44 protein-coding genes (2 of these 44 running past the window's edge) are annotated in these 57,671 nt (G+C 69.5%); 28 read left to right on the top strand and 16 right to left on the bottom strand.

Annotation, left to right across the window (positions count from 1 at the left end; genetic code table 11):
* Together EER30_RS05930 and EER30_RS05925 are read right to left on the bottom strand one after the other, a co-directional pair.
* Positions 1–1,299, bottom strand: the 5' portion of a protein-coding gene (locus tag EER30_RS05930; protein ID WP_127498938.1) for an SCO2524 family protein. It extends 558 nt beyond the left edge of the window; 1,299 of the gene's 1,857 nt are visible here — the first part of the coding sequence; the start codon lies at positions 1,297–1,299; the stop codon falls past the left edge of the window.
* 62 nt (positions 1,300–1,361) lie between these two features.
* Positions 1,362–1,985 (bottom strand): TMEM175 family protein, encoded by a 624-nt coding sequence (locus tag EER30_RS05925; protein ID WP_164842231.1) that lies wholly within the window; start codon positions 1,983–1,985, stop codon positions 1,362–1,364.
* A 91-nt stretch (positions 1,986–2,076) separates the two neighbouring features.
* Here EER30_RS05925 and chrA point away from each other — a divergent pair, with 91 nt between their 5' ends.
* The 4 genes from chrA to EER30_RS05905 all read left to right on the top strand — a co-directional run bounded on the left by chrA (position 2,077) and on the right by EER30_RS05905 (position 13,035).
* Positions 2,077–3,195, top strand: coding sequence for a chromate efflux transporter (gene chrA / locus EER30_RS05920; RefSeq protein ID WP_127498934.1), 1,119 nt, complete (start codon positions 2,077–2,079; stop codon positions 3,193–3,195).
* A 202-nt stretch (positions 3,196–3,397) separates the two neighbouring features.
* Positions 3,398–4,972: a DHA2 family efflux MFS transporter permease subunit gene (locus EER30_RS05915; RefSeq protein ID WP_127498932.1), complete on the top strand. Its 1,575-nt coding sequence runs from the start codon at positions 3,398–3,400 to the stop codon at positions 4,970–4,972.
* A gap of 172 nt (positions 4,973–5,144) precedes the next feature.
* The gene (locus EER30_RS05910) at positions 5,145–9,908 is read left to right on the top strand and encodes an ExeM/NucH family extracellular endonuclease (RefSeq protein ID WP_127498930.1); all 4,764 of its coding nucleotides are present in this window, start codon (positions 5,145–5,147) and stop codon (positions 9,906–9,908) included.
* A gap of 166 nt (positions 9,909–10,074) precedes the next feature.
* On the top strand, positions 10,075–13,035 hold the full coding sequence (locus tag EER30_RS05905; protein ID WP_127498928.1) for a S8 family serine peptidase: 2,961 nt from the start codon (positions 10,075–10,077) through the stop codon (positions 13,033–13,035).
* On the opposite strand, the gene EER30_RS05900 is transcribed toward EER30_RS05905, so the two are convergent.
* Positions 13,027–15,921 carry an ATP-binding protein gene (locus EER30_RS05900; RefSeq protein ID WP_164842230.1) on the bottom strand — a complete coding sequence of 965 codons (2,895 nt, stop codon included), beginning with the start codon at positions 15,919–15,921 and terminating at the stop codon, positions 13,027–13,029. The genes EER30_RS05905 and EER30_RS05900 overlap by 9 nt on opposite strands.
* Before the next feature lie 99 nt (positions 15,922–16,020).
* Here EER30_RS05900 and EER30_RS05895 point away from each other — a divergent pair, with 99 nt between their 5' ends.
* Positions 16,021–16,866: a class I SAM-dependent methyltransferase gene (locus tag EER30_RS05895; protein ID WP_127498924.1), complete on the top strand. Its 846-nt coding sequence runs from the start codon at positions 16,021–16,023 to the stop codon at positions 16,864–16,866.
* Here the strand turns inward: EER30_RS05895 and EER30_RS05890 are convergent.
* Positions 16,852–17,931, bottom strand: a complete 1,080-nt coding sequence (locus EER30_RS05890; RefSeq protein WP_240669780.1) for a glycerophosphodiester phosphodiesterase family protein — start codon at positions 17,929–17,931, stop codon at positions 16,852–16,854. The two genes, EER30_RS05895 and EER30_RS05890, sit on opposite strands and share 15 nt — an antisense overlap.
* 357 nt (positions 17,932–18,288) lie before the next feature.
* Between EER30_RS05890 and EER30_RS05885 the strand changes: the two genes are divergently transcribed.
* From EER30_RS05885 to EER30_RS05870, 4 genes are all read left to right on the top strand, one after another.
* Positions 18,289–19,773, top strand: coding sequence for a type III PLP-dependent enzyme domain-containing protein (locus EER30_RS05885; protein WP_127498922.1), 1,485 nt, complete (start codon positions 18,289–18,291; stop codon positions 19,771–19,773).
* Entirely contained in the window at positions 19,770–21,077 is a 1,308-nt protein-coding gene (locus EER30_RS05880) for a pyridoxal-phosphate dependent enzyme (protein ID WP_127498921.1), read from the top strand. The genes EER30_RS05885 and EER30_RS05880 overlap by 4 nt, the downstream gene beginning before the upstream one ends.
* On the top strand, positions 21,077–22,243 hold the full coding sequence (locus EER30_RS05875) for an aminotransferase class V-fold PLP-dependent enzyme (RefSeq protein WP_127498919.1): 1,167 nt from the start codon (positions 21,077–21,079) through the stop codon (positions 22,241–22,243). Before EER30_RS05880 ends, EER30_RS05875 begins: the two co-directional genes overlap by 1 nt.
* Before the next feature lie 74 nt (positions 22,244–22,317).
* The gene (locus EER30_RS05870; RefSeq protein WP_127498917.1) at positions 22,318–23,046 is read left to right on the top strand and encodes a class I SAM-dependent methyltransferase; all 729 of its coding nucleotides are present in this window, start codon (positions 22,318–22,320) and stop codon (positions 23,044–23,046) included.
* On the opposite strand, the gene EER30_RS05865 is transcribed toward EER30_RS05870, so the two are convergent.
* The 3 genes from EER30_RS05865 to EER30_RS05855 all read right to left on the bottom strand — a co-directional run bounded on the left by EER30_RS05865 (position 23,039) and on the right by EER30_RS05855 (position 29,089).
* Positions 23,039–24,739 (bottom strand): CocE/NonD family hydrolase, encoded by a 1,701-nt coding sequence (locus EER30_RS05865; protein ID WP_127498915.1) that lies wholly within the window; start codon positions 24,737–24,739, stop codon positions 23,039–23,041. The genes EER30_RS05870 and EER30_RS05865 overlap by 8 nt on opposite strands.
* 105 nt (positions 24,740–24,844) lie before the next feature.
* Positions 24,845–26,923 (bottom strand): PhoX family protein, encoded by a 2,079-nt coding sequence (locus EER30_RS05860; RefSeq protein WP_127498913.1) that lies wholly within the window; start codon positions 26,921–26,923, stop codon positions 24,845–24,847.
* A gap of 102 nt (positions 26,924–27,025) precedes the next feature.
* Positions 27,026–29,089, bottom strand: coding sequence for a PhoX family protein (locus EER30_RS05855; protein WP_432417507.1), 2,064 nt, complete (start codon positions 29,087–29,089; stop codon positions 27,026–27,028).
* 147 nt (positions 29,090–29,236) lie between these two features.
* Here EER30_RS05855 and EER30_RS05850 point away from each other — a divergent pair, with 147 nt between their 5' ends.
* The 8 genes from EER30_RS05850 to EER30_RS05815 all read left to right on the top strand — a co-directional run bounded on the left by EER30_RS05850 (position 29,237) and on the right by EER30_RS05815 (position 39,324).
* The gene (locus EER30_RS05850; protein WP_127498909.1) at positions 29,237–30,505 is read left to right on the top strand and encodes a diaminopimelate decarboxylase family protein; all 1,269 of its coding nucleotides are present in this window, start codon (positions 29,237–29,239) and stop codon (positions 30,503–30,505) included.
* A gap of 298 nt (positions 30,506–30,803) precedes the next feature.
* Complete coding sequence (gene kdpF / locus EER30_RS05845; RefSeq protein WP_127498907.1) at positions 30,804–30,893, top strand: K(+)-transporting ATPase subunit F; 90 nt, start codon at positions 30,804–30,806, stop codon at positions 30,891–30,893.
* Positions 30,893–32,539: a potassium-transporting ATPase subunit KdpA gene (gene kdpA, locus EER30_RS05840; protein WP_127498905.1), complete on the top strand. Its 1,647-nt coding sequence runs from the start codon at positions 30,893–30,895 to the stop codon at positions 32,537–32,539. Before kdpF ends, kdpA begins: the two co-directional genes overlap by 1 nt.
* Entirely contained in the window at positions 32,536–34,611 is a 2,076-nt protein-coding gene (kdpB, locus tag EER30_RS05835) for a potassium-transporting ATPase subunit KdpB (protein ID WP_127498903.1), read from the top strand. Before kdpA ends, kdpB begins: the two co-directional genes overlap by 4 nt.
* Before the next feature lie 48 nt (positions 34,612–34,659).
* Positions 34,660–35,526, top strand: a complete 867-nt coding sequence (locus tag EER30_RS05830; protein ID WP_127498901.1) for a potassium-transporting ATPase subunit C — start codon at positions 34,660–34,662, stop codon at positions 35,524–35,526.
* 167 nt (positions 35,527–35,693) lie between these two features.
* Complete coding sequence (locus tag EER30_RS05825) at positions 35,694–38,177, top strand: sensor histidine kinase (protein ID WP_127498899.1); 2,484 nt, start codon at positions 35,694–35,696, stop codon at positions 38,175–38,177.
* Complete coding sequence (locus EER30_RS05820) at positions 38,174–38,851, top strand: response regulator (protein WP_127498897.1); 678 nt, start codon at positions 38,174–38,176, stop codon at positions 38,849–38,851. The genes EER30_RS05825 and EER30_RS05820 overlap by 4 nt, the downstream gene beginning before the upstream one ends.
* Before the next feature lie 119 nt (positions 38,852–38,970).
* Complete coding sequence (locus EER30_RS05815) at positions 38,971–39,324, top strand: STAS domain-containing protein (protein ID WP_127498895.1); 354 nt, start codon at positions 38,971–38,973, stop codon at positions 39,322–39,324.
* Here EER30_RS05815 and EER30_RS05810 read toward each other — a convergent pair.
* On the bottom strand, positions 39,298–39,630 hold the full coding sequence (locus EER30_RS05810) for an STAS domain-containing protein (RefSeq protein WP_127498893.1): 333 nt from the start codon (positions 39,628–39,630) through the stop codon (positions 39,298–39,300). The genes EER30_RS05815 and EER30_RS05810 overlap by 27 nt on opposite strands.
* A gap of 120 nt (positions 39,631–39,750) precedes the next feature.
* Here EER30_RS05810 and EER30_RS05805 point away from each other — a divergent pair, with 120 nt between their 5' ends.
* From EER30_RS05805 to EER30_RS05795, 3 genes are all read left to right on the top strand, one after another.
* On the top strand, positions 39,751–41,715 hold the full coding sequence (locus EER30_RS05805) for a hypothetical protein (RefSeq protein WP_127498891.1): 1,965 nt from the start codon (positions 39,751–39,753) through the stop codon (positions 41,713–41,715).
* A gap of 99 nt (positions 41,716–41,814) precedes the next feature.
* Positions 41,815–42,999 (top strand): acyltransferase family protein, encoded by a 1,185-nt coding sequence (locus EER30_RS05800; protein ID WP_127498889.1) that lies wholly within the window; start codon positions 41,815–41,817, stop codon positions 42,997–42,999.
* Positions 43,000–43,008: 9 nt separating this feature from the next.
* Complete coding sequence (locus EER30_RS05795) at positions 43,009–43,962, top strand: SGNH hydrolase domain-containing protein (RefSeq protein ID WP_127498887.1); 954 nt, start codon at positions 43,009–43,011, stop codon at positions 43,960–43,962.
* Here the strand turns inward: EER30_RS05795 and EER30_RS46910 are convergent, their stop codons facing one another.
* The 3 genes from EER30_RS46910 to EER30_RS05785 form a co-directional block, all read right to left on the bottom strand.
* Positions 43,963–44,130, bottom strand: coding sequence for a hypothetical protein (locus EER30_RS46910; protein WP_164842229.1), 168 nt, complete (start codon positions 44,128–44,130; stop codon positions 43,963–43,965).
* Positions 44,127–44,537 carry a phage holin family protein gene (locus EER30_RS05790; RefSeq protein WP_127498885.1) on the bottom strand — a complete coding sequence of 137 codons (411 nt, stop codon included), beginning with the start codon at positions 44,535–44,537 and terminating at the stop codon, positions 44,127–44,129. Before EER30_RS05790 ends, EER30_RS46910 begins: the two co-directional genes overlap by 4 nt.
* Positions 44,538–44,602: 65 nt before the next feature.
* Positions 44,603–45,154 carry a DNA mismatch repair protein MutL gene (locus EER30_RS05785; RefSeq protein WP_127498883.1) on the bottom strand — a complete coding sequence of 184 codons (552 nt, stop codon included), beginning with the start codon at positions 45,152–45,154 and terminating at the stop codon, positions 44,603–44,605.
* Positions 45,155–45,190: 36 nt separating this feature from the next.
* Here EER30_RS05785 and EER30_RS05780 point away from each other — a divergent pair, with 36 nt between their 5' ends.
* From EER30_RS05780 to EER30_RS05760, 5 genes are all read left to right on the top strand, one after another.
* A complete protein-coding gene (locus EER30_RS05780; protein WP_127498881.1) occupies positions 45,191–45,877 on the top strand; it encodes a response regulator transcription factor in 687 nt (228 codons plus the stop codon).
* A complete protein-coding gene (locus EER30_RS05775; protein WP_127498879.1) occupies positions 45,874–47,139 on the top strand; it encodes a sensor histidine kinase in 1,266 nt (421 codons plus the stop codon). The genes EER30_RS05780 and EER30_RS05775 overlap by 4 nt, the downstream gene beginning before the upstream one ends.
* A 70-nt stretch (positions 47,140–47,209) precedes the next feature.
* Positions 47,210–47,968: a lytic polysaccharide monooxygenase gene (locus tag EER30_RS05770; protein ID WP_240669858.1), complete on the top strand. Its 759-nt coding sequence runs from the start codon at positions 47,210–47,212 to the stop codon at positions 47,966–47,968.
* A 20-nt stretch (positions 47,969–47,988) separates the two neighbouring features.
* The gene (locus EER30_RS05765) at positions 47,989–48,555 is read left to right on the top strand and encodes a DUF305 domain-containing protein (RefSeq protein WP_127498875.1); all 567 of its coding nucleotides are present in this window, start codon (positions 47,989–47,991) and stop codon (positions 48,553–48,555) included.
* A 71-nt stretch (positions 48,556–48,626) separates the two neighbouring features.
* Positions 48,627–49,028 carry a hypothetical protein gene (locus EER30_RS05760; protein ID WP_127498873.1) on the top strand — a complete coding sequence of 134 codons (402 nt, stop codon included), beginning with the start codon at positions 48,627–48,629 and terminating at the stop codon, positions 49,026–49,028.
* Here EER30_RS05760 and EER30_RS05755 read toward each other — a convergent pair.
* Positions 49,016–49,894, bottom strand: a complete 879-nt coding sequence (locus tag EER30_RS05755) for a YDG/SRA domain-containing protein (RefSeq protein ID WP_240669779.1) — start codon at positions 49,892–49,894, stop codon at positions 49,016–49,018. The two genes, EER30_RS05760 and EER30_RS05755, sit on opposite strands and share 13 nt — an antisense overlap.
* Positions 49,895–50,046: 152 nt before the next feature.
* Here EER30_RS05755 and EER30_RS05750 point away from each other — a divergent pair, with 152 nt between their 5' ends.
* Complete coding sequence (locus tag EER30_RS05750; RefSeq protein WP_127498871.1) at positions 50,047–50,316, top strand: hypothetical protein; 270 nt, start codon at positions 50,047–50,049, stop codon at positions 50,314–50,316.
* A gap of 30 nt (positions 50,317–50,346) precedes the next feature.
* On the opposite strand, the gene EER30_RS05745 is transcribed toward EER30_RS05750, so the two are convergent.
* The gene (locus EER30_RS05745) at positions 50,347–53,439 is read right to left on the bottom strand and encodes a DUF3427 domain-containing protein (protein WP_127498869.1); all 3,093 of its coding nucleotides are present in this window, start codon (positions 53,437–53,439) and stop codon (positions 50,347–50,349) included.
* A gap of 113 nt (positions 53,440–53,552) precedes the next feature.
* Between EER30_RS05745 and EER30_RS05740 the strand changes: the two genes are divergently transcribed.
* Positions 53,553–54,392, top strand: a complete 840-nt coding sequence (locus EER30_RS05740; RefSeq protein WP_127498867.1) for a phosphoribosylaminoimidazolesuccinocarboxamide synthase — start codon at positions 53,553–53,555, stop codon at positions 54,390–54,392.
* On the opposite strand, the gene EER30_RS05735 is transcribed toward EER30_RS05740, so the two are convergent.
* The gene (locus EER30_RS05735; protein ID WP_127498865.1) at positions 54,389–54,685 is read right to left on the bottom strand and encodes a DUF3040 domain-containing protein; all 297 of its coding nucleotides are present in this window, start codon (positions 54,683–54,685) and stop codon (positions 54,389–54,391) included. The genes EER30_RS05740 and EER30_RS05735 overlap by 4 nt on opposite strands.
* A gap of 150 nt (positions 54,686–54,835) precedes the next feature.
* On the opposite strand from EER30_RS05735, the gene EER30_RS05730 reads away from it, so the two are divergent.
* Positions 54,836–57,064, top strand: coding sequence for an LLM class flavin-dependent oxidoreductase (locus EER30_RS05730; protein ID WP_240669777.1), 2,229 nt, complete (start codon positions 54,836–54,838; stop codon positions 57,062–57,064).
* A gap of 395 nt (positions 57,065–57,459) precedes the next feature.
* Here the strand turns inward: EER30_RS05730 and EER30_RS05725 are convergent, their stop codons facing one another.
* Both EER30_RS05725 and EER30_RS05720 read right to left on the bottom strand, forming a co-directional pair.
* Positions 57,460–57,648: a hypothetical protein gene (locus EER30_RS05725; protein ID WP_127498864.1), complete on the bottom strand. Its 189-nt coding sequence runs from the start codon at positions 57,646–57,648 to the stop codon at positions 57,460–57,462.
* Positions 57,645–57,671: the end of a hypothetical protein gene (locus tag EER30_RS05720; protein ID WP_127498862.1), read on the bottom strand. The gene runs 297 nt beyond the window's last position; 27 of the gene's 324 nt are visible here — the last part of the coding sequence; the start codon falls outside the window, past its right edge; the stop codon is at positions 57,645–57,647. The genes EER30_RS05725 and EER30_RS05720 overlap by 4 nt, the downstream gene beginning before the upstream one ends.

The following is a 57,671-nucleotide window of genomic DNA, read 5'->3' as shown; positions in this document are numbered from 1 at the left end:
CTGCTTCTCATCGCTGCCGGGCACATCGTCGCTGCCGACCAGCGCCATCTGAATGCCGGGGTAGTGCATGCCGAGGTTGGGGTCGCTGTCGACCGGACGGCTGGTGACGCGGGCGCGCTCGGCCAGGCTGGCCAGCACCCGGCCGACCCGGGCGAGCTCGGCGTCGCTGCCGCGGATCTGGGCGAGGCCCTTCACCACCAGGGCGGTCACCTGCAGGGTGAAGTAGTCGGACTGGTCGCCGTCGGTCGTGCGCCAGGGGATGTTCTCCAGCGGCCACCGGCCGCCCTCGCCGAAGGTCGCGATCGTCGCCCAGTAGGTGCGGGTCAGGTCGCACCGCAGCTGGAGCGCACGGGCCAGCCGCTGCTGCTCCTCGTTGAGCAGGCCCAGGATGCGGGTACGTTCGGAGACCAGCGCTTCGACGGCGTTGAGCGCGATGACCGTGAAGTAGAGATAGGGCTTGTCCTGCCCGACGCCGACGACCTGGTCGCCGATCTTCTCCGACGTCTCGATCTTGGGTGCGCCCCGGACCACGCTCCAGGACCAGCCGCACTCGAAGAGCCGGTCGGGCAGTTCGAGGTCGCTGGTCTGGCCCGATCCGATGAGCACCTCGCGGAAGCTCGCGATGGTCGGCCGCAGCTCTCTGTGCAGCAGCGCGACGACCGACCGGTTGGGCATGCGGCTCTGGTTGACGGTGGTGCGGAGCCGGTTGCCCTCGTCGGAGTCGACCGGGAAGACGTTGACCGAGAAGCTGCGCAGCAGACCGACCATCGCGGCGCTGAGCCGGATGCTGGCGGCCGCCTCTAGCTGGACGAGGGCGGCGCGTACGTCTTCGCGGCTCACGGAGCGCCGGTAGACCCGGACGAAACCGAGCGTGGCCAGCGACAGAGTGATCGAGAGGGCGTAGGAGTCGACGATCGGCGGCGTACGGATCTCTTCGGGCGGGTTCTCGCCGGGACTCTCGTAGAGCTCGTAGTAACCACCGCCGGAGAACACGGGTGCGTCGTTCTCGGTGTAGGTCTCGAAGTATTCGTTCAGAATTCGCGTGATGATGCGCGGAATATCAGTGGCAGTGCCCATGCGGCGCAGCGCGTGCACCATTCGGTCGGCGGTCTGATCGGGCCGGTCAAGGTTGAACGTCTCGATCTGAGTGGCCGGAAGGAGCAGGCAGAGTAACTGCTCGGCGTCGCTGATCGAATTCGCGCCGAATCGGCCGCCGTTGACCCATTGATCATTTTTCCAGGAGGACCGGGCGATCGCCTCCCAGATATCCAGCAACTGCTGTCGCGGCTGCACCCTCATATGAGCGCAGCGTAGTGGGCTGTCGTCCGTGGCCGGTGGTTCAGTCGCCGATGCGACGGCTCTCAGGAGAACGGGCCGCGGTTTCGTAGAGGGCGTTCCAGGAGCGGGGTCAGGAACTGAAGAAGGAAGGCGTAGAAGCCGATGGTGTCGGAGAAGGCGGCACCGACCGCGGTGGCCAGCAACTGACCGAGGAAAGCGGTGAAGTTGCCGAGTGTGTAGTCGGGCGGCACGACCGACCGGTCGCCGCTCAGGGCCGGGTGCCTGCGGCCGTACCAGGAAAGCAGTGTGAGACAGCCCGTGGCCAGGGTCAGCGTGCCGCCGTAGAGGGCGACCGTGCCCGGTGACGCGGGGTAGGCGGTGATGATCCCGGTCGGGATCGGCAGGAACACGATCGACAGGGTCCACAGCGCGCTGAGGATGACCATCGGCGTACGGATCAACGGCAGGTGCGAGAAGAGCCGGTGGTGGGCCCACCAGAGGCGATAGATCACGGCGAAGCTCAGCAGGAACGCGCCGAACTCGGCCCGGTGCTCGCTGATCAGCTCGCCCAGGGGCGGCCGGTCGTCGGTCAGCTCGGAGATGTCGTCGAGCAGGGGGAGCACGAGCAGGGTCATCGCGATGGCGGCGACGGCGTCGGTGAAGGAGACCAGACGTTCCGAACTGGTCTTGGTCGAGGTCTCATCCACGTCGGCAGTATGCCCGTGAGCTGGCCAAAAGTTGAAGATCCGCGCGGTCGGCGACACCTGTTGTTCTCCTGGGCGTTCTATCGTGCGGACCATGAACGTCGGGTTGGCGACCGTCCTGAAGGAGTGGGGACGGATCGGGTGCGTCGGGTTCGGCGGACCGCCGGCCCACATCGCGCTGCTGCGCAAGCTCTGCGTGGACGATCGCCGCTGGCTCGGGGCGCAGGAGTTCGAGGACGCCATCGCCGCGTGCAACCTGCTGCCCGGCCCCGCGTCGACCCAGCTCGCGATCTTCACGGCCTGGCGCGTACGGGGGAGGGCCGGAGCCCTGGTCGGCGGCCTCGCCTTCATCGTGCCGGGCCTGATCGCGATCCTGGCCCTGTCGATGCTGTTCCTCGAGGGCGACCCGCCGCTCTGGGTCAAGGCGGCCGGCGCCGGAGCGGGTGCCGCCGTGGCCGCCGTCGCCGTGCAGGCCGGCGTGAGCCTGATCCCCGCCGGGTGGCACCGGGCTCCGCGACGCAGCCGCTGGCTCGTCTATCTCGTGCTGGGCGCGATCGCCGCCGCCACGGTCGGCCCGTGGCTCGTGCTGCTGCTGATCGCCTGTGGAGTGGCCGAGACGATCGCCCAGCGGGTGCCCGCGCCCGGCAAGCCCCGGCTGGCCCTTCCGTTGCTGCTGTCGACCGGGGTCGGCGGAAGCATCGCGTGGGTGGCACTCAAGGTCGGCGCTCTCTCGTACGGCGGTGGGTTCGTCATCATCCCGCTGATGCAGGCCGACGCCGTCGACCACTACCACTGGATGACCCCGGCCCAGTTCCTCAACGCCGTCGCCCTGGGGCAGATCACGCCCGGCCCGGTCGTGCACACCGTGGCGGCCGTCGGTTACGCCGCGGCGGGGATCGGTGGCGGCCTGCTCGCCGCGGTCGTCGCGTTCGGGCCGTCGTTCGCCTTCATCCTGTTCGGCGCCGCCCGCTTCGACCGCCTGCGCGGCAACCGGCGGGTGCGCGCCTTCCTTGACGGGGCGGCCCCGGCCGCGATCGGCGCGATCCTGGGCTCGGCGGTCCCGCTCGCCCTGGCCCTGACCGAGATCTGGCAGTACGCCGTATTGGCCGGCGCCGCCGTGCTGATGCTCGCGCTGCGCCGGGGGCCTGTCCTCACGCTGTTGAGCGCCGCCGTGGCGGGTGTGGCGATTGTGCTGGCCGGTGGCCCGCTGTGACCCCCCTCACCGTGACACCGAAAACCACCTAAAGTGCGACGGATTTACGCCGATTCGTAGGCACATCGGAGTGACTGGATGGCGGGTGCCATCCTGAAATCGAGATGCTTCGGGAAACGAAGCGATGGCAGCATGAACGTTTCTTGCGCGCTGGGTCCTACGCGCATGCCCTGAAAAGGCTCGAAAGCTGGGGAGTTCTCTCGTGACCGAACAGACCGCCGCGCCGCCGGGCAAGCTCGACGCCGCCGTCCTCAAGATTGCCGGCGTGGTGGTGCTCGGGGCGATCATGTCGATCCTCGACATCACCGTCGTCAGCGTCGCCCTGCCGACGTTCCAGACCGAGTTCGACGCGACGTACGCCCAGGTCGCCTGGACGATGACGGGCTACACCCTGGCGCTGGCCACGGTGATCCCGCTGAGCGGCTGGGCGGCCGATCGGTTCGGCACCAAGCGGCTCTACATGATGGCCCTGCTGCTGTTCACGCTCGGCTCGGTGCTCTGCGCGACCGCCGGCTCGATCGAGCAGCTCGTCACCTACCGGGTCCTGCAGGGCCTCGGCGGCGGCATGTTGATGCCGATCGGCATGACGATCATGACCCGGGCGGCCGGCCCTGAGCGCATCGGGCGCCTGATGGCCGTGCTGGGTGTGCCGATGCTGCTCGGCCCGATCGGCGGCCCGATCCTGGGTGGCTGGCTCATCGAGGTCGCGAGCTGGCACTGGGTCTTCCTGATCAACCTGCCGATCGGCGCGGCGGCCCTGGTCTACGCCTACCTGGCGCTGCCCAAGGACGAGGCACATCCGTCGGAGTCGTTCGACTTCGTCGGCATGCTGATGCTGTCGCCGGGTCTGGCCCTGTTCCTCTTCGGCGTCTCGTCGCTGCCCGAGACGGGCACGATCACGGCGACCAAGGTGTGGACCACGATGCTCGTCGGCGGGCTGCTGGTGATCGGCTTCGTGCTCTACTCGTTCAAGCCGAAGCACCCGCTGCTCGACCTGCGTCTGCTGCGTAACCGCAACCTGTCGGTGGCGTCGCTCTCGCTGTTCGTCTTCATCATCGCGTTCATGGGTGCCGGGCTGCTCTTCCCGAGCTACTTCCTGCAGATCCGCGGCGAGGGCACGCTCGACGCCGGTCTGCTGATGGCCCCGCAAGGCATCGGTGCGGTTCTGACCATGCCGATCGCCGGCATGCTGGCCGACAAGATCCCGGTCGGGCGTACGGTCCCGTTCGCGATGGCGCTGATCGCGGTCGGTTTCTTCGGCTTCACCCAGGTCGACACCGATACGTCGTACGTCTTCCTGTGCGGCTCGCTGTTCGTGATGGGTCTCGGCATGGGCGGCACGATGATGCCGATCATGACGTCGGCCCTGCGGACGTTGCAGCCGGTCGAGGTCGCCCGCGGCTCCACGCTGGTGAACATCCTGCAGCAGATCGGCGGCTCGATCGGCACGGCGATCATGTCGGTGATCCTGACCAGCCGGCTCAACGGCTCGCCCGATGTGCCGGGCCTGACCAACCCGCAGACCGGTGACCCGATCACCGAGGCCGGGGCGGCCATCGCCGTACAGCAGGGGGCCCAGATCCCGCTGCCCGCGCAGGTCATCGAGCGGGGTCTGCAGTTCGCGGCCGACTCGTTCGCGACCACGTTCTGGGTCGGCTTCGCGTTGGTGCTGGCCACGTTCATCCCGATCGCGTTCCTGCCGCGCAAGCGTCGCCCGGCCCCGGTCTCGGGCGCTCCCGGCGAGCCCGCGGTCGATACGCCGATCATGATGCACTGAGTTCGATAAATACACATCGACGGCCTCGTCTTCCCGTGCGGAAGGCGGGGCCGTTGGTACAGAAACGAACAATAAAAACCCGGGCATTGCTTACTCGTTACCGTAAAGAGAATCGATCGTCACGCACGAAATCTAGCCTCCGGCTATTCGCCTTCTCCGGAGGTAATTTTCGATGTATCGATATTCGCGCGGCGGTCCGCCCACGGCGGCCCTGCGAGCGATCGGCGCGGCCGCGCTCGCGACCGTCGTCGGCGTGAGCCTGGCCGGCCCGGCCGTGGCCGCCGAACCCGGCGACCCCTTCCTCAGCGAGATCCACTACGACAACGCCGGCACCGACAGCGGTGAGGCGATCGAGGTGCAGGCCCCGGCCGGCTTCGACCTGACCGGCTGGCAGATCGTCCTCTACAACGGCAGTGGTGGCGCCGTCTACAACACGGCCACGCTCAGCGGCGCGGTCCCGGCGGCCGGCGTGGTCGTGCAGACCTATCCCGCGAACGGCGTTCAGAACGGCGCGCCCGACGGCGTCGCGCTGGTCAAGCCGGACGGCTCGGTGGCCGAGTTCCTCAGCTACGAGGGCGTCATGACGGCCACCGGCGGGCCGGCCTCCGGGCGGGCCAGCGTGGACATCGGAGTCTCCGAGATCGACTCGACCCCGGTCGGGCAGTCGCTGCAGAAGATCGACGGCGTCTGGCGGACCCCGGCCACGGCCAGCTTCGGCGCGCTGAACGCGGACGGGCCGCCGCCGGAGGAGCCGGGCGACCCCGAGGACTGCACCACCGCGGTGACCAACACGATCGCGCAGGTGCAGGGCACGGGCGCGGACACGCCGCTGGCCGGCAGCAAGGTCACCGTCGAGGGCATCGTGACGGCCGACCACCGTGCCGGCGGTTACAACGGCGTCTACGTGCAGACCGCGGGCAGCGGTGGCGAACGCCCGGTCGCGAGCGGCACGGCCTCGGACGGCGTCTTCGTCTACTTCGGCACGAACACCGCCAACGCGCCCTCGGTGACGATCGGCGACCAGGTTCGGGTCACGGCGACCGTCAGCGAGTTCAACGGGCTCACCGAGTTGACCACCGCCGCGCGCACCGACACGCAGCGCTGCGCGACCGGGGTGGCCCTTCCGGCACCGGTGGCGTTGAGCCTGCCGCTGGACGACGCGGCACGCGAGTCGGTCGAGTCGATGCTGGTCGCGCCCGTGGGGGCGTACACGGTCTCGGATGTCTTCAACACCAACCGCTACGGCGAGGTGATCCTGGCCGCGGGCAACGAGGCCGCCCGCATCCCGACCGACCTGGCCCGTCCGGGCAGCGCCGAGGCCGCGCAGGTGAAGGCGGCCAACAAGGCGCGCCGGATCCTGCTCGACGACGGTCGCACCACGAACCTCTCGACCGCGGGACTGCCGCCGGCCTACCTGAAGGCCGACGACCCGATCCGGGTCGGCGACACCGTGGAGAAGTTCGGTCCGGGCGTGCTGAGCTTCGGCTTCAGCGAGTGGCGCCTGCAGCCGGCCACGCCGGGCGACACCGGCACGACCTTCAAGGACACCAACCCGCGTACGGCGTCTCCGGTGAACGTCGGCGGCGATGTGCGGGTGGCCAGCTTCAACGTGCTCAACTACTTCGTCCACTTCGGCGGCGAGGCCCGCGGGGCGACGAACGCGGCCGCACTGGTCAAGCAGCAGGCGAAGATCGTCTCGGCGATCAGCGCGCTGGACGCCGACGTGGTCGCACTCATGGAGATCGAGAACTCGGTCCGATTCGAGCCGAACGACCCGCAGGTCGCGCTGCGCACGCTGGTCGGCGCGCTCAACGCGGTCGACGGCGCGGGCACCTGGGACTACGTACGCTCCCCGGCCGAGCTGCCGGAGGCCGCCCAGCAGGACTTCATCACGACGGCGATCATCTTCAAGCCGGGCGCGGTGACCCCGAAGGGCGCGTCGCGATCGGTGAACGACGAGTCGGTGTGGTCGAACGCCCGCGAGCCGATCGCGCAGACGTTCACCGCCGGGTCGGCCACGTTCACGGTCGTCGCGAATCACCTCAAGTCGAAGAGCGACTCGACGCCGCCGACCGGTGACAACGTCGACACCGGGGACGGGCAGGGGGCGTACAACGGGGATCGGAAGCGGCAGGCCGCCGCGCTGGCGAGCTTCGTCGAGCAGCTCGGCAGCGACGAGGTGCTGCTGCTGGGCGACTTCAACTCCTACACGCACGAGGACCCGATGCAGGTCCTCTACGACGCCGGGTACTCGTCGCTGGCGAGCGCCGACCAGTCGTCGTACGTCTTCGGTGGTGAGTCGGGGTCGCTGGACCACGCGATCGGCAGCGCCTCGCTGGCCAAGCGCGTTACCGGCGTGGACGTCTGGAACATCAACTCGGTCGAGTCGTTCGCCTACCAGTACGACGGGTACGCGGGCTTCTACGACGACGGTCCGTATCGAGCCAGCGACCACGACCCGGTCGTGGTCGGGCTGCGCACCGCCGCGGCCGGCCCCGTCGACCTGCAGTTGCTGAGCATCAACGACTTCCACGGACGGCTCGAGCAGCCCACCGCCGGCAACGGCGGGGCGGCCCAGCTCGTCGGGATGGTCGACCAGCTGCGGGCGGCCAACCCGAACACGGCGTGGATCTCGGCGGGCGACAACATCGGCGCGTCCACGTTCATCTCGGCGATCGACGGCGACAACCCGACGATCGACGCGCTGAACGCCGGTGACCTGGCCGTCTCCGCGGTCGGCAACCACGAGCTCGACAAGGGGCTCGCTGATCTGCTCGGACGGGTCTCGTCGCGGGCGAAGTTCCCCTTGCTGGGGGCCAACGTCTACAAGGACGGGCAGCGGGTGCTGCCGGGCTGCAGCGTGCAGAGCCTGGGCGGCGTCAACGTCGGCTACATCGGCGTGGTCACCGAGCAGACCGCGTCACTGGTCAGCCCGGACGGCATCGCCGGGGTCGAGTTCCGTGACCCGGTCGCCGAGGCCAACACCCTGGCCGCGCAGCTCTCCGACGGCGACGCGAGCAACGGCGAGGCCGACGTACTCGTGCTGCTGGCCCATGAGGGCGCGGCGACCGAGAACATCAGCTCGGCGGCGGCGCTGCAGGCCGACCCGGTCTTCGGTGACTTCACGCGGGTCAGCCCCGAGATCGACGCGATCTTCAGCGGGCACACCCACCAGCCGTACGCCTTCCAGGTGCCGATCCCGGGCACCGACCGGACCCGTCCGGTGATCCAGGCCGAGGACTACGGTCTGCGGCTCGGCAAGGCCGTGCTCACGTACGACCCGGCCAGCAAGTCGGTCACCGCGTCGACGGCCGAACTGCTGAACGTGAACGGCTACCCGGCGAACGCGTCGGTGGCGGCGATCGTGGCGCAGGCCAAGGTGACCGCCGACGAGCTCGGCAAGCAGCCGCTCGGCAAGATCACGGCGGACATCAAGCGGGCCTACACCAGCGCGGGCGCCGAGGACCGTGGTGCGGAATCGGTGCTGGGCAACTTCATCGCCGACGTGCAGCGCGACCAAACCAGCGCGCCGGGCCGGGGCGGGGCGCAGATCGCGTTCATGAACCCGGGCGGGCTGCGGGCCGACCTGCTGTACGGCGCCGACGGCACGATCACGTACGCGGGTGCGTTCTCGGTGCAGCCGTTCGCCAACGACGTCGTCACCCAGACGCTGACGGGGGCGCAGATCAAGCAGGTGCTCGAGGAGCAGTGGCAGCCGGCCGGGGCGTCCCGTCCGGTGCTGCACCTCGGCGTGTCGAAGGGGCTGACCTACTCGTACGACGTCAGCCGGCCTCAGGGATCGCGGATCATCGCGTCGTCCCTGCGTCTGAACGGCGTGGTGCTCGACCCGGCGGGAACCTATCGGGTCACGAGCAACTCGTTCCTGGCCGCGGGTGGGGACAACTTCCTGACGCTCGGCCAGGGCACCAACCGCGTCACGACCGGCGACAACGACCTGACGATGCTGGTCAACTACTTCGCGGCGAACTCGCCGATCACGGCCGACCCGGCCCCGCGCAGCACGCCGGGAGTCCTCGACGGTACGCCGCCGACGGGCACCTTCACGCTCGGTGCTCGGGCTCTCTGGCCGGGGCAGACGGTGACGTTGACGCAGGTGGCGCTCGGTGACGACGTCACCCCCACCGACAAGATCAAGAGGGTGGTGAACTGGGGTGACGGCACCACGTCGGAGGGGCTGACCCACGTTTACGCCGCGGTTGGCTCGTACACCGTGTCGGTGCAGCTCACGGACGAGGCGGGCAACACGGCTCCGGCGACGTTCCAGGGTTCGGCGGTCGTGACCGTGAAGGCGCAGCCGGGTAAGTACCTGCTGGAGCCGCGGTCGATCTGGGCCTCGCAGTTCACCGTGCTCGCGGTGAGCAAGGTGGACGGTGCTGGCAAGATCGTCGTGAACTGGGGCGACGGCGTGTCGGCGACCATGTCGGCGAACGGGGCGCTGGTGGCGCACACCTATGCTTCGGCCGGCACGTTCGCGGTGACGGCCACGCCGTACAACGCCGCGGGAGCGGGCAAGGCGGTCGCGGTCGGCTCGGTGAAGGTCACGGCGGACACGTTCGCGCCGGTGGTCTCGCTGGACGTGCCGCGCAAGCCGGGCGAGGCGTCGTCGTGGAAGGCCGTCGCGGGGACGGTCAGTGACAAGGGGCTCGGCGCGGCCCAGGTGCGGGTCACGCTGATCCAGGAACGGTCGGGCAAGTGGCACTTCTACGACGGCGCGAAGTGGGTCAAGGCGGCGTCGCAGACGGACGCGGCAGCGCGGGCCAAGGTGCTGACCGACACGCCGTTCCCGCTCTTCGGCGTGTGGAGCGTCGGGGTCAAGGGAGTCGAGAAGGGCACGCTGAAGGTCGGCTACACGGCGGTCGACCGGGCGGGTAACACCGCGGCGACCCAGACCTACACCGTGAAGATCACTAAGTAGTAGCGCACATTTCGAAGCCCCCGTCTCCGGTTGCGGAGGCGGGGGCTTCCGCTTCGACGCCTCAGTAACACGAACATCAATTGTGATGATCATGCGACCGCTACTTAACCGGTCAAGGGTTGGCTGTGGATGTATTTGCATCCATCGCTGACTCGATAGGGGACTCGTGGCCAAAAGCCTTCGACGACGCCGGTTACTCGCGGCGTCCGTAGTCACCGTTCTCACCACCACCATCGCCGGTCTCGGGGTCGCCGGGCCCGCCTCGGCCCGACCCGGCGACCTGCCCGACCTGGGACTCGGCCGTTCCGACCGCACCCCGGCCACCCTCACCGGGGGCGCCGCCCACCGCACCGCGGCCCAGCCCAAGCCGATCGACGGGCACTATGTCGTGCGCCTCCGGGAAGCGCCCGTCACCTCGTACGCCGGCGGGGTCAGCGGTCTGGCCGCGACCAGACCCGCCGCCGGCCAAGAGCTCGAGCCGCACTCCACCGCGGCCGAGAACTATCGCCGGCATCTAGGCGAGACCCAGCGTGACCTGCTCACCGACCTGGGCGTCAAGGCCCGCCAGACCTACACCACCGCGTTCAACGGGTTCGCCGCCGAGCTCACCGCCGCGCAAGCGACCGCCCTGGCCAAGGACCCCCGGGTCGCGGCCGTGACACCTTCGCGTCTCGTCAAGGCCGACGCGGCGACACCCGCACCGAAGCCCACCACCCCCGCGGCAACCGCGCAGCAGCAGACGGGCGACAAAGGCCGGGGCAAGGGCAGCGGCGTCGTCGTCGGCGTGATCGACACCGGCATCTGGCCGGAGAGCGCCTCCTTCGCCGCCAAGATGCCCGCCCCCAAGGGCTGGCGCGGCACCTGCCAGACCGGCGACGGTTTCCCCGTCACCGCTTGCAACGGCAAGATCGTCGGCGCGCGCTACTTCGCCGACGCCTGGCTGGGCGCCTATGGCTCGCTGCCCGAGGGCGAGATCCTCTCGGCCCGCGACATGCAGGGCCACGGCACCCACACCGCCTCGACCGCCGCGGGCCTGCCCGTCGACCACGCCATGGTGCTCGGCCGCGACCTCGGTCCGATCTCCGGCGTGGCCCCGGACGCCCAGATCGCCGTTTACAAGGCCCTGTGGGGTGGTTCCGGCTTCGACGCCGACATCATCGCGGCGATCGACGCGGCCGTCGCCGACGGCGTCCAGGTGATCAACTATTCGATCGGCAACGCGTACGGCGACTACCAGCCCAACAGCCCGATCGGGAACGCCTTCCTCAACGCCTATCTCGCCGGCGTCTTCGTCGCGGCGTCGGCCGGCAACGACGGCTGGTCGGGCATGGTCAGCAACACCGAGCCGTGGGTGACCACCGTGGGCGCGACCGTCGAGAGGTCCAACGAGGCGACCGTACGCCTCGGCGACGGCACCAGCATCGTCGGCACCTCGATGGACGTCCTGCCGTCGAAGCGCAGCACCCCGATCGTCTTCGCCGACCAGGCCGGGTCGCCGCAGGACGGCGCGCAGTTCTGCTGGGGCGGCAGCCTCGACCCCGCCAAGATCAAGGGCAAGATCGTGGCCTGTGACTTCCACAGCGCGGGAGAGGCCGTCGAAGAGGTCAAGGCCAAGGGCGGGGCCGGCATCGTGCTGTTCCAGTCGACCGGCAACGCGCGGCTCAACGTCATCTACGACTTCCCGGCCATTTATCTGTGGAGCGCCGAGCAGGCCGGTCGGCTGTTCAACTACCTGTGGGCGCACCGCACCGACGGAACCGCGGCCCTGGTCACCGGCGGCGACGGCAGCAGCCTCGTCGGGCTGCCCAGCGTCGCCGGGCTGTCGTCCTACGGCCCCGACCAGGTCCACACCGGACTGCAGAAGCCCGACCTGGTCGCGGACGGCGTCGACGTCGTCGCCGCGGTGTCGCCGATGGGCGGCGGCCGGCTCTTCGACGCGTACTCGGGAACCTCGATGGCCGCCCCGCACGTGGCCGGCATGGCCGCTGTGCTGCGTGCTCGTAACCCGAAGTGGTCGCCCGGCGCCACCGCCTCGGCTCTGCGCACCACGGCGACCGACACCCGGGGCACGTCCAGCCCGCTGAAGCAGGGCTCGGGCCGGCCGCAACCGCGCGAGGCGGCCGATCCGGGCCTGGTGATCGAGCCGTCCGCGGCCGAGCTCACCGCGTTCGCCACCGCCGCCGTGCCGGACGGCAAGGAGATCAACCTGCCGTCGATCGCGCTGCGCGAGTACGACGGGACCAAGCCGGTGCGGCTCACGCGGCGGTTGACGAACGTCGGCTCCCGCACCGAGACCTACACGGCACGGGTCGACGGGCTCGACGGCATGAAGGTCACAGTCAGTCCGCGTACGTTCTCGGTGAAGCCGGGCGCGACCGCGACGGTGACCATCACGCTGGAACGCGGCACGGCGACCTGGGACCGTTACACCACCGGCTCGCTCGTGTTCGTCAGCGCTGAGCACCGGGTGCGGCTGACCGTCGCCGGCCGGCCGTGGGGCTTCACGCCGCGGCCCTACGACGACACCGGCATCGAGTTCGGCCGGGTCGGCGGGCAGGGCCGGGGCCAGATCGAGCCGGGCTTCACCGGTCCGATCGCCGGGCGCACCACCGGGTACACGCCGGTCACGTGGACGGACAAGCGGTTCACGACGACCGTCAGCGGCGGCGTCTTCTCCCCGGGCGGCGTGGGCACGCAGGGCACCCGGATTGTGGTGCCGCGCGGCGCGGCCGGGCTGATCGTGCAGACCGCGTCGGACGACCCGGCCGCGAACCTTGACCTGTACCTCTACAAGGACGGCAAGCTGGTCGAGCGGAGCTGGGCGTCGTGGCACAGCAGCGAGCGCAGCGTGCGGTTCTTCCCCGAGCCGGGCGTGTACACCGCCTATGTGCACGCCCAGACGGTGACCGCGCCTGACGTGGCGTACCGGCTGGGGGTGACGGTTGTGCCCGAGGGCGCCGACCGGCGTAACGCCACGCTGACGGTGCAGCCGAAGGTCGAGCGTGGCGTCGCGGCTGACGTGGTGCTCGAGCCGAAGGGCCCGCAGCCTGATGTCGAGCAGTGGGCCTACACCGAGTTCCGCACCGGCCGGACCGTCGTGCCCGGACTGCTGATCAGCTCACGCTGATTCGGGGTCGTACCGGCAGAGATGACCGGTGCGCACCGAGCGGTCGAGGTGGCGCCCCAGCGACGGGTGCGCCGCCTCGATCCGCCGGATCGCGTCCCGGATGCGGGCGGTGACGGCCTTGCGTGCTCGTTCGGCGTTGTCCGGGCCGAGCGGGCGGGCCGCACCGCCCGGCCGGGTAGCCCGGCGCAGTTCGTCGACCAGCCGGTCTCGTTCGGCCTGGTCAAGGCCGGGGTCGGCCAGCCGCCGCCGGTAGGCGTTGACCGCCGCCGCGTCGAGCGTGGGCTCGGCGGCGATCCGGTCGAGCAGCACCGGGCCACCGCCGGCCATCAACTCGACCGCGGGCACGTCGACGCCCGGCCGGGACAACAGGATCGCCAGGTCGTGCAGCCCTTTGACGTCGCGCAGGCGGGCGCTGCGACCGCGATAGCCGACCCGCCACAGCTCGCCTTCCCGGCACAGCGTCGCCGCGTCGTAGAGACCCAGCGCCCGCCGCGTCTCGGCCGCCCACAGCCGGGCACCCAGGCGTTCGTGCACCTCCAGCGCCGCCCGCAGAGCCTCCACCGCGCCGGTGATGTCGCCCAGCGCTGCCCGCAGCAGGCCGACCCGGTGGGCGTGCGAGCCCATGAAACAGACGAGCGCCCCGTTGACCGTGCACGTGCCCGCGAGCGGCGACAGGTCGGCCAGCAGCACCGCGCACAACGAGCGGTCGCCCAGCGCGATCGCGGCGGTCGCCAGTTCACCGGCGAAGACCGACCAGAGGTACGACCGGTCGGCTCGCCAATCGGGCAGGGCCAGCACGGTCTCGACCTCGCGCCGGGCCGCGCCCAGATCACCCGCGCGGGCCAGGAAGCCGGCCGCTACCGCGTGCGCGTGGGCGGGCACCCCGACCCACCACCGCACCGCCTCGGCCGCCGTACGCCGTAGTTCGTCCCGGTCACCGCGGGCGCGCACGATCTCGAGCCGCTGCGACATGCGGACGTTGCCGGTATCGCTGTCGCCCACCGCCTCGCCGAGCGCGGCCGCCTCGTCGACCAGCCGTTCCCCGGTTGTCAGGTCGCCGTCGAGCAGGGCCAGCGCGGCCTGCCGGATCCGCAGCAGATAGTCGTGCCGGGGCTGGCGCAGTCGCTCGGTGAGGTAGGCGTACTCGGCGAACGTGGCCCGGAACGCGGCCGACCCGTTCTCGAGGTGCGCGTTCGCCGCCAGCAGCAGGCCCTGCACGTGCCGTTCGGCGTCTCCGGCGCGCCGGGCCGCGTCGACGATCTCGGTCGCGATGACCACCCGCTCCGCCCCGGTGCCGGGTGTCCACAGCGTGTCGTGCCGGGCCAGCAGGCAACTGGCCAGCGTGGCCGGATCGTCGAGACGGCGCGCGATCTCGACGGCCCGGTCGGCGTACGGCCCGGCGCGCGGCCGGTCGGCCGGGACCGAGTGCTGCAGCTGTCGGGCCAGGGCCGCCGTGACCTGGGCCTCGACCGGCGTGCCGGTGCCGTCGAGAGCGTCGCGCGCAGTCTGGAGGGCGGTGATCAGGTCGGTGCGCGGCATGGCGAAGCGGGCGCCCGCCCGGTCGAGACCCAGCGCGACCAGGCCCAGCAGCTCGCCGTCGCGCCCGGCCGGTCGCGAGGCCCGATCGAGCAGCTCACGAGCGGTCTCGGCGTCGCCCGCGCGCAACCGCAGGTCGGCCTCGGCGGTCAGCAGCCGTACGGCGTCGGCCTCGGCCAGCCGGCAGCCCGCGTCGGCCACCGCGGATCGGGCTCGCCGCAGGTGCCCGGCCGCCTCGGCGAACGCGTACCGCCCGGCGTCGGCCTCGGCGGCCGCGTGGGCCCAGGTGACCGCAGCTTCGGGACCGCAGAGGGCGGCCGCCGAGGCGAAGTGCCGGGCCAGCTCGGCCGGGAAGACCGAGCCACCCCGGTCGAGACGGCGCAGCAGCGCGTGGCCGGTCTTCTCGTGCAGTTCGGCGCGGCGCTGTGCGGGCAGCGCGGCCAGGATCGTCTCGCGGTAGAGATCGTGGGCGAAGTGCGGACCGGTCACGACGCCGGCCGCCCGGCAGGGGGCGATCCGGTCGTCGATCACCGGGATCGGCTGCCCGCAGACGTCGGCCAGCACGTCGGGACGCAGCTCGGCCCCGCCGACCGCGGCCGCGTCGAGCAGTTCGGCGCACCCGGCCGGGAGTCGCGCGAGACGGCGGCCGATCACCTCGCGCACGACGGCGGGCACGTCCGAGGCGGCCCCGCCGTTCTCGAGCCAGCGGCACAGTTCGCGGGCGAAGAACGGATGGCCCGCGCTGCGCCGGTACACGGCGGGAGCCCAGGCCGCGTCGCCCACGAGTTCGGTGACCTCGGCCGCGGAGAGCCCACCGAGGCTGATCGTCTCGGCGGCGGGGGCCAGATCGGCCAGTACGCTGCCGGGCAGTTCGTCGGGCCGGTAGGCGGCCACCAGCAGCAACGGGCCGTTCCGGGGCTGCCGCGCGAGGAACCGCAGGAGACCGGCCGAGGTCTCGTCGGCCCACTGGAGGTCATCGAGGATCACGACCACCGGGGCCTCGCCGGCCGCCCGCGCGAGAAGGTCGCCGACGGCGGCGAAGATCCGGGTGCGGGCACCGTCGTCCGGCTCGGTGGGGGCGGCGTCGCCGATGATCGTGTCGAGCCGGGGGTCAGCGCGCAGACCGGGCCGCTCCCGCAGCAGGGCCCGCAACACCTGGGTCCACGGCCACCACGCCGGCGCCCGGTCGTCGGCCCAGCAGGTGCCCCAGAAGACGGCCGGGCGTCCGGCGGCGAACCGAGTGAGCAGAGCGGTCTTGCCGATCCCGGCCTCACCGGCGACCAGCACGAGTCCGGGACCGGCCCGACCCATCCGGGCCAGCGGTACGCTGCGTCCGACGAACGCTGTCACCTGCGCATTCTTTCCCCCGCGCGAAGTGCCAGACGCGTTCTGGCGGATGTTTGTCTCCATCTGGCGCGTACGGGGTGACGGAACGCTCGAGGAGGAGCCATGTTCGACCCCGCGCACTACAAGAGAAGCACCCGCGACCAGTGGGAGGACGCCGCCGAGGCGTGGCACCGGTGGGGACCCGCGATCGAGGCGTGGCTCGGCCCGGCCACGTCGGTCATGCTCGACGCCGCCGGGGTGCGGGAGGGCAGCCGCGTGCTGGACGTCGCGGCCGGCACGGGCGGGCAGAGCATCGCCGCCGCGCGTCGCACCGGACCGACCGGCCACGTCCTCGCCACCGACATCGCCCCGACAATCCTGAAATATGCGGCCATGCAGGCCGCCGACGCCGGGCTGGCCAACGTCGAGACGCGCGAGCTCGACGGGGAGAACCTCGCCGTGCCGGCCGGCGAATTCGACGCGGTGATCTCACGGGTCGGTCTCATCTACTTCCCCGACCAGCGGGCCGCGCTGGCCGGCATCCGCACCGCGTTGCGTGACGGCGGACGTCTGGCCGCGGTCGTCTACTCCACCGCCGACCGCAACGGCTTCTTCTCGGTGCCGGTCGGCATCATCCGGCGCCGGGCCGAGCTGCCGCCGCCCGCGCCCGGCCAGCCGGGACCGTTCAGCCTGGGCGGCCCGGGGGTCGCCGAGCAGATTCTGGCCGACGCCGGCTTCCGCGACATCCGGGTCGAGGCGGTGCCGTCGCCGATCCGCCTGGCGAACGCCGCCGAGTGCGCCCGATTCGAGCGCGAGTCGTTCGGGGCGCTCCACCAGATGCTCGCCGGCCTGCCGGAAACGGAACGGAGCGCGGCCTGGACCGAGGTCGAGGACGCGCTCCGTCAGTTCGACGGCCCGGACGGCTTCACCGGACCCTGCGAGATGCTGGTGATCTCAGCCGCGAGGTGAAGGGCAGTACGCGCGCGGCAGCTGGTAGCCGCGCGCGGCCAGCAGTGTGCGCAGCCGATCGGGGTAGTCCGTGATCAGACCGTCGACGCCGTCATCGAGCAGCTTGGTCATCGTCGGCACGTCGTCGACGGTCCACGGCACAACCTTGATCCCGTACGCGTGAGCGTGCTTGACCATGTCCTTGGTGACATACGGCTTGTAGGCCGGGTCGGTGACCGTGCCGTTCTGCGGGAAGCCGTGCACGGGCGAGAACGCCGAGGCGCCGAAGGTGCGGATGGCCTTGATCGGGTCGCCGCCGAAGTCGTCGATGTCGATCCCGCCCAGCCACGGCGAGGCGCCCGCCTGCCCGGTCTGCAGGAAGTCGTAGTTGGTCAGGGCGACCAGCGGCAGCCGCGGCTCGACCTGGCGCATCCGCTTGAGCGCGCCCCAGTCGAAGCTCTGGATCGTGACCTGGCGCAGTAGCCCGGCCTTGCGGATCTCCTTCGCCGTGACCTGCACGAACTGCTCGCGCGGCGCGGTCTCGGTCGGGGCGCCGGCCTCGACCTTGGTCTCGACGTTCAGCTTGACGCCGCGCGCGTGCGACCGGTTGACCAGCGCGAACACCTCCCGCAGGAGTGGCATCCGGGCGCCCGGCGAAGCGACCTGCTCGGGGAAGGCGGCCAGCGTCTTCGTGCCGCAGTCCAGCGTGCGCACCTGAGCCAGCGTCAGCGTGTTGATGTACTTGCCGACGTACGGGAACTCGGGGTCGCCGACCGTGACCGGCGCGGTGTCGGTGCACTTGGTGCCGGTGACCTTGCGGTCGTGGGTCACCACCGCCTGGCCGTCCTCGGTGATCTGCACGTCCAGTTCGAGCGTGCTGACGCCCAGGCGCAGCGCGTTGCTGAACGAGGCGATGGTGTTCTCGACGCGCAGGCCGAGGCCGCCCCGGTGTGCCTGCAGGTCGAACTGCTTGGCGTGGCCGTGGCCGTGGCCATTCGCCGAAGCCGGGCTCGGCGCGAGCAGACCGCCGGCCAGGGCGGCGCCCGCCGCGACCAGAGCTGCGGTGCGGTGACGATCAATCCACACGGGTGTCTCCTTTCAAGAGTGCGGCGTCAGCCTGCGCGACCCGCGCGGCCCCCGGACAAGCGCCAGGCGACATCCATCTGAACCGATGCGGACGATTTGTGCCACTTCTCCGGCGAATCGAAGCGACCTATAAACGAATGCATATATGCACAGTCGATTGTGGATGAAAACGCTGCCGAATCAACGACAAACCTATTGACATCGCGTATTCTGGCCGGGTGGTCGTTGAATGAATTGATTCTGCTTGGCGGTCGGTCCGGGCATCGGTTACGTTGAGGAAACCGTCTCAGCGAAGAGATTCCGGCTTTGTCGACCCTGCTGACTGACCTGCTCAAACGGCCATCCGGGGAGTCGCTCGTGCCTGATTTACGCCCCCTGCAGCTGACCCCGAAAATCGATCCGATCACCCAATCGGTTCTCGCCGAGGACGCCGTCCTGCGACAGCTCGTGGACGGTCTCGGTTCCCCCCTCAACATCGTCCTGCCGGAAGCCCTCGACACCAATGTGGAGGCCTTCCGCGCGGTCTATCGGCAACACCGGCTGCGCGGCCGCGTCTATTTCGCCCACAAGGCGAACCGATCCGTCGCCCTGGTCCGTCACCTGGCCGCCGACGCGGAGGCCGGCATCGACGTGGCCTCGCTGGCCGAGCTGCAGGCCGCGCTGAGCGCCGGGTTCGCCCCCGAACGCATCGTGGCGACCGGGCCGAAGAACCGCGAGTTTCTCTGGCTGGCCGCGCTCAGCGGGATCATCGTGAACGCCGACTCGCTCGACGAGCTCAGCGAACTGGCCGCCGTGATCGCGGCGCGCCGCCTGCCCCGGGCGCGGATCATGGTGCGGTTCAGCGAGTTCGCGTCGCACGGCGTGCAGCTCGTCAGCCGCCGCAGCCGGTTCGGGGTGCCGTTCGCCCAGCTGGCCGAGGCACTCGACCGGGTCGACAAGCACGCCAACCAGCTCGACCTCGTCGGCGTCTCCTACCACCTCGACACGATCGGTCTGCCCGAGAAGGCGGTCGCGCTCGAGGGCTGCCTGGCCGCGCTCGACGCTTGCCGGCGCCGGGGCGGAACGGCCTGGTCGCTCGACATCGGCGGCGGGTTCGGCGTCAACTACCTCGCCGATGGCCGGGAATGGGAGCGCTACACGAGCGAGCTGGCCCAGGCCGTGCTCGGGCGGCGGGCCCCGATGACGTGGAACGGGCACGGCTACGGGTTACGCAACGAGGCGGGCACTCTGCGCGGGTCGCTCGGGCTCTACCCGGCGTACCGGCCGATCTCGGGGCCGGGATATCTCGACCAGCTCCTGCGGGCGGCGGCCCCCGGTCAGCGGCGGCCGCTCGGCACGCTGCTGCTCGACAGCATGTACGACCTCGACATCGAACCCGGCCGGGCGCTGCTCGACCAGTGCGGCCTGGTGCTCGCGCGGGTCCTCGAAGTGAGAGGCGGAGAGGACGGCGGGGCGAACCCCGACCACGGCGACCAGCGCGAGACCCTCGTACGGCTGGATCTGAATGCTCGTGACATCAGCCTCGAAGAGCATGGCGTGCTGATGGACCCCGTCGTGATCTCGGCGGCGCCACCCGGGCCGATCGAGGCCTATCTGCTCGGCAATCTCTGCCTCGAATCCGACCTGATCACGCGGCGCAAGGTGGTTCTGTCCCGCCGGCCGAGGCCGGGCGACCTGCTCGCCTTCGTCAACACGGCCGGCTACTTCATGGACTTCAGCGCCACCCGTGCCCTGCACCAGCCGATCGCCCGCAAGGTCGCGCTCTTCCAAGGCGGCGACGGGTGGAGCTGGTGCCTCGACGAGCACTACTGGCCCGTCCACGAGCGCGCGGAGGCAGCATGAGATTCGACGACATGACCGAGGCGATCGGCAACACGCCGCTGGTGCGCATCGACCCCGCGGTCCACGGCCTGATCAACATCGACCTGTACGCCAAGATGGAGCTGCTCAATCCGTTCGGCTCGCTGAAGGACCGGGCGGCGTGGCAGATGGCCCGCCCCCTGCTGGCCGGCGCGGCCGATCGTGGTGACACCGTCGTCGAGCTCTCCAGTGGCAATACGGCCAAGGCGCTCGCGATGCTCGCCGGCATGCACGGGCTCAAGTTCAAGAGCGTCACCAACCGCATGAAGGTCCCCGAGATCAAAGACCTCCTGCTGCTGCTCGGCGCCGAGATCGACGAGCTGCCCGGCCAGGCGGAATGCCTCGACCCGACCGACACCGAGGACCCGCTTTCGCGCATGCACCGCACGCTCACCTCGAACGGGAGCGGCTATGTGCACACCGACCAATACTTCAACGAGCTGAACGTCGAGGCCCACCTGCACGGCACCGGTCCCGAGATCGTCAAGGACCTCGACGGGCGGGCGCCCGACTACTTCATCGCCTGCGTCGGCACGGCCGGGTCGTCGACCGGGGTGGCCCGCGCTCTGCGCCAGCACGATCCCGACGTACGGGTGCTCGGTCTGGTCGCGGCCAAGAGCGACTTCATCCCGGGCATCCGCACGATCGACGAGGTGCACGAGGTCGGGCTGTTCGATCCCGGCGTCTACGACACCATCGAGACGATCACCTCCGACGACGCCATCGACGGCCTGCTCACCCTGGTCCGTCGCTGCGGTACGCCGGCCGGCCCGACCGGGGGTGGCGCCTTCCAAGGCGCCGTACGCCACCTCGCCGCGATCGACGCCACGCTGACCGAGCGCCGCACGGCCGTCTTCATCGTGTGCGACCGGGTCGAGAGCTACCTCAGCTACCTGCGCGAACGTCGCCCGACCCTGTTCGGCCGGCCGGCCCGCCGCAACGACACCCGCTCGCTCACCGACGACGAGGTGGCCGCCGCACCGACGATCGACGTCAACGAGGCCGAACGGTGGTCCGGCCTGATCGTCGACCTGCGCAACCCGCACGCGTTCCAGGCCCTGCACCTCGACGGTTCGATCAACATCGTGGACGAGCTCTTCGCCGAACTGCTGCACGGCGGCCTGCCGTTCAGCCGCCGTCAGCCGGTGCTGCTGGTCTGCCCGGTCGGCGAGAAGTCGGCGCGCTACGCGGCCCTGCTGACCCGCATGGGCCACCCGTCGGTGCGGTCGCTCGAGGGCGGCATCATCGCGTGGCGCGACGCCGGCGCTCCTCTGGTGCGTGACTGATGACCCTCGCCGTGGACCGCGACGTACGCTCGCAGTTCCCCCTGCTGCGGGACAACCCCGGCGTCGCCTATCTCGACAGTGCCGCGACCGCGCAGAAGCCGCAGGCCGTGATCGACGCGGTGACCTCCTACCTGACCAGCGAGAACGCCAACGCCGCGCGCGGCACCTACCCGTGGGCCAACCGCACCACGATACGCATCACCGACACGCGTGACCAGCTGCGCCGGTTCCTCGACGACCCGGTTCCGTCAGCCTCCGGCGTGCACTTCGTGAGCGGCACGACCGAGGGCTTGCGGGCGATCGCCCTCGACTGGCTGCCCTCCGTGGTGCAGGACGGCGACGAGATCATCGTGCCGATGGCCGACCACAGCGCGAACGTCGTGCCGTGGTTGGACGCGGTCGAACTGCTGCGGCGCCAGGGCGTCACTTTGCGGCTCAGACCCATGCCGTACGACTCCGCGCACGACTATGACGTCTCCCGTCTGCCGATCGGGCCGCGTACCCGGCTGATCGCGGCCACTCACGTGCACCACGTCTACGGCAACGACATGAACGTGCACCGGCTGCGCGCGGCGGCCGGCCCGTCGGTCGTGATCTGCCTCGACGCCGCGCAGAGCTTCGGCCACCTGCCGATCTCGATGACCGGGCTGGACGTCGACTTCCTCGTCTTCTCGGGCCACAAGGCGATGGCGCTGCCCGGTATCGGCGCGGTGTGGGCTCGCAACCAGCGTGGACCCGTCTTCGAGCCGGCCGGTTGGAGCGGTTCGCCGAACACGACCGGGATCGTGAGCCTGGCCGCGGCGATGGACTGGCTCTCGGACGTGGGCCTGGAACGCATCTCGCGCTGGACGACCTTCCTCGGCGCGCGGCTGACGGCGGGTCTGGCCACGCTCGGCAGCTATGAGGTGCTCGGGTGTCAGAGCAGCCTGGAGGCGGGTGCGACCACCCAGCGGCGGCACGGGATCGTGACGTTCCGGCACCGCGAGATCGGTTCCAACGACCTCGGCTTCATCCTCGCCTCGGACGGGCTGCTCGTGCGGGCCGACGGCCACTGCCAGGGCCCTTCGGGCGAGAAGACCACTTCCGTACGGGTGAGCCTGCACGTCTACAACACGGTCGAGGAGGTGGACCGTCTGCTGTCGACGCTGACGGCGCTGAATTCCTAGGGGTTGCTCGCACCCCCGATCGCCCATCCTGTTAGGAATGATTGTCGTTTCGGTTCGTTCTCGAGGATGGGCTCATGCCGTCGACCGTGCTCGACTCCGCCCGCTGGCGCACCTCCTGGGACGAGGTCATGACCGGTTTCGTCCCCGGTCTGTCGTCGCTGGAGGAATCCTGGGCCACCGCGACCGAGGCCGTGCTGGGCCGCCACCCCCGCTGCGTCCTGGATCTCGGCGGTGGCCCCGGCGTCGTGGCCGCGCGTATGGCCTCCCGGTGGCCGTCGGCCCGGGTCACCATGATCGACCTCGACCCGGTGCTGCTGACGATGGCCCGCTCCTGCCCGGCGCTGACCGTCCTCGACGCCGACCTGGGTGAAGGCGAGTGGACGCTCGCCGCCGGCGACGGATATGACCTGGTCACGGCCGTGATGACCGTGCACTACCTGCGGCCCGAGCGGATTCGCGCCCTCTATCGCCGCTGCCGCCGGGTCATGTCGCCCGGTGGCCTGCTGGTGGTGGCCGACGTGATGCCCGACGACGGGTTGCCCGCAGTGATGGGCGCGCTGAACCCGGCGCCGGGAGAGGCGGCCGCCGAACTCGCCTGGGCGCAGTGGTGGGGCGAGGTGGCGTCGTCTCCCGGCTTCCGGCCGCTCATGGCGGCCCGCAGCGAGGTCTTCGCCGGCCGGGTCCCGGCCAACTTCGCCGGCGACGTCGGCTGGCACGCGGCGGCGGCCCGCTCGGCCGGATTCCGCGAGGCGGGCGTGCTGTGGCGCGACGGCCGGCACGCGGCCCTGGCGGCGCTCAGTTGACGATCGGCAGCAGCAGGCGCGACGACGCGGAGACGGTGTTCGTCGAGACCAGCCCGACCGGGGTGTGCGTGAACAGCATCATGGCGCGCGTCCCGGCGATCGTGTCGTCGCTCGACAGGGTGAGCCGGATGCGGTGACCATGGGCGAACCGGCGCGCGTTGGGCACGAGCGGGATGCGATAGCGCACCGGTTCACCGAGAGGAACCGGCTTCTCCGTACGTCGAGTCAGCACCGGACGTCCGTCGGAGCCGGCCGCCTCATCGAGTTCGCGCATGCTCGCTCGCAGCCAGCCGGCGGTGACGTCGGTGACCGTGCCGTCGGGCGCGACGTCCTGCAGCAGCGCGATCCAGGCCGTGTCGGGGGCGGTGGCGGTCGCCGTGAGGTCGAGTTCGAGCTCGCCGACCATGTCCAGAGGGTCGTCCAGGGGTGCGGTCTGCCAGGTCAGGCCCGGTGTCGCGGTGTCGTAGGCGCGTGCCCCATCGCGCTCCGGCTCGTCGAGGAAGCCGTCCTGGTTGAGGTGCAACGCGATCTGCCGGCCGGGTGGGGGCCACTCGTCAGCGGTGCGCCACTCCTGGGCGCCGGGCAGCCAGTATCGGATCGGCGGGCCGTCGAGAATGCCGGTGTCGCGGCCCTTGAGCCAGTGGTCATACCAGGCCAGCGCCTCGATGTGCATGCTCTCCCACGGCCAGGGCAGGCCGTGCGGGCCGAGCACGCTCATCCGTACGTTCGGATTGCCGTCGAGGGCCCGCCAGGCTTCGAACAGGCCGGGCAGGTGCAGCGGCACGTTCGTCCATTCCGAGCCCAGGTAGACCGGGATGCGGACGCCGCCGAGACGCAGGCGCAGGTCACGCTCGTCCCACCAGTCGTCGTGGGTGGGGTGGTCGACCGTGATCGCCCGCAGCAGGCCGTTCCACGGCTGGTCGGCGTACCGGAAGCGGCTTATCAGGCGGAGACCGCGGATGGCGGCGGCGCCGCCGGTGCGCGCGAACCGGCGGTGGACGGCCGGGACAGCGAAGAGCTTGCGTAGCAGGCGGAACGGGACGGAGCGGAAGAAACGGTCGCTGCGGCCGGCGAGCACCCCGAGCGTCTTCAGCCAGGGGATCATGAAGCCCGCGTTGACCAGGCCGTTGTGGTTGGCGGCCTCGTAGGCGTCAACGGTGACGTCGAGCGGGAAGACCGCCTTGAGGTGCGGCGGCTGCTGACTGGCCGCTTCGAGCTGGGTCATCGCGTAGTAGCTGATGCCGATCATGCCGACCTCGCCGTCGCACCACGGCTGGGCGGCGATCCACTCGACCAGGTCGTACAGGTCGTGGCGCTCCCGCTCGTCGAAGAAGCCCCACTCGCCCCCGGAGCCGCCGGTGCCACGCAGGTTGACGATCACGTGGACGTAGCCGCGCGGGACCCAGAAGTCGCTCGCGCCGGCCTCGACCACCCCGACCGGGGCGCCGAGATCTTGAACCTGGCGGGGGTAGGGGGCGGCGGCGAGCAGCGCGGGGAACGTGCCGGGGGCGTCCGGCCGCAGGATGTCGGCGAGCAGGATTGTCCCGTCGCGCATCGTGATCTGCACGTTGTTGTCACGCCGGATGCCGTGCTCGGGCCGCGACAGGTTGCGGTAGACGCGCCCGGTGGTCTGCGGCCCGTTGAGTTCGCGCTGGTCGTGCGCGGTTTGCGGCGTGGTTTCGATCGTCGTCACGGTGACCTCGTTCCTCCCGCCAGGGTTCAAGGTCACCGTAAGCGCAAGGTCACTGTGCGTGCAATGAGGCGGCCGCGGCGCTGGGACGCCGCGGCCGCCGGATCATCAACTGCCGACGGGGCGGCCGTCGAGCCGCCAGCTCACCACGACAGCGGGCTTGGCGTAGTCGCCGTCGGGCCAGGTCGAGACCGGCTTGTCGACGGTGGCGCCGGAGATCTCGCCGGGGTGCTGGACCGCGACGAAGACCGACCGGTCGTCCTCGGTGATGAACGGGCCGCAGGTCTCGGCGCCGCGCGGGACGGTCAGGAACTGCTTCAGGTGGCCCTTCTCAGCGCCCTCGATCGGGGTGGCGAACAGGCCGTCGTTGGTGCCCAGCGCGTTGCCGTCGGTCGAGATCCAGAGGTTGCCGGCGCTGTCGAAGGCGACGTTGTCGGGGCACGAGATCGGCGAGACGGCCGTCTTGTCGTAGCCGCCGAAGTAGGTGTCGGCGGCGGCCGGGTCACCGCAGACGATCGGCAGCGACCAGGTGAAGCTCGTACCGGTGTGGTCGCCCTTGTCCTCGGTGATCTCGAAGACGTGGCCGTGCTTGTTGGCCGGGCGCGGGTTGGCCTCGTCCACGCCGGGGTTGGTGCCGACCGCCCGGTTGGTGTTGTTGGTCATCGCCGCGTAGATCTTGCCGGTGCGCAGGCTGGGCTGCACGTCCTCGGGGCGGTCCATCTTGGTCGCCTTGACGATGTCGCCGGCCAGCCGCGTGAAGGTCAGCACCTCGGCGGCCGTCATGCCGGGCACGAACGACGTGTTTCCGGAGACCAGCTTGATCCATTTGCCGGAGCCGTCGAACGCGCCGTCCGAGGGCAGCTTGCCGGAGCCGTCGATCTCGGCGGCCGGGCTGTCCCCGGTCACCTGGGCGACGTAGAGCGTGCCCGACTCGAGCAGCGTGAGGTTGTGCTTGCGGTCGCCGGGGCGGTACTTCTTCTCGGAGACGAACTTGTAGAGGTAGTCGAATCGCTCGTCGTCACCCATGTACGCCACGACGTGCCCGCTCTTGGCCACGATGACGTTGGCGCCCTCGTGCTTGAAACGGCCCATCGCGGTGTGCTTGCGCGGTGCGGCCTCGGGGTCGAACGGGTCGACCTCGACGATCCAGCCGAACCGGTTCGCCTCGTTGGGGTGCTTGGCCAGGTCGAAACGCTCCTGGGCGCGGTCCCACTTGCGCGAGCCGCTCGGGTAGCGGGCCGTGGTCGTGATGCCGTAGCGGTTGAGCCGGCCCTTGTCGGCCTCGGGAACCGCGTCGCCGCCGACGAAGTACTGGTTGAAGTTCTCCTCGCCGGAGAGCACGGTGCCCCACGGGGTGACGCCGCCGGCGCAGTTGTTCAGGGTGCCGATGACGTACTGGCCCTTGGGGTCGGCCTTGGTCTTGAGCGTCGCCGTGCCGACGGCCGGACCGGTCAGCTTGAAGACCGTGTCGAGGGCGGTGATGCGCTTGTTGTAGGGCAGGCGGCGGGACTTGACCGGCTGCCACTGACCGGTGCGGCCGACCCGCTCGACCTCGACCACGGAAAGGCCGTGCGCCGCCATCGCGACCTTGAGCTGCTCCACGGTGAGCGCGTCCAGGCTGGTGAAGCCCGGGAACATCAGCTCCTCGTTGGTGTACTCGTGGTTGACCACGAGCAGCGCCCGGTCGTCGCTGTTGCCGAAGGGCAGCACGCCGACGAAGTCGTTGTTGTAGCCGAACTGCTGCGACTGCCGCTTCGCGGTCTGGTTGCCCAGCTCGAAGCCGGGGGCGCCGGCCACCACGGGGTCACCCCAGCGGATCACGACGGCCGAGTCGTAGCCGTTCGGGACGACCAGGTTGTCGAGCGTGTTCGGCGGGATCGCCTTGAACGTCAGCTTGCCGGCCTTGTCGCCGGGCGGCTTGGGCCCGCCGCCACCGTGGCCCGGGTGGGCTAGCGCGGCGGTTGCCGGGACCGTCGCGGCGCCACTCAGACCGAGAACCAGGGCACCCGCGGCCCCGGCGCGCATGACACCCCGCCGGCTCATCGCGGCGTTGACCACGTCACCGAGATAGGGGTTGGAGGACTCGTTCGGCGCAGGGTGGTCGCAGGCGTTGCCGCAGCGGTAAAGGCAGGTCATCGCGTCCCGCGAGCCACCACTGTGGCCGAGCAGGGGTAAAAGTCGGCGCATCGGCTCTCCTCGTTCGTCTCGCCACACCCACGGTGGGCTGCGGCGAACGCTAGGAGAGCCGATGCACGACGACCCTGGCTGCCAGTGAACGGCAGGTTAACCTCAGCTTCCGATCCGTCCTCCGTCCAGCCGCCAGGTGACGACAACGGCCGGTTTGGCATAGTCCCCGTCCGGCCACGTCGAGGCCGGGTTGTCCACGGTGGCCCCGGTGATCTCGCCCGGGTGCTGCACCGCGACGAAGACCGACCGGTCGTCACCGGTGATGAACGGGCCGCACGTCTCGGCCCCGGGCGGCACCGTGAGGAACTGCCTGAGATGCCCGCGCTCGGGGCCCTCGATCGGCGTCGCGAACAGGCCGTCGTTGGTGCCCAGCGCGTTGCCGTCGGTCGAGATCCACAGGTTGCCGGCGCTGTCGAAGGCGACGTTGTCGGGGCACGAGATCGGCGACACGGCGCTCTTGTCGTAGCCGGCGAAATAGGTCGACGGGTCGGCCGGGTCACCGCAGACGATCGGCAGCGACCAGGTGAAGGTCTCGCCGGTGTGGTCGCCGCGGTCCTCGACGATCTCGAAGATCTGCCCGTGCCGGTTGGCCACCCGCGGGTTGGCCTCGTCGACGCCCGGGTTGGTGCCGACCCCGCGGTTGGTGTTGTTGGTCAGCGCCGCATAGATCTTGCCGCTCTTCAGGCTGGGCTCGACGTCCTCCGGGCGGTCCATCTTGGTCGCGCCGACCGCGTCGCCGGCGAACCGGGTGAACGTCAGCACCTCGACCGCGGTCATGCCGGGAACGAAGGACGTGTTCCCCGAGACCAGCTTGATCCACCGGCCGGTGCCGTCGAACGCGCCGTCGGAGGGCAGTCTGCCGGTGCCGTCGATCTCGGCCGGTGGGCTGTCCCCGCTGAGCTTGGCCACGTAGAGCGTGCCCGACTCGAGCAGGGTCAGGTTGTGCTTGCGATCGCCGGGCCGGTAGCGCTTGTCGGAGACGAACTTGTAGAGATACTCGAACCGTTCGTCGTCACCCATGTACGCGGCGACCTGCCCGTTCTTCGCCACGATGACGTTGGCGCCCTCGTGCTTGAAGCGGCCCATCGCGGTGTGCTTGCGCGGCAGCGCGTCCGGCTCGAGGGGGTCGACCTCGACGATCCAGCCGAAGCGGTTCGCCTCGTTCGGGTGCTTGGCCAGGTCGAACCGCTCCTGCGCCCGCTCCCAGCGCCGCGACCCGCTCGGGTACCGCGCGGTCGTCAGGATGCCGTAGCGGTTGAGCCGTGCCTTGTCGGCCTCGGGGACGGCGTCGCCGCCGACGAAGTACTGGTTGAAGTTCTCCTCGCCGGACAGGGCCGTGCCCCACGGTGTCAGCCCGCCGGCGCAGTTGTTCAGCGTTCCGATGATCGTGGTGCCGCGCGGATCGGCCGCCGTGCGCAGCGGCGCCGACCCGGCCGCCGGCCCGTCCGCGCGGAACGGCGTGGCCAGCATGGTGAGCCGCTTGTTGTACGGCAGCCGCTTGGACCGGGCCTGCTGCCACTGCCCGGTGCGGCCGACCCGCTCGATCTCGACCACCGACATGCCGTGCGCGGCCATCGCGGCCCGCACCTGGTCGACGCTGAGCGCCTCCTGGGTCGTGAAGCCGGGGAACATCAGCTCCTCGTTGGTGTACTCGTGGTTCGACACCAGCAGGGCACGGCGGTCGCTGCCCGGGATCGGCACCACGCAGAGGAAGTCGTTGTTGTAGCCGAACTGCTTCGACTGGGTCTCACCGGTCTGGCGTGCAAGGTTGAACGCGGGCGCGCCGGGCACGATCGGGTCGCCCCAGCGGATGACGAGGGCGTGGTCGTAGCCGTTCGGGACGATCACGGTGTCGATCTCGTTCGGCGGGATGGGCTTGAAGGTGAGGCTCCCGTTGGACGGCGCGGTGGCGGCCGGCGCGGCGCCGGCCGGGGACGCCGCGACACCACCTATGCCGAGAACCAGCGCTCCCGCCCCGCCGGCGCGGAACAGGCCACGACGGCTCACCGCCGCGTCGATGATGTCCCCCAGATAGGGATTGTCCGATTTGTTAGGCACGGGATGGTCGCAGGCGTTGCCACAGCGGTAGAGACAGGTCATCGCGTCGCGCCCACCGCCGTGGCGGCCGAGCAGCGGTAACAGTCGACGTACTGGTTCGGGCATCATTGACCTCCATCGACACTGATGAACATCAGGTAAACACGGAATGATGATCAACTGTCTCGTATCCGGGTCGTGAAAAACGTGCGGTAAACCGTCAACACCCCGTATCCGGATCTTCCGACGGCGTGTCGGGGCGCGCACCGTCGAGTCATGACGCTCGCCGAACTGCTTCCCTCCCTGCGGATCGCCCTGCGACCCACCCTCGATCCCCGCATCTGGCCGGCCACCGCCCGCTGGGCGAGCCACGGCGACCTCACCGTCGGCGGTGTGCGCGCGTCCGAGCTCGCTCAGGCGTACGGAACGCCGGTGCAGGTGCTCGACGAGGGTGACGTGCGGAGGCGCAGCGGCGAGTACCGGGCCGCGTTCGGGCCGGACGCGGTCGCCTACGCCGCGAAGGGCGGCCTGGTCCCGCAGGTCGCCGAGTGGCTGGCCCGGGAGGGTCTGGGCTGCTACGCCGGTTCGGCGGAAGCGTTGCGTACCGCCGTCGCCGCCGGCATCGGCCCGGACCGCCTGGTCCTCTCCGGCTGTCACAAGTCGGTGAGCGACCTCGAGGAGGCGATCGCGTGCGGCGCCGCGATCGTGGTCGGCTCGATCGAGGAGGTGGAGGCGGTCGCGGCCCGGGCGAGCACCCCGCAGCGTGTGCTGATCCGGGTGCTCCCGGCCGCGGCGGCGCGCAGCCGCAAAACGTACGGCGTGCGTTTGGGTACTTCACCCGCGTTCGCGATGGTCGAGGCGGTGCGGCGCTCGCCGAACCTGGTGCTGGCCGGCCTCGATTGCGCGCTCGGCCACCAGCTCAGCCGGTTCGGGGCGTACGAGGCCTGTCTGCGCGAGGCGGTCGCCTTCTGCGCCGTGCTGCGCTCCCGTCGCCGCATCGTCGTCCCGATGATCAACCTCGGGGGTGGGCACGCGGTCGCCTATCAACCCGGCGACGACGAACTGGCCGTGGAGGCCTTCGCGAAGCGGCTGCGGGCGGTGTCCCGGGTGACCGCGGAACGGTACGGGATCGCGACGCCCCGGCTGCGGGTGTCGCCGGGGCGGGCCCTGCTCGCCCGGGCCGGGATCACGCTGCACCGGGTGACCGAGGCGGCCAGGCTCGTGGTCGTCCTCGACGGCGCCGTGCCGGACTGCCTGCCCGGCGCCGAATGCACCGGGCGGCACGCGATCGAGCTGATCGGACGCGTCTCCAGCGCGCCGATGCAGTCGTTCACCGTCGTCTGCGGAGCCGGCCGGCCGGTCGCCGCCCAGTTGCCCGCCGATGTCGCCACGGGCGATCTGGTGGCGATCGCCGGCACCGGCGCCTATCACCAGCGGGCCGAGCACTTCGTCGGACGCCCGGCCGTGGTCGGCGTCTCAGGTGGTCAGTCGCGCACGCTTGTGCGCCGCGACACCGTCGATGACCTGCTGAACGAGCAGATCTGATCTTCACTGGGTAAAGCAGGGGCCGTCCGGTTCGGGCGGCCCCTGAGTTTATCGGCAGCAGGCTCCGCGTGTGACCGCCGTCGCAGCAGCGTCAACAACGCGTCAACAAACGGCCTCAGCGCGTACGGATCGCGTGAACACGCGATGACTCCAGGCACGGGACGCGCTTCGGTGTGAGGCGTAAGTGCAAAGCAGCCCTTTCACCTAGGAGACCTCCCGTGGCTGATCTCGTGTTCGTCGTGCTCACGGTGGTGCTGTTCGCAGCGCTGACCGTGCTGATCCGGGCGGTCGAACGCTGGTGAGCGCCGTTAACCTCATCGGCGGCATCGTTGCCGTCCTGCTGGCTGGATTCATGATCGCCGCCCTGCTCTTCCCGGAGAAATTCTGATGGCCGGCTGGATCTTCGTCATCACGCTGGTACTCGCGCTCGCCGCGGTCTACCGGCCCCTCGGCGACTACATGTACCGGGTCGTGAGCGGAAGCAAGAACAGCGTCGTCGAGCGCGGCATCTACCGGCTCGTCGGTGTCGACCCGAAGACCGAGCAGACCTGGGGTGTCTACGCCCGCAGCGTGCTCGCCTTCTCGGCCGTCTCGATCCTGTTCCTGTACGCCTTCCTGCGCTTCCAGGACAAGCTGTGGCTCTCGCTCGGCTTCGACGCTGTGCCGACCCACATCGCCTGGAACACCGCGGTCAGCTTCGTCACTAACACGAACTGGCAGGCCTATTCGGGTGAGTCCACGATGGGCCACCTGGCGCAGATGGCCGGCCTGGCCGTGCAGAACTTCGTCTCGGCCGGCGTCGGGATCGCGGTCGCGATCGCCCTGGTGCGCGGCTTCGCGGCCCGCAAGAACGGGACGCTGGGCAACTTCTGGGTCGACCTGACCCGGATCACGCTCCGTGTGCTGCTGCCGATCGCCGTGCTGGCCACGCTCGTGTTCATGATCGCTGGAATGGTGCAGAACCTCTCCGGCGGCACCGACGTGACCACCCTGACCGGCGCCACCCAGCACATCACCGGCGGCCCGGTCGCGTCGCAGGAGGCGATCAAGGAACTCGGCACCAACGGCGGTGGCTTCTACAACGCCAACTCGGCCCACCCGTTCGAGAACCCGACGACCTGGACCAACTGGCTCGAGATCTTCCTACTTCTCCTGATCCCGTTCAGCCTCCCCCGGGTGTTCGGCCGCATGGTCGGCCAGAACCGCCAGGGGTACGCCATCGTGGCGGTCATGGCCGTGCTGGCCATCGCCTCGATCGCGTTGACCGTGGGCTTCGAGCTGCACGGCTCGGGCACGGTGCCGCAGGCGGTCGGTGCGGCGATGGAGGGCAAGGAGACCCGCTTCGGCATTCCGAACTCGGCCACCTTCGCCGCGGCGACGACGCTGACCTCCACTGGCGCGGTTGACTCGTTCCACGACTCGTACACGGCTTTCGGCGGCATGATGCCGATGATCAACATGATGCTCGGCGAGGTCGCGCCGGGCGGTGTCGGCTCGGGCCTCTACGGCCTGCTCATCCTCGCGGTGATCACGGTCTTCGTCTCGGGCCTCATGGTCGGCCGCACGCCGGAATATCTCGGCAAGAAGATCGGCGCACGCGAGATGAAGCTCGCCTCGCTGTACTTCCTGGTCACCCCCGCGCTGGTGCTGATCGGCACCGCGGCGGCCTTCGCCACCGGCAACAACTCGACGGCGCTCAACGTCGGCCCGCACGGCCTCTCCGAGGTCCTGTACGCCTTCACCAGCGCCAGCAACAACAACGGCTCGGCCTTCGCGGGCATCACGGTGAACACGCCGTGGTGGGACACCGCGCTCGGCCTGGCCATGCTGCTCGGCCGGTTCCTCCCGATCGTGCTCGTGCTCGCCCTGGCCGGATCGCTGGCCCGGCAGCGGCCGGTGCCCGAGTCGGAGGGCACCCTGCCCACCCACAAACCCCTGTTCGTCGGGCTCGTCGTCGGCGTCACCGTTGTTCTGGTCGCGCTGACCTTCCTGCCCGCTCTCGCTCTTGGTCCCATCGCGGAGGGCCTCTCATGACGTTGCTCGCTGACAAGCCTGACGCCGCCACACCGAAACCGGTGCGCGGCGGAATGATGGAGCCCCGCCAGCTCTGGGAGTCGCTCCCGGCGGCGGCCAAGAAGCTCGACCCGCGCGTCATGTGGCGCAACCCGGTCATGTTCATCGTCGAGGTCGGCGCGGTCTTCACGACCGTGCTCTCGATCGTCGACCCCAGCGTGTTCGCCTGGATCATCACGGTCTGGCTCTGGCTCACGGTCGTCTTCGCCAACCTGGCCGAGGCGGTTGCCGAGGGCCGGGGCAAGGCGCAGGCGGCGGCGCTGCGCGCGACCAAACAGGACACGGTCGCCTATCTGAAGGACGGCCGGGAGGTTCCGGCCAACCAGCTCAAGCAGGGCGACGTCGTCGTGGTCGTGGCCGGCCAGATCATCCCCGGGGACGGCGACGTCATCGAGGGCATCGCCAGCGTCGACGAGTCGGCCATCACCGGCGAGTCGGCTCCGGTCATCCGTGAGTCCGGCGGCGACCGGTCGGCCGTCACCGGCGGCACCAAGGTGCTCAGCGACCGGATCGTCGTACAGATCACGCAGAAGCCGGGCGAGAGCTTCGTCGACCGCATGATCGCGCTGGTCGAGGGCGCGAACCGGCAGAAGACGCCGAACGAGATCGCGCTGAACATCCTGCTCGCCGCACTCACGATCATCTTCCTGCTGTCGGTCGTGACCCTCCAGCCGCTCGCGATCTTCTCGAAGGCGTACCAGGCCGCGGCCCCCGACACGCTGGCCATCAACGCGCACGGCATCACCGGCATCGTGCTCGTCTCCCTGATCGTCTGTCTGATCCCGACCACGATCGGTGCCCTGCTCTCGGCGATCGGTATCGCCGGCATGGACCGGCTGGTGCAGCGCAACGTGCTCGCCCTGTCGGGTCGTGCGGTCGAGGCGGCCGGCGACGTCAGCACGCTGCTGCTCGACAAGACCGGAACCATCACGCTGGGCAACCGGCAGGCCGTGGCCTTCATCCCGGTCGACGGAGTCACCGAACAGGAGCTGGCCGACGCGGCGCAGCTCTCCAGCCTGGCCGACGAGACCCCCGAGGGCCGCTCGGTGGTCGTGCTGGCCAAGAACGAGTACGGCCTGCGCGAGCGGGAGCCGGGCCTGATGCCCACCGCGACCTTCGTGCCGTTCACGGCGCAGACCCGGATGAGCGGCGTCGACATCGGGGACCGGCAGGTCCGCAAGGGCGCCGCGGCCGCCGTGATCAAGTGGGTCGGCCGCCCGTCCGACGAGGTCGACGCGATCGTCAACCGGATCAGCACGGCCGGCGGGACCCCGCTGGTGGTCGCCGAACAGAGCCGCATCCTCGGCGTCATCGAGCTCAAGGACGTCGTGAAGTCGGGCATGAAAGCCCGGTTCGAAGAGATGCGCCGCATGGGCATCCGCACAGTGATGATCACCGGTGACAACCCGCAGACCGCGGCGGCGATCGCGGCCGAGGCGGGCGTCGACGACTTCCTGGCCGAGGCGACCCCCGAGGACAAGCTCGCCCTGATCAAGAAGGAGCAGGAGGGCGGCCGGCTGGTCGCGATGACCGGCGACGGCACCAACGACGCGCCGGCCCTGGCCCAGGCCGACGTCGGCGTGGCCATGAACACCGGCACGTCGGCCGCGAAAGAGGCCGGCAACATGGTCGACCTCGACTCCGACCCGACGAAACTCATCGAGATCGTCGAGATCGGCAAGCAGTTGCTGATCACCCGGGGCGCGCTCACCACGTTCTCGATCACCAACGACATCGCCAAGTACTTCGCGATCATCCCGGCGATGTTCGCGGCGGTCTACCCGGGCCTCGACACGCTCAACGTGATGCGGCTGCACTCTCCGGGCTCGGCGATCCTGTCCGCGGTCATCTTCAACGCGCTGATCATCGTGGCGCTGATCCCGCTGGCCCTGCGCGGTGTTCGCTACCGGCCGTCGAGCGCGTCCGCGCTGCTGCGGCGCAACCTCTTGATCTATGGCCTCGGCGGCGTGCTGCTGCCCTTCGCCGGGATCAAGCTCATCGACCTCCTCGTCCAGTTCATCCCTGGGATCTGACATGCCCAATCCAACCGTCCCGCCCGCCACCCTAAATCGGACTGCGAAATGAGACTTCCGGCCTGGCTAAGCCAGCACATCGCGGCGCTTCGCGCGTTGCTAGTCATGACCGTCCTGCTCGGACTGGTCTACCCGCTTGCCTTCGTGCTGATCGGCCACGCCCCCGGCCTGTCCGGCAAGGCCGAAGGCTCAGTGATCACGGTCGGCGGCACCAAGGTCGGCAGCAGCCTGATCGGTCAGAACTTCACCGACGCCGACGGCAACCCGATCCCTCGCTATTTCCAGAGCCGGCCGTCCAAGGCCGGAGACGGGTACGACCCCGACTCGACCGGCGCCAGCAACCTCGGCCCGGAAAGCGTCGTCGACACCCTCTCTGACAACCCGGACGACGCGTCGCAGAGCCTGCTCACCCAGGTCTGTTCACGGAGCTTGGCGATCGGCAAGCTGGAAGGTGTCGACGGCAGCCGGCCCTACTGCGCGCCGGACGGGGTCGGCGCGGTGCTCGCCGTCTTCTACCGCGACGGCTTCACCGGCCCGGTCACCCGCGCGGTCTCGGTCAACGAGACGGGCCAGACCTTCCTTCAGACGTACGCCGGGGTGACCGTCGAACCGGCCAAGCCGGGTGTCGACTACGTGGCCGAGGGTGGTGTGGTCACGCCGATCCGCGGCAACGCGCCCGCCAAGCCGGTGATCCCGGCCGACGCGGTCACGGCCAGCGGCAGCGGCCTCGACCCGAACATCAGTGTCGCCTACGCCGACCTGCAGGCGCCCCGGATCGCCCGGGAGCGCAGCCTGACGCTCGACCAGGTGCACAAGCTCATCAAGGAGCACACTGACGGTCGGGCGCTCGGCTTCCTCGGCGAGCCCGCGGTCAACGTGCTCGAGCTGAATCTCGCCCTGGATGGCAAGCGGTAGGGCGCGACCACTTACGCAGGTCGCGCGGGTGGGTCGAGCGGTTTGGGCGCGCCAGCGCCCTGCTCGGCCCGCCCGGGCCCTCGGCGGGAGCGACGGTCCGTACCCACCACCCCGCTACGACATCTTGCATTTGATCTTCTCGGTGACGATCGAAAGAGGGGGTGACCATGGCTCGCGGAGAGCTGCGCATCTATCTCGGGGCGGCGCCCGGTGTGGGGAAGACCTACGCCATGCTCGAGGAGGCCCACCGCCGGGCCGAACGGGGCACCGATGTGGTCGTCGCGTTCGTCGAGACGCACGGGCGTAAGCACACGAGCGCGATGATCGGCGATCTCGATGTTGTTCCGCGGCGGCAGGTGAGCTATCGCGGGGTTGACTTCACCGAGATGGATCTCGACGCGGTGCTGCAGCGCAAGCCCGAGCTGGCCGTGGTCGACGAGTTCGCGCACACCAACGTGCCGGGCTCGCGCAACGCCAAGCGCTGGCAGGACGTGCGTGAGTTGCTCGACGCCGGGATCAGTGTGCTGACCACGGTGAACGTGCAGCATCTGGAGTCGCTGAACGACGTCGTCGCGCAGATCACGGGGGTGCCGCAGCGCGAGACCGTGCCCGACGCGGTGGTGCGCGCGGCCGAGCAGGTCGAGCTGGTCGACATGACTCCGGAGGCGCTGCGGCGGCGGATGGCGCACGGCAACATCTATCAGCCGGAGAAGATCGACGCGGCGCTGGGCAACTATTTCCGCACCGGGAACCTCACCGCGCTGCGCGAGCTGGCGCTGCTGTGGCTGGCCGACAAGGTCGACGACCAGCTGGGGAAATATCGCGCCGAGCACGGCATCAGCAAGACCTGGGAGACCCGGGAGCGGGTCGTGGTGGCGCTGACCGGCGGGCCGGAGGGTGAGACGCTGATCCGCCGGGCCGCGCGGATCGCCGCCCGCAACAAGGGCGCCGATCTGCTCGCCGTGCACGTCGCGCGCAACGACGGGCTGGCCGGCGTCGACCCGGCCCGGCTGGCCCGGCAGCGGGTGCTGGTCGAGAGCCTGGGTGGCACCTATCACCAGGTGGTCGGCTCGGACGTGCCGCAGGCGCTGCTTGACTTCGCGCGGGCGGTCAACGCGACCCAGGTGGTGCTCGGCGCGAGCAGTCGGGGGCGGTTCGCCCAGATTCTGTCGGCCGGTGTCGGGGCCGAGACCATCGCACGGTCCGGCTCGATCGACGTTCACCTGGTCACGCACGAAAGAGCAGGTCAAGGCCGCAGGCGTACGCGGGTCGCGCCCGCCCTCTCGCGGGGCCGACGCATCGCGGGCTTCGTCGCCGTGCTGGCCGGGTTGCCGGCACTGACGGGGCTGCTGCACATCGGGCCGTCGATCTCGCTGACCAACGACATCCTGATCTTCCTGGCCGCGGTGGTCGGCGTCTCGCTGATCGGCGGGTTGTGGCCGGCGCTGCTCGCCGCGGTCGTCGGGTCGCTGCTGCTCAACTACTACTTCACTCCGCCGATCGGGCGCTTCACGATCGCCGAGTTCGACAACCTGCTCGCCCTGGCCATCTTCGTCGTCGTCGCGCTCGCGGTGAGCTGGGTGGTCGACACGGCCGCCCGCAAGACCCGCCTGGCCGCCGAGGCCCAGGCCGACGCGCAGACGCTGGCGACCGTGGCGGGCGGGGTGCTGCGCGGCGAGCGGCCGCTGATCGCCCTGCTCGAACGGTTGCGTGAGACGTTCAACTTCGATTCGGCGACGCTGCTCGAAGACGGCGACGTGGCGGCCGAGGTGGGCGGGCCGCGGTGCACCCGCCCGGCCGACGCCGACGTCGAGGTCAAGGTCGACGAGCACGTCATGCTGCTGCTGCGTGGGCACCCGTTGGAGGCGTCCGACCGGCGCATCGTCGAGGCGTTCGCCGCGCAGGCCGCGGTCGCGCTGCGTCAGGAGCGGCTCAGTGCCGAGGCGGCCACGGCGAAGCCGCTGGCCGAGGCCGACCGCATGCGTACGGCGCTGCTGGCGGCCGTCAGTCACGACCTGCGGACCCCGCTGGCGTCGGCCAAGGCGGCGGTGGCCGGGCTGCGCAGCGACGAGGTCCACTTCGACGAGGCCGACCGTAAGGAACTGCTCGCGACCGCGGACGAGTCGCTCGACAAGCTCGACCGGCTGGTCGCGAACCTGCTCGACATGAGCCGCCTGCAGGCCGGGGCGCTGGGCGTGAGCGCGGTCGACGTGGGGGCGGAAGAGGTCATCCCGCGGGCGCTCGACGACCTCGGGCCCGACGGCCGCCGGGTCACCCTGCACATCCCCGACGACGTGCCGTCCGTACACGCCGACCCGGGCCTGCTCGAACGGGTTCTGGTCAACGTCGTCGCCAACGCGCTGCGATACAGCCCGGCCGATCAGCCGCCGATGATCACGGTCAGCCGGTACGGCGGCACCCTCGAACTGCGCGTCATCGACCACGGCCCCGGCATCCCGCCGGACCGCTGGGACGACGTGTTCCTGCCCTTCCAGCGACTCGGCGACCGGGACAACCACACCGGCGTCGGGCTCGGCCTGGCGCTCTCCCGCGGTCTGACCGAGGCGATGGGCGGCTCCCTCTCCCCTGAAGAGACACCCGGAGGTGGTCTCACCATGATCCTTGCCCTACCTGTGAGCGCCGAACAATGACGCGGGTTTTGGTCGTCGATGACGAACCGCAGATCGTGCGCGCGCTGCGGATCAACCTGCGCGCCCGGCGCTACGACGTCGAGACGGCCGGTGACGGGGCGTCCGCCCTGCACGTGGCCGCCCACCGGCACCCCGACCTGGTCGTGCTCGACCTGGGCCTGCCCGACATGGAGGGCACCGAGGTCATCCGTGGCCTGCGCGGCTGGACGGGAGTGCCGATCATCGTGCTCTCGGGGCGGGCCGGCAGTGCCGACAAGGTGGCCGCCCTCGACGCGGGGGCCGACGACTACATCACGAAGCCGTTCGGCGTCGACGAGTTGCTGGCCCGCATGCGGGCGGTGACCCGGCGCAGCCAGCCGGGCAGCGAAGGCGTGCCGATGGTGGTCGTCGGTGACTTCACCGTGGACTTCGCGGCCCGGGTGGTGACCGGCGGCGACCGCGAGGTGCGGCTGACGCCCCGCGAGTGGGATCTGCTCGAGCACCTGGCCCGCCACCCCGGCAAGCTGCTGGGCCGCGAGCGCTTGCTGCAGGAGATCTGGGGCCCGCAGTACCGAACGGAGACCAACTACCTGCGGCAATACATGGCACGCTTGCGCCGCAAGCTCGAGCGCGACCCGGCCCGTCCGCGGCACCTGCTGACCGAGCCGGCGATGGGCTACCGCTTCGCCCCGTGAATGCCGAGGGGCTGCTCCCGGCGTCACCCGAAGGTGTCGACGACGACCTGGCGAAACGGCTCTGGCAGTCTTCGGCGGGAGTTCGGCCGGCGTCCACCTCGCGCGGGTACACCGGGTTCATGAGCTTTGCCATCGAACGGGACACCGATCGCACCGGGAAGACCACCTACTTGCTGCTCAGCGGCGTTTTCGACCGTCACGCGCAGCGCGATCTGCGGCGCCGCCTGCGGGACGCGTTCGCCCGCTCGCAGCACGGCCGGGTGGTGCTCGACGTGGCGCGGGTCGACGAGCTCAGCGGTGAGTGTGTCGAGACGCTGCTGACCGGTTACACGCTCGCGCTGCGCGGCGGCTACGGCTTCGAGATCACCAACGCCCGAGGGAACGTACGGCTGCTGCTCGAGGCGACCGGGCTGTGCGCGCCGGCTCTTTACGCCCCGGCGTGGATGTCAGAGAGCACTGCCGACGTCGCGTAACCGGTGGGTGGCCACCCCGGCGGCGCTGAGCCGGCCGGCGATCGACGCGGACGTGCGGTCGAGGAAGACCGCGACCTGGTGATCGTCGCCGAGGTGGCAGGCGGCGACCAGGGTGCCGAGGTTGATCGCGTCGACGTCGTGGACATCGTGCAGATCGAGGACCAGCCGCAACGGGCGCAGATGGCGAACCGCGTGCACCAGCGTGCGGCGCAGCTCGACCGCGTCGTCGGCGCCGAGGACGCCGTGCGGCTGGATGACGAGAGTCCCGTCGGGGCTGGTTTCGACGTCGACCGTGCTCGCGGTCATCGTGTTACCTCTCGTTACCCGGTGTTCTCCGACGTGTCAGATCACGTTAGAACCCCGGCGGCGCGCGCTCGCTGAACATTCGGTGAACAACGTCGCCGGTCTGTCCTGAGGGTACGGTCAGTGGACACCGACCACGGCCCCCCGGAGTCCGCCGCGATGACGAGCCCCGCCCCGAACCCCCTGCCGCAGCTCGCCACCGAGGGCGAACGTCTCGGGTGGATCTTCAACGACCGGAACCTGTACCGGCGCAAGTTCATGGAGCCGCCGCCGTCGCCGGGGGATGTGCCGCCGGAGCTTGCCGAAACGCTTGAACGGGCCCGCAGCGGCATGATCAAGCGGGTCCTGATCTCGCTCGGCGTGGGCCTCGGCCTGGCCGTCCTGATCGGCTGCTGCGGCGGGGCGGCCACCCGGGGCAGCGACAACGCCCGCACGCTGGTGCTCTTCCTGGCCGGCTTCTCCGCGCTGGCCGGCGTGGCCGGGGCGATCTTCGCCGGTCTCATGCCGTCGCTGGCCCGCAAGTCGCTGGAGGAGGCCCAGGCGAAGGCCGAGGCCGAATACGCGGTGGCCCACGCGTCCTGGGACAGCCGCCGTCAATGGCACGACCAGCAACAACAGCTCGCGGTGGACGCCCTGGCCGAGTGGTCGGCGGCCAGCCCGTCGCCCGGCACTCGCCGCATCGACATCGTCGGCGGCACGATGTACGGCTGGGAGGCCGTGCTCACCGTCTTCGGCGGCTCGCTGCTGGCGACCCGGGGCCGCATGGTGCTGGCCGACTTCACCGGCGAGGCCCTTTCGGGTGAGCTCATGCTGCTCGCCGAGGCCACCCGCCGCAGTGTGCGCGAGGTCGTCCTGCCCGCCCAGCTCGCCGAGTTCGACCTGGTCGCCGGTCTGGAGCCGGGCGAGCTCGTCGACGGCCTGGTCGAGGCCATGCACGGCGACGCCGGCAGCGGCAGCCGGGCCGAGCGCTCGCAGGACGCCCTGCTGCTGAACGAGATCGCCGCCATCCTCGCGCCGAGTCTCACGATGGTCCGCCTGCTGGCCGCGTTGCGCCTGCTCGGCGGCCGCACCTCGCCGATGCCGGTGCTGACCCACGACGAGGAGGTCCGGCTCGGCTCGCTGAACCCCGAGGAGCCGCGCCTGCGCCGCATCGAGGCCTTCCTGCACCCGCTGGAGGACATGGGCAGCGCCCCCGCCACGACCGCCGCGGCCGACCTGACCTGCCTGGTCGCCGAGTCGGGCGGCGGCCGCGCCCAGCATGAGCTGCTCAAAGACCTGATGGTGCAGTGGCTGGGCCACCAGGTGCGCCGCGACGCGACCCCGGTCGGCTCGCTCGTGCTGCTCGGCGCCGACGAGATCGACCACCGGGCGATCGAACGGCTTAGCACCCTGTGCGAACGCCGCGGCATCCGGCTGGTGCTGTTCTTCGCGCACCTGCGGGCCGAGTCGCTGCAGACGATCGGTGGCGGCGAGGTGGCCCTGATGCGGCTCGGCAACCACCAGGAGGCGGCGCAGGCGGCCGAGTTCGTGGGCCGTGGTCACCGGTTCGTGCTCAGCGAGCTGACCCGCTCGCTCGGCGGCGACGAGACCCACACGCTGGCCGACACGGTCGGTGAGTCCGAGACCAAGGGCGGTTCGAAGGGCGAGCGGGGTTCCCGGCACGGGCTGCGCCGCTACACGAGCACGAACTGGAGCAAGACCCGCAACTGGAGCCAGACCGAGTCGACCGCCACCGGCACGAACTGGAACGACGCCGCCTCGGTGCAGCGTGTCTACGAATACGCCGTCGAGCCGCGCGTCCTTCAGGACCTTCCCGAGTACGCCATGATCCTCGTGAAGAGCCAGGGCCGGGGCTCGGTCGTGCAGGCGGTCGAGGTCGATCCCGCGATCGTGACGCTGCCCCGCGTCTCGATGACCCCGGTCGAGCAGCAGCCGTTGCCGGACCCGGACGAGGCCGTCGTTCCGGCGACCCGCCATCCCAGCCAGGTGACCGTGTCGCAGCCGTCGCCGCTGGCCGCGACCGAGACGGCCCCGCCGGGGTGGGGATCGATCACCGACCCGCCCCGTCAGCGTCCGTCTAACACATAGTTCGTACGGACGGGCCGGTTCGGGGAAACCCTCCCGCAACGGACCTAATCGCCGCGAACGGCAGTTTGGGGTTTTTCGACCGCTTTAGCCTGGGCGGCGATGACAGAGACGACAACCGGTGTACGCCACCCGGCGGCGCTCGCCGCCGCCGGGCCGGCGCGCTTCCGGCCCGACATCGAAGGCCTGCGTGCCATCGCCGTCCTTCTGGTCGTCCTCTACCACGCCGGCGTCCCCGGACTGGCCGGCGGCTTTGTCGGCGTCGACGTCTTCTTCGTGATCTCCGGCTTCCTCATCACCGCGCTGATGCTGCGCGAAATCCGCGAGACGGGCCGGCTGTCCCTGATCGACTTCTACGCACGACGGGCCCGGCGCATTCTGCCCGCGGCCGCGTTCGTGCTGGTCGCGACGCTGCTGGCCGGCTATCACTGGCTCGGGTTCCTGCGCGGTGACGAGATCGCCGAGGACGTCACCTGGGCCGCGCTGTTCGCCGCGAACTTCCGTTTCGCCACCGAGGGCGTCGACTACCTGGCCTCTCAGGGTGCGCTGTCACCGGTGCAGCACTTCTGGTCGCTCGCCGTCGAGGAGCAGTTCTACCTGGTCTTCCCGGCCGCGATCGTCCTGCTGCTCTGGCTCGGCTTCCGCTGGGCGATCGGCTATTGGCTGGCCGCCGCCGTGGCCGCGTCGTTCGCGTACTCGATCTGGCTCTCGGGCCCGTGGGCCTACTTCTCGCCCGCGACCCGCGCCTGGGAGCTGGGCGCCGGCTGCCTGCTCGCGCTGGCCGCCACCCGTCTCGACCGAGTTCCGGCCCGTCTCGCCACCGCGATGGCCGGCACCGGCCTGGCCCTGATCGTGGTCGCCGCGCTGACCTTCAACGAGATGACCAGGTTCCCCGGCTACGCCGCCGCGCTGCCCGTGCTCGCCACCGTGCTGGTGCTGGCCGGCCGCGGCGACTCCGTGCTCGGCCGCCGTCCGCTGCTCTGGCTGGGTCGTCTGTCGTACTCGTTCTATCTGTGGCACTGGCCGGTGCTGATCGTCGCTTCCCAGGCGTACGGCGGGGTGCTGCCGGCCACGACCCGGGCAGCGCTGGTGGTGGGGTCGCTCGGGCTGGCCGTGGTGACGTACTTCTGCGTGGAGAACCCGATCCGCCGCGGTGCCCGCCTCAGACGGTCGCCGCTGCTCACCCTGTGCCTGGCCGCCTGGCTGATCGTCACGCCGCTCGCGCTGGCCCGGTTCACGACCGCCACCCCGCCCGCGGCCGCCGAGCATCGACCTCGCCTCTACTAGGAGGACCGCATGCGTACGTTGTTCGTCTCGTTCTTGGTCGCGCTGGTGGCCGGCTGCACTCCGGCGGTTCCACCGGCGCCGCGCATCACCTCGGCCCCCGCCCCCAAGGTTCCGCTGAGCTCGGTGCTCGCCGCCGTCCGCCAGGCGCCGTCGCTGCGCGAGCTGCCCGCCGACCTCACGCCGGCCCTGGCCACGGCGGCCGACGACTTCGGGTTCGACAACTCGAAATGCGAGGCTGGCCCGGCCGCCGACCGGGTCGAGGCGTGCGTCTTCGGCGACCGGGCGAGCGCGACCGACGTGGTGCTCTGGGGCGACTCGCACGGCGGGATGTGGCTGCCCGCGCTGAGCGAGATCGCCGAACGACGCGACTGGCGGGTCCAGTTCTACGGCAAGCCCGCCTGCCCCACACTGCCCATCACGTTCTGGAACCAGCAGGAGCAACGGCCGTTCCACGAGTGCGACCGGTTCCGCGACTTCGTGACCGCGCAGATCGCCGCGATCCGGCCCGAGCTGGTGATCGTGACGAACGCCAGCTTCTCGCAGAAGCGCGGCCAGGGGCGGCTCGTCACAGCCGACGAATGGCAGGCGGGGCTGACCCAGACGCTGCGGGCGCTGCGGCGGTCGGCTCAGAACGTGGTGGTGCTGGGGGACACGCCCGTGCTGGACGAGAGCGCGCCCGAATGCCTGGCCGCACGCCGGTCAGACATCTCGCGCTGCGCCACCACCCGTGCGGTGGCGACTTCCCGGGTCTGGAACGCGGCCGACTTCGAAGCGGCGCGGGCGGCCGGGGCGGGTTATGTTTCGGTGCTGCCGTGGCTGTGCAGCGCCATGTGTACGCCGGTGATCGGCAACGTCACGGTCTATCGCAACCGATTCCACCTGACCGGCACGTACGGGCGGATGTTGAACGGCGTCCTGGAGGAAGCGCTGATCACCCACTTCCCGCAGGACGCTGCCACCTGATCATCGGCGGCGCCGGAGCACTGTCGCCACGGCCACAGCGGCCGCGACGGCGACCGCCCCAGCCATGGCCAGGGGCATCGAGCGACGGTTGTTGAGCTGGTCCTTGGTGTCGGCGGCGTATTCGGCCACTCGGGCTGTCGTCTCGGCGGTCGACTGCTTGACGCTCATGCGTGCCGTCCCTCCTGAATGGCCGTCTTCACGGCCTCGACATCGCGCTTGCTGCTCGCCAGGGCCGACTCGGGCTCCGGCGGCATCGCCTGGCTCACCTGTCCCTTGCCGACCAGCGCGGCGACCCCGGCGATCGCGAACAGCGCCACCGCCACGATCAGAGCCGCGAGCCAGACGGGCAGGACCAGGGCCAGCGCCGCTCCGACAGTGAGCAGGAGCGCGCCCACCCCGTACAGGGCAATGACCCCGGCCCCGCCGAGCAGCCCCGCACCCTTCCCGGCGCGCTTGCCCTTCTCGACCATCTCCATGCGGGCGAGCGTCAACTCGTCGCGGACGAGCGTCGACATCTGCTCGCTGAGCTGGCTGACCAGGTGGCCGACCGGCTGCTCGTCGGTGTGCGTCGTCATCGGTGAGCTCCCTTCCTCGGGTCGCACATACCCACGACCAGGGCGGGTAACCGCTGCTCAGCGACTTATGACCCGATTTCGCTGACCTCGGCGAAGGGCCGGTCGTCCCACCAGGTGGCGTGGATGATGAAGCTGTGCTGCGGCTCGTTGAAGTAGACCGCGAGGTTTCCCGGCGAGTCCTGCACCTTCTGCACCGCCCAGCCGTCGGCCGGGGTGGCGGTGACCAGTTCGACGACGCCGTCCGAGGTCATGCGGATGACGGCCTGGCCGCCCTCGACGCGGAATGACCGCACGTAGGTCCGCTTGCCGTCCTCGGCGGTGGTAACGGTCCAGCCGTCCTCGGTCGTGGGCTTCCGCGTAGGCGCTTTCGTCGTGGGCTTCGGCTTCTTCGTCTTTGTTCTCGTCGGCGTCGGTGCGACGCTTTTCGCCGCCGGAGTGGTCACGGTCGGCAGCGGCGCCGGGAACGCGCTCTTACCCGCGGCGGGAAGCTTCGCGAGCGCCCCGTCCTGAGGCAACGACGTGCGCAACACCGGGAGCAGCGCCACCGACGCCAGCACGATGCTCGTCGCGGTGGCGGCACACCACCCCGCGATCGGCGCCCACCGGGAAGATCGCACGAAGACATCGTCTCATCTACACCTATGGTGTACGCCATGGCGATGATCCTGCTCGTCGAGGACGACCGCATCATCACGGCGGCGTTGTCGCGCGCGCTGACCGACGCGGGCCACGTCGTGCGGCCGGTCGGCCGGGCCGGCGACGCGTTGAAAGTCGTCACCGACGAGCGCCCCGACCTGGTCATCCTCGACCTCGGCCTGCCCGACATCGACGGCCTCGACGCGCTGCGGATGATGCGCTCGGTCTCCGACGTGCCGGTCATCGTGGCCACCGCACGCCGGGCCGAGGCCGACATCATCAGCCTGCTCAGCGCCGGCGCCGACGACTACGTGACCAAGCCGTTCTCGGGCGGGCACATCCTCGCCCGCATCGCCGCCGTGCTGCGCCGCTCACGCTCCACGGCGGCCGCGGCGCCCAGCGCGATCACCGTCGGCGAGCTCGTCATCAGCCCCCGCCAGCGCCGCGCCGAACTGCGCGGACAGCCGTTGCAGCTCACCCGGCGCGAGTTCGACGTGCTGGCCTACCTCGCCGAGCGCGTCGGGCAGGTGATCAGCCGGCGCGAGCTGATGAACGAGGTCTGGAACCAGGCCCGGATCGGCGAGGAGCAGACCATCGACGTGCACATCTCGTGGCTGCGCCGCAAGCTCGGCGAGACCGCCGCGCAACCGCGGTTCCTGCACACCGTACGCGGGGTGGGGGTCATGATGGTCGATCCCCGATGAGGTGGGCACTCAACCGGCTCGCCCTCGCGATCACGTCGATGGTCGCGCTCGCTTTCCTCGTCCCGCTCGCCGTGGCGACGCGCCAGATCGCGTACGACCGAGCAGTCAGCGACGCCCGCCAGCAGGCCACCTTGCTCGTGACCGTGCTCGGCGTCGACGCCGACCCGACCGCCCTGACCAGTGCGGTCGCGAGCACGACGGCCGGCAGCGCGGGGCGGCTCGCCGTCCACCTGCCCGGCGACAACCCGATCGGCGCCTCCCACGCGTCCCCGGCACAGATCGTCATTGCCTCGCAGGACAGGCGCTCCGCCGTGGCGACCGTCGGCGACGGAATCGTCTATCTCCAGCCGACCGTGCTCACCGACGGCCGTACGGTGGTGGTCGAGGTCTTTGTGCCTGGTGGCGAGCTCACCCGTGGCGTCTGGACCGCGTGGATCGTCCTCGGTGGACTGGCGCTCGGGCTGGTCGCGGGTTCGACGCTCTTCGCCGACCGGCTCGGCAGCCGTCTGGTGCGGGCCACCCGCGAACTGGCCGGATCCGCCCGACGACTCGGCGCGGGAGAACTCGGCACCAGAGTCTCCCTGGACGGTCCCTCAGAGCTGCGCGAAGCGGCCAAGTCCTTCAACACCATGGCCGACGACCTGCGCGACCTGCTCGACCGCGAACGCGAACTGGCCGCCGACCTGTCCCACCGCCTGCGCACGCCGCTGACCGCGCTACGCCTCGACGCGGAGGCGATGCCACCCGGCCCGATCGGCGAACGCATGCGCCAGGCGTGCGACCTGCTCGACGAGGAACTCGAGGCGATCATCAAGGGCGCCCGGCTCGGCGTCGAGGCCCGCGGACTCGAGAAAGCCGACCTGGTCGAGGTGCTGGCCGACCGGCTCGCGTTCTGGTCAGTGCTCGCCGAAGATCAGGAACGGCCGTGGGAGGTCGTCGGCGGCGATTCACCGGTCACGCTCGGCTTGCCGCGCAGCGAACTGATCCTGGTCGTCGACGCGATGCTCGGCAACGTCTTCTCCCACACCCCGGACCGCACAGCCTTCCGGGTCAGCGTTTCGTCGGCCTTTTTGCTCGTGGACGACGCTGGCCCCGGCATCGCCGACCCCTCCCTCTCCATCCAACGTGGAGTCAGCGGCGCCGGGTCGACCGGGTTGGGGCTCGACATCGTGCGGCGGGCGGCTGCGCAGCTCGGCGGGCGGCTGATTGTCGAGCGAAGCCCGCTGGGTGGAGCGCGCGTCGGCATCCAGCTGCCTTCATGATTGTTTCCGGTGCCGTTAAGGCCCCCTTATGGAAGTTTTCCTTAGCGTCCTCGCCGTGACTTCAGCTTCGGTGCGCCGCAAAATCGCCTATCCCCTGGCTGCCCTGTTCGTCTCGGCAGGAACGTTGGCGGTCGCCACGCCCGCTCTAGCCCACGGGTACGTGTCGTCGCCGCCTTCCCGGCAGGCGCTGTGCGCATCAGGGGCGGTGTCGTCCTGCGGCCCGATCCAGTTCGAGCCGCAGAGCGTCGAAGGCCCGAAGGGTCTGCGCTCCTGCGACGGTGGGTTGTCGCAGTTCTCCGTGCTGGCCGACGACGCCCGAAACTGGCCCGCAAAATCGGTCGAATCAAAGGTCACGTTCAGCTGGGTGCTGACAGCCCGCCACCGCACCTCGACATGGGACTACTTCATCGGCCGCACGAAGGTCGCGTCTTTCGACGACGGCGGCGCCCAGCCGGCCGCGGTCGTCAACCACTCTCTCGATCTGAGTCGTTTCCCCGGCCGCCAGAAAGTCCTGGCTGTCTGGAACATCGCCGACACCGGCAACGCCTTCTACAACTGCGTAGACCTTCAGGTGGGCGGCGGTGGTGGCTCGACTCCGACAACGCCGCCCACCAAACCCCCGGCGACCTCGCCCACGAAGGCCCCGACTACTCCCGCTACCAAGCCCCCGGCTGCCGGCAGCGGCAAGGCTTGGGCCGCCGGCACGTCCTACAAGACCGGCGACGTGGTGACCTTCCAGGGCAAGAAGTACCAGTGCCGCCAGTCGCACAGCTCGATCAACAGCTGGGAGCCCCCGATCTACACCCTCGCCCTCTGGCTCCCCCTGTGAAGCGCGGTCTAACTGCCCTGATGCTGGTCGCAGCTTTCGGGCTTGGGGCGTGCGGCACCGCTGCGGAACCCACCCCCGCCTCGACAACGACGGCCGCCGTAGCCGAGATCAAGGCCGGCAGCGACCACAACGAAACCGACGTGATGTTTCTGCAGATGCTCGTCTTCCACCAGAAACAGGGCCTGCAGATGACCACCACAGCGTTGAAGCGGGCAAAGAACCCCGAGCTCAAGACCTTGGCCGAAGCCATCCAAGCCACCGAGAAGGACGAGCTGGCAATGATGGAGTCCTGGCTGACCGGCTGGAACGCGAAAACCGACGTAGACCAGGCCCCCAGCCTCCACGCCGACCACGGCGGTCTCCCAGGCACAGGCGAGGCCGAGATCAAAGCCCTGACCACAGTGAAGGCGGACGCCTTCGACAAGGCCTTCCTGAGCCTGTTCCTGGCCCATCAACACCAGGCCATGGAGATGTCGAAGATCGAAACAACCAGCGGCAAGAACGAGGAAACCCGCAAGTTCGCCGACCGAGTACGCCAGTCCCGCCAGGGCGAGATCCAACAAATGCTTAAGCTGATGAACGCCTGAGTTATCCCAGCATCGAGACTCCCCGGTCTGGTTCCGTTATGGGATATATATCCGGCCCCTGGGAGGCTTCGATGCGCTTGTATTCCCTGGTCGTGATGTTCGTACTGGCGCTCTCGGCCCTCGCGTCGGCTGCTCCCGTTCCGGACTGGGATCACGAGGGCTTCGACGCGTCCAACAGCTTCTACAACCCGGGCGAGTCCGCTATCAACGCCACCACCATCAACGGACTCACCCGGCGATGGTCGGTTTCCCTGCGCCGCCACGACGGCGCGTGCGGTGGCCCGTCGGCGCCTTTGGTCGCCGCCGGACTGGTCATCGCCACGGACGAGAAAGGCATCGCGGCGAACCGCGCCCCGACCGGACGCCTCGTCTGGACCTGGGACTGGGACGACCCGGACGATTCGAGCACCCCGTCGATGGCCGTAGTCGGCTCCACTCTCATCCTCGGCAACGCTCGCTGCTACGGAGCGTAGTGGGCCTTGTGGTAGGCCAACTGTTGTGGATCGACCCTATGACGCGCGATGCGCTGAAGCGTCCCGACCACATTCCCGGTGGCGGTGTCCCAAACAGTCCAATCCGGATCGACATAAATCGCGCCCGTATCGAGCATTACGTGGTGATTTGGGCACAGGCAGAGGACGTTGCTCTCCACGTCGGTGCCGTTGTGCGGCTCACCCAAGCCACGGATATGCGCGGCCTCGGCGTACCCGCCGGCGGGTGTGGTGATTCGGGTCCGGCAGATCTGACAGGTGTAGTCATGGAGTCTTTTGACCCTCTGGGCAACGGCCAGACTGCGTACCGGACGCTGGGTGGTAACCGATCGTCGTCCAACCGGGCCGGGGTCTTCGAATCCGTTGACCTCAGGAGGGCTCGACGCTTCCTTGTCAATGACGAGCCGGAAGCGCCACACGCGGGGTCCGTCGATGCCCGGCTCATGCCAGAAATCCGCGACCCGATAGAGCCCGTCGTAACGGAGCCCTTTCGATGGCGAGAAGACCTCATCGCCGCCAGCACCGCGCACCACCCGGACCAGATAGCCCTCGAGCTTGCTCCGGGCGAGGCCGACGTTGCCCTTAGTTAGCGTTTGGTCCTTTACCTGTTTGCGGGTGTTGGGGTCCTGACCACCCTGACCTGTGTAGATGATTTCGTCGCCATTATCTTCGTCGTCGGCGTAACCACCTGACACGACGATCGACTCAGCGCCGTCTTGTCCTCCGCAGATGCCGGCCTGCAGTTCCCGGTGTACTCGTGCGTCGTAGAGCTCGCGGCGATTGACAAAGGTGGAACCAACCGGAACGTTGTCGATCTCCCCGAAGACCCGAGCCATGAAGAGAATCACACCTCGCGCCACGATGGACAGACGCCTACCGCTCGCTCGACAACGTGTCAAGTGCCTAGTAGTCGGGCGCCTCAATAGAGGAAGATGAACGGCTCAGGCGGGCGGCATTTCGAGTACGCCGCATTCGCAACTCGAAGGCTTGCGAGGGGATCATGAGCGAGGTCGAGGTCCTGACGGCGACGGTGCGGTTGTACATCGAGAACACTTACGAGTTTTTCGGCACCCAGATCACCACGCCAACCGTGACGGTGACGCTCCCGGTACCGGACGAAGGAACCGATGACCGAGAGACCTGGGAGTACGACAACGTCTTTGCCCACACGGGCGTGGGGCATACAGACGGCGACTCCTGGTACGACGTGATGATTGTGGAGTCTTCAGCGCCTGAGCTGGTGGGGTTGACATTTGAGTTCGGCTACTGACAACCCTGGTCAGTAGCTGAACTGCTTAGCTCACGCGACGGCAGCTGCGAAGTCCGCGAAGAGGTCGCCTGACAGCGGTGTTTCGAGTCGCCAAGTCACAGCCATTGGGCGTTCGCCCTCGTGGCTGACGTAGGTTGCGGGTCCGAGGAACCAGAAGGCCCGGTCGTCCGAACTGGCCCTGGCGAACAGAAGGATTCGACGCTTCATCGCCACATGTTGCTGATAGCGCTGACCTGTGCGGCTGGCCGCCGTGGTTGTTGACTGGCTCTCCCAGTGGATCAAGTCTGGGCTGATCGCGTAGTCGCGGTACCGGGTCGTTGGCGAAAAGCTCCCGCTGGTTTTGTCGAGTGTGAAGAGAAGAAGGTCGGCGCCGATGCCCGCCACGTCGAGAACCCCCTCGCGCCACTCTGCCGTCTTCGCCGCGTTCCCGTCGCCTACGGCGGCCAAGATCTCGATCCGCGTATAGCGGCCGTGCACCTGAAGTGGGACCTCGTGAATCGCGGGGTGCTGCAGATGGTCAGGCTCGTCTAGCCGGATGAGGAGAAGTTCCCGCAGTTCGGCGAGGACCTGAGGGTGAGCCCACACCATGTCCACCGCGCCCTGCAGGTCGTCGCCCTTGGCCAACACTTGATTGCCGAGGTTGGCGACCAGCATGCGAACCAACCGTCGTTCGACCAAGCCCATCGCGGCCGTGTCCGGGACACCGGCGCTGATTAGGTCAAGGTATCCGCGGATGCGCTGAGGGTCGTCGACGTGCAGTTGCCGCCCAAGAGCTCGGCGTAGTGACCGCTCGTGGGGCCCAGCCGGCGCGACCGTTAGGCCCGCTTGCTCGCGCAGGCTCGACCAGCAATGGTCATCTCCGTAGAGGTCCGCCAGATCAAGCCCGGTCTCGCGCAGGTAATCGGCAAGCGATACCGTCCCTCGAGCCTGATGGATGACCCGCAGCTCTTCAACCTTTGCGGGCCAGCGCGTGGGGACAGCGTCCTTGATGTTCTGGAGCACGATCTTCTGCGCCACCGCGTCCAACTCCATATGGCAACCGGCCGGCAGGAACGGGAACCCCTCCCTGATGGCGCGGTCTAGGTCGCTTCGGGTGCCGCCGAGCAGCGCTCGATAGCGGCGGTCGAAGCGGAACTCTCGCCGGTGCTGGCCCACGAAATCCAGCACAGTGCAGGCGGTCTTGCCCTTCGACTGCCGCAGGCCACGACCGAGTTGTTGCAGGAAGAGCGTGGCGCTGTCGGTCGGGCGCAGCATGAGCAGGGTGTCGATGGTCGGCAGGTCGACGCCTTCGTTGAACAGATCCACCGAGAAGACGACCTGAACGCGACCCGCCTCCAAGTCAGCGAGGGCGCTGGCCCGCTCGGCTTCTGGCGTCGTGCCTGAGACTGCGATTGCGGCGATGCCGAGGTTGCGGAACACCTCGGCCATGTGTCGAGCGTGCGCGACGCTGACGCAGAATCCGAGGCATCGCATGGCTTGGACGTCGTCGATGCGGTCGGTGAGCTGCTGATATACATGTCGGGCCCAACTGCCGCCCGCGACGTATTTCTCCGTCAGGGCGTCGACGTCATAGCCGGCGCCTCTCCGCCACGGCACGTCGCGAAGGTCCACACCGTCGTGGATGCCGTAATAGACAAACGGGGTCAGCCGGTGTTGTTCGATTGCGTCCCACAAACGCAGTTCGGCCGCGATGCGGTCGTCGAACCAGTGCAGGATGGACAGCCCGTCGGTCCGCTCCGGGGTAGCGGTCAGGCCCAGCAACTCACGGGGTTTGAGCTTATTCAGCAGCTTGTCGTATGACTTGGCCGCGGCGTGGTGGAACTCGTCGACGATGATGACGTCGAAGTGATCCTCGGCCAGCCGCTCGAGCCGTTCCTCGGTGAGGTTTTGGATGGAGGCAAAGACGTGCTCGAAGTGGCGCGGCCGTTCGCTCCCCACCCATAGCTCGCCGAAGGAGTGATCCCGAAGGGCATGCCGGAAGGTCTCCTGGCTCTTGTCGAGGATCTCTCGGCGGTGGGCTACAAAGAGCAGGCGGGCCCGGGGTAGCCGCTCACGAAGCCGGGCGTAGTCCACCGCTGCCATCACGGTTTTGCCGGTGCCCGTGGCCGACACCAGCAGGTTGCGGTGGCGGCCGTTGCTCCGAGAGAGCTCAATTAGTTCCAGAAGGCGCTCCTGGAACGGCTCGAGTCGGACTTCGAGCGGACTGATGTACGCCTTGCCGCCCCGCTCCGAACGGCGCAAGCGCTCCAGGGACTCGTCGAACTGCTCGCGCTCGTAATCGACGAAGTCGCGGTTTTCCCAGTAGGTCTCAATGGCCGCACCAATCTTCCGGATGACGTCGGGATTCCGGGCCGCCGAGACGCGGACGTTCCACTCCATCCCGTCGGTTTGGGCGGAGTGTGTCAGGTTCGAGGAGCCCACGTAGGCGGTGCTGAAGGAAGAGTTGCGGTGGAATAACCAGGCCTTGGCATGGAGCCGGGTAACGGTCGTGTCGTACGAGACACGGATGTCCGCTCCGAGTTCGGCTAGCAGGTCAAGCGCCGCTGCCTCGGTCGATCCGGTATAGGTCGTGGTCAGCACCCTCAGCCGGCGACCTCGTTCCACGTGCCGACGAAGCGCGGGAAGCAGGGGCCGGATACCGCTTTTCCGGACGAACGCCATGACGACATCGATCGCGTCGGACGACTCGATCTCCTGCAGAATCTGGAGCCCCACCCGTGGCTCACCACGGGCGTTGGTGAGCAATGCCGTATCCAGAAGTGGGATCAGAGGTCGTGCGGGGACGTGCACCGACCCATCCGGGAGCCATTCGCCGACCGCGGTGAGCACAGCTCCCGGTTCGACCGGTCGATCGTCGGCGACGCCAGCGCGAGGCAACCGTTCGTCCAGGGCCTTGGTCAACAGGTGAGCTACCTCAACCCCGATGGTCACGCGGTCATCACTCGACACCGACTCGAGTGCCTGAAGAACCTGCCGGGCTAGCAGCTGAGCGATTCGATCTGCCGCTTCCGCCGATCGCAGATCGAGCGTTTGGACGAGTTTGGGATCAACCACCGCAAGACGGTTGCTGAGAGATTCGGTCACCAAGGTCTCGTAGAGCCCCGCAGAGAGTTCGTCGGCCACCGCGACAGTTTGCCGGACCGGCAGCGTTTCGAGAGCCGCTAACGGGGTCCACGTGCCCTCGCCGAACGGTCAGATAGCGTGAACCGGTACGCCTGGTGAGCTAAGGGGAGCACGTGGAGCTGTTGCACTCGGGGAAGGTTCGGGACGTCTACGCGGATGGGCAGGACATCCTGCTTGTTGCGTCTGACCGGGTCTCGATCTACGACGTCGTCCTTCCGACGCCGATTCCGGACAAGGGCAAGATCCTGACGCAGCTCTCGCTCTGGTGGTTCGAGCAGCTTGCCGACGTCGTGCCCAACCACGTCATCTCCAGCACTGACGTGCCGCAGGAGTGGGCCGGCCGTGCTGTGCGGTGCGAGAAGCTCGACATGGTCATGGTTGAGTGCATCGCCCGCGGCTACCTGGCCGGCTCGGGGCTCAAGGAGTACGAGCGGGACGGTGCCGTCTCCGGGGTCGCGCTGCCTCCAGGCCTGATCGAGGCGTCCGAGCTGCCTGAGCCGATCTTCACGCCGACGACCAAGGTGCCTCCGGGTGAGGGGCACGACGAGTTCATGACGTACGCCGACGTTGAAGACAAAGTCGGGAAGGACGTGGCGGCTGAGCTCAGGCGGATCACGCTCGAGGTCTACGGGCGCGGCCAGCAGATCGCGAAGGCCAAGGGCATCATCATCGCGGACACCAAGATTGAGCTCGGGTTCGCGCAGGATGGCACCCTGACGCTGGGGGATGAGCTGCTCACGCCCGACTCGTCGCGGTTCTGGGCGGCGGACGAGTGGAAGCCGGGTGGTACGCCGCGCTACCTCGACAAGCAGTTCCTGCGGGACTGGTCGTCGTCGCTGACGGACTGGGACCGTACGGCTCCTGGGCCTGAGATTCCGGACGAGGTGGTCGAAGCCACCCGTAACCGGTACGTCGAGGTCTACGAGCGCTTGACCGGCGACTCCTGGCGTTAAGAGGCGGGGTTCGTACGGCGGCCGGGGAAGACGATCGACCGCGATGGGCGGCCGTTGCGCCTGATGTAGAGGCGCAGGCCGTACGCCACGAAAATCGCGGCGAAGATGGTGCCTGTCCACCCGCCCAGCACGATGCACAACGGCGCGAATGACCAGAGCAGGAACGCCAGGGTCGTGTATAGGCGGGGGCGGGGCACGCCCATCCGGTCCATTCGACGGCAGAATTCTGGGTCGGCCTCGCGGAGCTCCGTCACCAGGCCGTCGAACTTGGCCTTTTCTTGTGGATCGAGCATGGTGACCACCTCCGTCTGACCGTGTGCTCGATGGGCGGATTGATACCCGCCGCGGATGCCGCTCACCCCGTGGCCCCTGTCTCACTTCATGCGGGTCGTGGCTTACATAAACCGCACTGGTGAGGCGCACGGCCGACCTACGATCACAAGGTGGACTACGGTCACCCGATTCGGTTCGGCTCGTTCATCACTCCCGTCGACAATCCGCCGGGGGCTGCCGTCGAGCTCGCTCAGCTCAGTGAGCAGCTCGGCTTCGACCTCGTCTCGTTCCAGGATCACCCTTATCAGCCCGCGTTCCACGACACGTGGACGCTGCTGAGCTGGGTTGCCGCGAGCACCGAGACGATCCAGGTCGCCGGCAATGTGCTCAACGTCGCGATGCGTCCGGCGCCTGTGCTGGCCCGTGCGGTGGCCAGCCTCGACCGGCTTTCCGGCGGACGGGTCGCGCTCGGCCTGGGCGCGGGTGCCTTCTGGGACGCGATGGTCGCGATGGGTTTCCCGCGGCGTACGCCCGCCGAGTCGGTCGATCAGCTCTCCGAGGCCGTCGACGTGATCCGCGAGGTGTGGCGGGCCGGCGACCGGGCCCAGTTGCGCTACGACGGCACGTATTACCAGTTGGCCGGGGCCAAACGGGGGCCCGCTCCCGCCCACGACGTGCCCATCTGGCTCGGCGCGTACAAGCCACGCATGCTGCGCCTGATCGGCACCAAGGCTGACGGCTGGCTGCCCTCGCTGTCGTACCTGAAGCCTGGGGATCTTGGTCGGGGTAACGCGTTCATCGACGAGTCGGCGGTGCGGGCCGGTCGTGACCCGCGGGAGGTTCGCCGGCTGCTGAACATGACCGGCGACCCGGGCAAGAAGTCCGCGCAGTGGGTTGATGAGATCGTCGCGCTCGCACTTGAGGACGGCGTCGGCACGTTCATCCTCGGCTCGGACGATCCGCGCGAGCTGTGGCGCTGGTCCGAGGAGGTCATTCCAGCCGTACGGGAAGAGGTTGCTCGCGAACGAGCGGCGGTCGGTCTCGACACCGCCCCGGTACGCAGTGCCGCCGCGCTCGCCCAGCGCCGCGCCAACATCGACTACGACGCCCTGCCCACATCGTTGACCTCGATCGAGCCGGGTGATTTCGGGTACGCCAAGGTGCGCTCGACGTATATGCGGGGTGGAGCGCCCGGCCTGGTCATCCAGCCGCGCGACGTCGAGCAGGTGGTGGCGGCGCTCGCCTTCGCCCGTGATCAGCGGGTGCCGCTCGCGGTGCGCAGTGGCGGGCACGGCATCAGCGGCCGCTCCACCAACGACGGTGGGATTGTGATCGACCTCTCCGGCCTGCGTGCGATCACCGTGCTTTCCGAAGAGGACAGACTCGTACGGGTGGAGGCCGGTGCTCGCTGGAAGGACGTGGCTGCCGCGCTGGCTCCGCACGGATGGGCCTTGTCGAGCGGCGACTACGGCGGCGTCGGGGTCGGCGGGCTGGCCACCGCGGGCGGCATCGGCTGGCTGGCGCGTGAGCACGGCCTGACGATCGACCACCTGCGCGCGGCCGATCTGGTGCTGGCCGACGGCAGCCGGGTGCACGTCAGCTCGCGTGAACATCCCGACCTGTTCTGGGCCGTCCGCGGCGCCGGCGCGAACTTCGGGGTGGTCACGTCGTTCGAGTTCCAGGTTGACGAGGTCGGCGACGTCGGGTTCGGACAGTTCATCTATGACGCGTCAGACTCGGCCGCGCTGCTCGAGAAGTGGGGCGCCGCGATGGAGGCCGCCCCTCGTGACACCACCACCAACCTGATCATGGCGCCGCCGCGACAGGGGCAGAGCCTGGCCCAGGTGTACGGGGTGGTCGACTCGGACGATCCCGACACGATCATCGAACGCTTGACGCCGCTGGCCGAGGTGGCTCCGCTGCTCGATCAGCAGGTGCAGCTCGTGCCGTACGCCGGGGTCATGAACGTGCCGGACGCGGCCCACGAGGGCCAGGGCGACCCGGTGGCCCGGTCGGGGTTGGTCGATCACCTGACGCCCTCGTTCTGTGCCGAGGCCGCGCGCCTGCTCGAGGCCGGCACCGTCTACTTCTTCCAGGTGCGGTCGGTCGGTGGCGCGGTCGCCGATGTGCCCGAGGATGCGACGGCGTATTCGCACCGGTCAGCTAACTTCTCAGTCGTTGCATTCGGGTCCTCGCGGGATGAACTGGACGCCGCATGGGCACAATTGGGATCCCACTTCCGGGGGCTGTATCTCTCTTTCGAGACCGACCAGAGCCCCGAGCGCATATACGAAGCGTGGCCGGAGAAGACGCTGGCAAGGCTGCGGGAGCTCAAGCGCGAATACGACCCGGACAACATCTTCCGGGACAATTTCAACATCGACCCGACAGTCGATTAACGCCCATCGATCGAGGCGGCCACGTTCTTACTGATCAGGTGACGTGGCCGTTCCAGTTCCTGGTAGGACACGTCGGCGGGAGCGTCGCCGGCTGCTTTGCGCGGGAGCAATTGCAAATGTCCTGGTGGCGGCGCTGCTTCGTATTCATGCAGTGCCGGCAACCAAATGGTGGCGGCTCCGGGGGATTCACGGAACGCGCCGACGCGGTCACGCGCAGACAATGCCGGAAGTGGTACGAGAAATTCCACGCGGTCGAGGCCGGTGCCCGCGAATGGGCCGAATGAGTGCCGAGGGCAGGACGCTTCGGCGCTGGCCGCAACGGGGCTGCAGTGCGAGGGGTCGGCCGCAGGGGCTTGACGGTCGAGCCGTCCTGGGGTTCCGGGCCGACGGCGGGCTCAGGGGAGCGGGCGGGCCGGGGTCGCGTTGGTGGGCCAGGCTGTCTCTTTGCCGCACTCCTGGCAGGACATCTGGTCGCCGCAGGAGGGGCACCACTCATTGGTGCGCCGCAGATGCCAGCCCAGGGCGACGCCGCCTAACAGGCTCAGCAGGCCCACGACGGCCGCGACGGTGACCGCGCCGGTCATGCCGCTGAGTGCCGCACGGGAAG

It is taken from the genome of Actinoplanes solisilvae, assembly GCF_003999975.1.
Taxonomy (GTDB): Bacteria; Actinomycetota; Actinomycetes; order Mycobacteriales; family Micromonosporaceae; genus Actinoplanes; species Actinoplanes solisilvae.
This window is presented reverse-complemented; position numbering and strand designations above follow the sequence as displayed.

Coding starts and splice junctions, on each gene's coding strand:
- chrA (WP_127498934.1), top strand. CDS start 2,077: ATGAACGTCGGGTTGGCGACCGTCCTGAAGGAGTGGGGACGGATCGGG.
- EER30_RS05910 (WP_127498930.1), top strand. CDS start 5,145: ATGTATCGATATTCGCGCGGCGGTCCGCCCACGGCGGCCCTGCGAGCG.
- EER30_RS05895 (WP_127498924.1), top strand. CDS start 16,021: ATGTTCGACCCCGCGCACTACAAGAGAAGCACCCGCGACCAGTGGGAG.
- EER30_RS05880 (WP_127498921.1), top strand. CDS start 19,770: ATGAGATTCGACGACATGACCGAGGCGATCGGCAACACGCCGCTGGTG.
- EER30_RS05875 (WP_127498919.1), top strand. CDS start 21,077: ATGACCCTCGCCGTGGACCGCGACGTACGCTCGCAGTTCCCCCTGCTG.
- EER30_RS05870 (WP_127498917.1), top strand. CDS start 22,318: ATGCCGTCGACCGTGCTCGACTCCGCCCGCTGGCGCACCTCCTGGGAC.
- EER30_RS05860 (WP_127498913.1), bottom strand. CDS start 26,923: ATGCGCCGACTTTTACCCCTGCTCGGCCACAGTGGTGGCTCGCGGGAC.
- EER30_RS05855 (WP_432417507.1), bottom strand. CDS start 29,089: ATGATGCCCGAACCAGTACGTCGACTGTTACCGCTGCTCGGCCGCCAC.
- EER30_RS05850 (WP_127498909.1), top strand. CDS start 29,237: ATGACGCTCGCCGAACTGCTTCCCTCCCTGCGGATCGCCCTGCGACCC.
- kdpA (WP_127498905.1), top strand. CDS start 30,893: ATGGCCGGCTGGATCTTCGTCATCACGCTGGTACTCGCGCTCGCCGCG.
- kdpB (WP_127498903.1), top strand. CDS start 32,536: ATGACGTTGCTCGCTGACAAGCCTGACGCCGCCACACCGAAACCGGTG.
- EER30_RS05830 (WP_127498901.1), top strand. CDS start 34,660: ATGAGACTTCCGGCCTGGCTAAGCCAGCACATCGCGGCGCTTCGCGCG.
- EER30_RS05825 (WP_127498899.1), top strand. CDS start 35,694: ATGGCTCGCGGAGAGCTGCGCATCTATCTCGGGGCGGCGCCCGGTGTG.
- EER30_RS05820 (WP_127498897.1), top strand. CDS start 38,174: ATGACGCGGGTTTTGGTCGTCGATGACGAACCGCAGATCGTGCGCGCG.
- EER30_RS05815 (WP_127498895.1), top strand. CDS start 38,971: ATGAGCTTTGCCATCGAACGGGACACCGATCGCACCGGGAAGACCACC.
- EER30_RS05810 (WP_127498893.1), bottom strand. CDS start 39,630: ATGACCGCGAGCACGGTCGACGTCGAAACCAGCCCCGACGGGACTCTC.
- EER30_RS05800 (WP_127498889.1), top strand. CDS start 41,815: ATGACAGAGACGACAACCGGTGTACGCCACCCGGCGGCGCTCGCCGCC.
- EER30_RS05795 (WP_127498887.1), top strand. CDS start 43,009: ATGCGTACGTTGTTCGTCTCGTTCTTGGTCGCGCTGGTGGCCGGCTGC.
- EER30_RS46910 (WP_164842229.1), bottom strand. CDS start 44,130: ATGAGCGTCAAGCAGTCGACCGCCGAGACGACAGCCCGAGTGGCCGAA.
- EER30_RS05790 (WP_127498885.1), bottom strand. CDS start 44,537: ATGACGACGCACACCGACGAGCAGCCGGTCGGCCACCTGGTCAGCCAG.
- EER30_RS05780 (WP_127498881.1), top strand. CDS start 45,191: ATGGCGATGATCCTGCTCGTCGAGGACGACCGCATCATCACGGCGGCG.
- EER30_RS05775 (WP_127498879.1), top strand. CDS start 45,874: ATGAGGTGGGCACTCAACCGGCTCGCCCTCGCGATCACGTCGATGGTC.
- EER30_RS05765 (WP_127498875.1), top strand. CDS start 47,989: ATGCTGGTCGCAGCTTTCGGGCTTGGGGCGTGCGGCACCGCTGCGGAA.
- EER30_RS05760 (WP_127498873.1), top strand. CDS start 48,627: ATGCGCTTGTATTCCCTGGTCGTGATGTTCGTACTGGCGCTCTCGGCC.
- EER30_RS05750 (WP_127498871.1), top strand. CDS start 50,047: ATGAGCGAGGTCGAGGTCCTGACGGCGACGGTGCGGTTGTACATCGAG.
- EER30_RS05735 (WP_127498865.1), bottom strand. CDS start 54,685: ATGCTCGATCCACAAGAAAAGGCCAAGTTCGACGGCCTGGTGACGGAG.
- EER30_RS05725 (WP_127498864.1), bottom strand. CDS start 57,648: ATGACCGGCGCGGTCACCGTCGCGGCCGTCGTGGGCCTGCTGAGCCTG.